48 protein-coding genes and 1 tRNA gene (1 of these 49 cut by a window edge) are annotated in these 57,671 nt (G+C 69.9%); 22 read left to right on the top strand and 27 right to left on the bottom strand.

Translation table 11 applies throughout. The annotated features are described in order from the left end of the window. The 7 genes from ASF28_RS12120 to ASF28_RS12150 form a co-directional block, all read right to left on the bottom strand. Positions 1-556, bottom strand: partial view of an HD-GYP domain-containing protein gene (locus ASF28_RS12120; RefSeq protein WP_056092609.1) — the 5' end (the start) only. 839 nt of this gene lie to the left of the window's left edge; 556 of the gene's 1,395 nt are visible here — the first part of the coding sequence; its start codon is at positions 554-556; its stop codon lies off the left edge, out of view. Between the two features lie 121 nt (positions 557-677). Then, the gene (locus tag ASF28_RS12125; protein ID WP_056092612.1) at positions 678-2,759 is read right to left on the bottom strand and encodes a hypothetical protein; all 2,082 of its coding nucleotides are present in this window, start codon (positions 2,757-2,759) and stop codon (positions 678-680) included. Positions 2,760-2,784: 25 nt separating this feature from the next. Continuing rightward, complete coding sequence (locus tag ASF28_RS12130) at positions 2,785-3,114, bottom strand: type II toxin-antitoxin system HicB family antitoxin (protein WP_056092616.1); 330 nt, start codon at positions 3,112-3,114, stop codon at positions 2,785-2,787. Further along, positions 3,111-3,371, bottom strand: coding sequence for a type II toxin-antitoxin system HicA family toxin (locus ASF28_RS12135; RefSeq protein WP_056092619.1), 261 nt, complete (start codon positions 3,369-3,371; stop codon positions 3,111-3,113). Before ASF28_RS12135 ends, ASF28_RS12130 begins: the two co-directional genes overlap by 4 nt. Positions 3,372-3,438: 67 nt before the next feature. Continuing rightward, positions 3,439-6,261 carry a DUF4159 domain-containing protein gene (locus ASF28_RS12140; RefSeq protein ID WP_056092622.1) on the bottom strand — a complete coding sequence of 941 codons (2,823 nt, stop codon included), beginning with the start codon at positions 6,259-6,261 and terminating at the stop codon, positions 3,439-3,441. A gap of 11 nt (positions 6,262-6,272) precedes the next feature. Then, positions 6,273-7,187 (bottom strand): DUF58 domain-containing protein, encoded by a 915-nt coding sequence (locus ASF28_RS12145; protein ID WP_056094113.1) that lies wholly within the window; start codon positions 7,185-7,187, stop codon positions 6,273-6,275. Positions 7,188-7,211: 24 nt separating this feature from the next. Continuing rightward, complete coding sequence (locus ASF28_RS12150) at positions 7,212-8,216, bottom strand: AAA family ATPase (RefSeq protein ID WP_056092624.1); 1,005 nt, start codon at positions 8,214-8,216, stop codon at positions 7,212-7,214. A 250-nt stretch (positions 8,217-8,466) separates the two neighbouring features. Here ASF28_RS12150 and ASF28_RS12155 point away from each other — a divergent pair, with 250 nt between their 5' ends. From ASF28_RS12155 to ASF28_RS12170, 4 genes are read left to right on the top strand one after another with little or no spacing between them, the layout of a single operon-like run. Next, entirely contained in the window at positions 8,467-9,036 is a 570-nt protein-coding gene (locus tag ASF28_RS12155; protein WP_056092628.1) for a DUF1285 domain-containing protein, read from the top strand. Continuing rightward, a complete protein-coding gene (locus ASF28_RS12160) occupies positions 9,033-9,665 on the top strand; it encodes a CoA pyrophosphatase (RefSeq protein WP_056092631.1) in 633 nt (210 codons plus the stop codon). Before ASF28_RS12155 ends, ASF28_RS12160 begins: the two co-directional genes overlap by 4 nt. A gap of 36 nt (positions 9,666-9,701) precedes the next feature. After that, positions 9,702-9,959 carry a DUF6111 family protein gene (locus ASF28_RS12165; RefSeq protein ID WP_056092635.1) on the top strand — a complete coding sequence of 86 codons (258 nt, stop codon included), beginning with the start codon at positions 9,702-9,704 and terminating at the stop codon, positions 9,957-9,959. Further along, positions 9,956-11,188 carry a CCA tRNA nucleotidyltransferase gene (locus ASF28_RS12170; RefSeq protein WP_056092638.1) on the top strand — a complete coding sequence of 411 codons (1,233 nt, stop codon included), beginning with the start codon at positions 9,956-9,958 and terminating at the stop codon, positions 11,186-11,188. The genes ASF28_RS12165 and ASF28_RS12170 overlap by 4 nt, the downstream gene beginning before the upstream one ends. Before the next feature lie 17 nt (positions 11,189-11,205). Here ASF28_RS12170 and atpC read toward each other — a convergent pair whose 3' ends face one another. From atpC to ASF28_RS12210, 8 genes are all read right to left on the bottom strand, one after another. After that, positions 11,206-11,607, bottom strand: coding sequence for an ATP synthase F1 subunit epsilon (gene atpC, locus ASF28_RS12175; RefSeq protein WP_056092641.1), 402 nt, complete (start codon positions 11,605-11,607; stop codon positions 11,206-11,208). Between the two features lie 77 nt (positions 11,608-11,684). Beyond that, positions 11,685-11,933, bottom strand: coding sequence for a hypothetical protein (locus ASF28_RS12180; protein ID WP_056092644.1), 249 nt, complete (start codon positions 11,931-11,933; stop codon positions 11,685-11,687). 2 nt (positions 11,934-11,935) lie between these two features. Then, on the bottom strand, positions 11,936-13,396 hold the full coding sequence (atpD, locus tag ASF28_RS12185; protein ID WP_056092646.1) for a F0F1 ATP synthase subunit beta: 1,461 nt from the start codon (positions 13,394-13,396) through the stop codon (positions 11,936-11,938). Positions 13,397-13,441: 45 nt separating this feature from the next. After that, a complete protein-coding gene (locus tag ASF28_RS12190) occupies positions 13,442-14,317 on the bottom strand; it encodes a F0F1 ATP synthase subunit gamma (protein ID WP_056092649.1) in 876 nt (291 codons plus the stop codon). A gap of 112 nt (positions 14,318-14,429) precedes the next feature. Then, entirely contained in the window at positions 14,430-15,959 is a 1,530-nt protein-coding gene (atpA, locus tag ASF28_RS12195) for a F0F1 ATP synthase subunit alpha (protein WP_056092651.1), read from the bottom strand. Between the two features lie 68 nt (positions 15,960-16,027). Further along, positions 16,028-16,600 carry a F0F1 ATP synthase subunit delta gene (locus tag ASF28_RS12200; RefSeq protein ID WP_056092655.1) on the bottom strand — a complete coding sequence of 191 codons (573 nt, stop codon included), beginning with the start codon at positions 16,598-16,600 and terminating at the stop codon, positions 16,028-16,030. 299 nt (positions 16,601-16,899) lie between these two features. After that, the gene (locus tag ASF28_RS12205) at positions 16,900-17,595 is read right to left on the bottom strand and encodes a DsbA family protein (RefSeq protein ID WP_056092658.1); all 696 of its coding nucleotides are present in this window, start codon (positions 17,593-17,595) and stop codon (positions 16,900-16,902) included. 66 nt (positions 17,596-17,661) lie between these two features. Next, positions 17,662-18,291, bottom strand: a complete 630-nt coding sequence (locus ASF28_RS12210) for a 2-hydroxychromene-2-carboxylate isomerase (RefSeq protein WP_056092660.1) — start codon at positions 18,289-18,291, stop codon at positions 17,662-17,664. A 185-nt stretch (positions 18,292-18,476) separates the two neighbouring features. On the opposite strand from ASF28_RS12210, the gene ASF28_RS12215 reads away from it, so the two are divergent. Further along, the gene (locus ASF28_RS12215) at positions 18,477-19,718 is read left to right on the top strand and encodes an argininosuccinate synthase (protein ID WP_056092663.1); all 1,242 of its coding nucleotides are present in this window, start codon (positions 18,477-18,479) and stop codon (positions 19,716-19,718) included. Between the two features lie 55 nt (positions 19,719-19,773). Here ASF28_RS12215 and ASF28_RS12220 read toward each other — a convergent pair whose 3' ends face one another. From ASF28_RS12220 to mtgA, 4 genes are all read right to left on the bottom strand, one after another. Next, positions 19,774-20,664: an NAD(P)H-hydrate dehydratase gene (locus tag ASF28_RS12220; RefSeq protein ID WP_056092666.1), complete on the bottom strand. Its 891-nt coding sequence runs from the start codon at positions 20,662-20,664 to the stop codon at positions 19,774-19,776. Beyond that, positions 20,661-21,422 (bottom strand): histidine phosphatase family protein, encoded by a 762-nt coding sequence (locus ASF28_RS12225; protein ID WP_056092668.1) that lies wholly within the window; start codon positions 21,420-21,422, stop codon positions 20,661-20,663. Before ASF28_RS12225 ends, ASF28_RS12220 begins: the two co-directional genes overlap by 4 nt. 111 nt (positions 21,423-21,533) lie before the next feature. Next, positions 21,534-22,103, bottom strand: a complete 570-nt coding sequence (locus ASF28_RS12230) for a hypothetical protein (RefSeq protein WP_056092671.1) — start codon at positions 22,101-22,103, stop codon at positions 21,534-21,536. A 103-nt stretch (positions 22,104-22,206) separates the two neighbouring features. Then, positions 22,207-23,007, bottom strand: coding sequence for a monofunctional biosynthetic peptidoglycan transglycosylase (mtgA, locus tag ASF28_RS12235; RefSeq protein ID WP_056092672.1), 801 nt, complete (start codon positions 23,005-23,007; stop codon positions 22,207-22,209). Between mtgA and ASF28_RS12240 the strand changes: the two genes are divergently transcribed. Next, positions 23,006-23,968 carry a polyprenyl synthetase family protein gene (locus ASF28_RS12240; protein ID WP_056092676.1) on the top strand — a complete coding sequence of 321 codons (963 nt, stop codon included), beginning with the start codon at positions 23,006-23,008 and terminating at the stop codon, positions 23,966-23,968. The two genes, mtgA and ASF28_RS12240, sit on opposite strands and share 2 nt — an antisense overlap. A 50-nt stretch (positions 23,969-24,018) precedes the next feature. Here the strand turns inward: ASF28_RS12240 and ASF28_RS12245 are convergent, their stop codons facing one another. Further along, the gene (locus ASF28_RS12245; protein ID WP_056092679.1) at positions 24,019-24,324 is read right to left on the bottom strand and encodes an addiction module antidote protein; all 306 of its coding nucleotides are present in this window, start codon (positions 24,322-24,324) and stop codon (positions 24,019-24,021) included. A gap of 12 nt (positions 24,325-24,336) precedes the next feature. After that, positions 24,337-24,627, bottom strand: coding sequence for a type II toxin-antitoxin system RelE/ParE family toxin (locus tag ASF28_RS12250; protein ID WP_056092682.1), 291 nt, complete (start codon positions 24,625-24,627; stop codon positions 24,337-24,339). Between the two features lie 190 nt (positions 24,628-24,817). On the opposite strand from ASF28_RS12250, the gene leuB reads away from it, so the two are divergent. From leuB to ASF28_RS12280, 6 genes are all read left to right on the top strand, one after another. Then, entirely contained in the window at positions 24,818-25,927 is a 1,110-nt protein-coding gene (gene leuB, locus ASF28_RS12255) for a 3-isopropylmalate dehydrogenase (protein ID WP_056092685.1), read from the top strand. Between the two features lie 107 nt (positions 25,928-26,034). Further along, positions 26,035-27,207 carry a transglycosylase SLT domain-containing protein gene (locus tag ASF28_RS12260; RefSeq protein ID WP_056092688.1) on the top strand — a complete coding sequence of 391 codons (1,173 nt, stop codon included), beginning with the start codon at positions 26,035-26,037 and terminating at the stop codon, positions 27,205-27,207. A 214-nt stretch (positions 27,208-27,421) separates the two neighbouring features. Beyond that, positions 27,422-27,967: a response regulator gene (locus tag ASF28_RS12265; RefSeq protein WP_056094116.1), complete on the top strand. Its 546-nt coding sequence runs from the start codon at positions 27,422-27,424 to the stop codon at positions 27,965-27,967. 95 nt (positions 27,968-28,062) lie between these two features. After that, entirely contained in the window at positions 28,063-28,983 is a 921-nt protein-coding gene (locus tag ASF28_RS12270) for a transglutaminase family protein (protein ID WP_056092690.1), read from the top strand. Positions 28,984-29,056: 73 nt separating this feature from the next. After that, positions 29,057-29,863, top strand: coding sequence for a transglutaminase-like domain-containing protein (locus ASF28_RS12275; protein ID WP_056094119.1), 807 nt, complete (start codon positions 29,057-29,059; stop codon positions 29,861-29,863). 105 nt (positions 29,864-29,968) lie between these two features. Continuing rightward, a complete protein-coding gene (locus tag ASF28_RS12280; protein WP_056092693.1) occupies positions 29,969-30,622 on the top strand; it encodes a L,D-transpeptidase in 654 nt (217 codons plus the stop codon). Between the two features lie 93 nt (positions 30,623-30,715). Here ASF28_RS12280 and ASF28_RS12285 read toward each other — a convergent pair whose 3' ends face one another. After that, a complete protein-coding gene (locus ASF28_RS12285) occupies positions 30,716-31,072 on the bottom strand; it encodes a hypothetical protein (protein ID WP_056092696.1) in 357 nt (118 codons plus the stop codon). Positions 31,073-31,311: 239 nt separating this feature from the next. Then, positions 31,312-31,803, bottom strand: a complete 492-nt coding sequence (locus tag ASF28_RS12290; RefSeq protein ID WP_056094122.1) for a phasin — start codon at positions 31,801-31,803, stop codon at positions 31,312-31,314. A 204-nt stretch (positions 31,804-32,007) separates the two neighbouring features. On the opposite strand from ASF28_RS12290, the gene ASF28_RS12295 reads away from it, so the two are divergent. From ASF28_RS12295 to ASF28_RS12315, 5 genes are all read left to right on the top strand, one after another. Beyond that, positions 32,008-34,656, top strand: a complete 2,649-nt coding sequence (locus ASF28_RS12295) for a PAS domain-containing sensor histidine kinase (protein WP_056092697.1) — start codon at positions 32,008-32,010, stop codon at positions 34,654-34,656. A 342-nt stretch (positions 34,657-34,998) separates the two neighbouring features. Continuing rightward, on the top strand, positions 34,999-36,948 hold the full coding sequence (gene acs, locus ASF28_RS12300; protein ID WP_056092700.1) for an acetate--CoA ligase: 1,950 nt from the start codon (positions 34,999-35,001) through the stop codon (positions 36,946-36,948). Positions 36,949-37,075: 127 nt separating this feature from the next. Next, entirely contained in the window at positions 37,076-37,384 is a 309-nt protein-coding gene (locus ASF28_RS12305) for a DUF485 domain-containing protein (RefSeq protein WP_056092703.1), read from the top strand. Between the two features lie 35 nt (positions 37,385-37,419). Continuing rightward, entirely contained in the window at positions 37,420-39,075 is a 1,656-nt protein-coding gene (locus ASF28_RS12310; protein ID WP_370692901.1) for a cation acetate symporter, read from the top strand. 382 nt (positions 39,076-39,457) lie between these two features. Further along, complete coding sequence (locus ASF28_RS12315) at positions 39,458-41,197, top strand: MFS transporter (RefSeq protein WP_082476578.1); 1,740 nt, start codon at positions 39,458-39,460, stop codon at positions 41,195-41,197. A 131-nt stretch (positions 41,198-41,328) separates the two neighbouring features. On the opposite strand, the gene ASF28_RS12320 is transcribed toward ASF28_RS12315, so the two are convergent. From ASF28_RS12320 to ASF28_RS12330, 3 genes are all read right to left on the bottom strand, one after another. Further along, complete coding sequence (locus ASF28_RS12320) at positions 41,329-42,681, bottom strand: DUF2252 domain-containing protein (RefSeq protein WP_056092712.1); 1,353 nt, start codon at positions 42,679-42,681, stop codon at positions 41,329-41,331. A 56-nt stretch (positions 42,682-42,737) separates the two neighbouring features. Continuing rightward, a complete protein-coding gene (gene purH / locus ASF28_RS12325) occupies positions 42,738-44,336 on the bottom strand; it encodes a bifunctional phosphoribosylaminoimidazolecarboxamide formyltransferase/IMP cyclohydrolase (RefSeq protein ID WP_056092715.1) in 1,599 nt (532 codons plus the stop codon). A gap of 105 nt (positions 44,337-44,441) precedes the next feature. Further along, positions 44,442-46,166 carry a heparinase II/III family protein gene (locus ASF28_RS12330; protein ID WP_056092718.1) on the bottom strand — a complete coding sequence of 575 codons (1,725 nt, stop codon included), beginning with the start codon at positions 46,164-46,166 and terminating at the stop codon, positions 44,442-44,444. Positions 46,167-46,758: 592 nt separating this feature from the next. On the opposite strand from ASF28_RS12330, the gene ASF28_RS12335 reads away from it, so the two are divergent. The 5 genes from ASF28_RS12335 to ASF28_RS12355 all read left to right on the top strand — a co-directional run bounded on the left by ASF28_RS12335 (position 46,759) and on the right by ASF28_RS12355 (position 55,856). Further along, entirely contained in the window at positions 46,759-48,873 is a 2,115-nt protein-coding gene (locus tag ASF28_RS12335) for a carbohydrate porin (protein WP_056092719.1), read from the top strand. Positions 48,874-49,387: 514 nt separating this feature from the next. Beyond that, positions 49,388-50,683 (top strand): efflux RND transporter periplasmic adaptor subunit, encoded by a 1,296-nt coding sequence (locus ASF28_RS12340; RefSeq protein ID WP_056092722.1) that lies wholly within the window; start codon positions 49,388-49,390, stop codon positions 50,681-50,683. Between the two features lie 69 nt (positions 50,684-50,752). Continuing rightward, entirely contained in the window at positions 50,753-53,917 is a 3,165-nt protein-coding gene (locus ASF28_RS12345) for an efflux RND transporter permease subunit (RefSeq protein WP_056092726.1), read from the top strand. 140 nt (positions 53,918-54,057) lie between these two features. Further along, positions 54,058-55,587, top strand: a complete 1,530-nt coding sequence (locus ASF28_RS12350; RefSeq protein WP_056092729.1) for an efflux transporter outer membrane subunit — start codon at positions 54,058-54,060, stop codon at positions 55,585-55,587. A gap of 192 nt (positions 55,588-55,779) precedes the next feature. Beyond that, positions 55,780-55,856: transfer RNA gene (locus ASF28_RS12355), tRNA-Arg, on the top strand. Between the two features lie 6 nt (positions 55,857-55,862). Here ASF28_RS12355 and ASF28_RS12360 read toward each other — a convergent pair. Further along, entirely contained in the window at positions 55,863-56,297 is a 435-nt protein-coding gene (locus ASF28_RS12360; protein WP_056092732.1) for a hypothetical protein, read from the bottom strand. Between the last annotated feature and the right edge of the window lie 1,374 nt (positions 56,298-57,671).

Raw genomic sequence — 57,671 nt, forward strand, 5'->3', positions numbered from 1 at the left:
GCTTGTTCGGCTTGCCCTGCCCGTTCCAGTGCTCGTCCAAGGCCAGGATGCCGCCGCAGACGGCCTCGGGAAACCGCATCTGCCGGGCGATCTCGGCGCCGCGCTGGCAGCGGGTCTCGATGAGTTCCTGGGCGATCTCGCCGCCGTTCTGCAGGATGTTGAGGATGGCGCGGAAGCGGTCGGCCAGTCCCGCGTTGAGGCCCGTATGCGAGAACACGAAGCCGAGCACCTGGGGCAGGCGGTCGCTCACGGTCTTGTAGTCGTGCTTGAACGTGAGATCGTCGGCCAGATAGAGCTGGCAGATCCGGGCGGCGTTGGACGAGCAGCCGAGGTCCTTCAGCAGGATCGCGTAGTACAGCTCCCAGAGCTGCAGATCGGGCAGCCCCATGGTCCGGCCGACATGGACGCCGATCCAGCAGGCGCGCACGCAATGGCCCACGGGCTGACCCTCCGTGAGGTCAAGGGCGTGGCTCAGGGCGCCCAGAAGCTCCGAAAGCCGCATGCTGTCCGCTTCGACCTGGGAGGGCGCGGCGGTGTCGACGAGGGTCAGGGGCATGGGCTCGGTTCGGTCCGGGGCACGCGGGGCGATCGTATACCGTATGCAATCCTCGCCCTTCGCGGACCTTAAACGCACCGCCCGTCGACGGAACGTGGTTTCCCGTCCCTGACCGCCGGCGTCACGCCGTCCGGCCGCGCCGGCCCTCCACCAGCCACATGGCCAGCACCGCGGCTGCCAGCGCCGCCAGGGCCCACAGGCCGAGGGCGAGGGGATAGACCGCGACGCCGCGGATGTTGGCGCTGTCGCTCGGGCGGAAGCCGATCCAGTCGGCGCCGCTCGCCCGCCCGCCGCGCACGGCCTGGAGGCGCGGCACCACCGTGCCGCCGGCCTCGGCGACGCGGCGGATCGAGCCGCCCGTGGCCTCGGCCAGGGCCTTGAGGCGCTCGGTGTCGCTGAACACGTCGGCGAGTTCGCGCGGGTTCGGCGGGCCGACGCTGACGAAGGCGACGAGGCCGCCCGAGCGCAGGGTGTGCAGCCCGAGCTGGTCCGCCTCGAAGGTCGCCGAGAACAGGCCGGGCTCGGCCTGCGCCAGGGTCAGTGTGCGCTCTGTGCCCGTGGGGCCCGTGACGGTGACGGGCTCGACGGTGTCGGCCATGGTCTGGCGCTCGACGCGGACCTCGCGCCCGCGCCCGGTGGTCTGCGCCCGCAGGGCCTCCTCCTCCAGGGCCGGCTCCTTCATGAGCCAGTGGCCGAGGCGGCGCAGGAGGTCGAGGTACGGACCGCCCTCCTGGTAGCCCCGCGCCCACAGCCAGGCATGATCCGACAGCAGCAGGGCGACGCGGCCCTTGTCCTCGCGCGACAGGGCCAGGAGCGGCAGGGCGTTCGGACCCTGCAGGATCGGCTGGATGCCGGGCTTCACCTGGGCCGAGACGATGCGCAGCCAGTCGCCCCAGGCCGGGGGCGACGCCTCCGAGCCCGGCAGCGCCCGGGTGACGGGATGGCGGGTGCCGATGCCCGTGAGCCCGGCCTTGTAGGGCTGCTCGACGACGCGGCCGTTGGGCTCGCCCGGCAGGATCGCCGACAGCCGGGTGCGCGACAGGCTCGCCTGGCCCGCGAATTCCGGTCCCGCCGCCACGAGGAGCGCCCCGCCCTCGCGGACGTAGCGGACGATGTTGTCAAAATAGGCCTGCGGCAGCACGCTCTGATTGGCGTAGCGGTCGAAGATGATCAGGTCGAAATCCTTGATCTTCTGGACGAACAGCTCCCGCGTCGGAAAGGCGATGAGCGACAGCTCCGAGATCGGCGTGCCGTCTTGCTTCTCCGGCGGCCGGAGAATCGTGAAGTGCACGAGGTCGACGTTGGCGTCGGATTTGAGCAGGTTGCGCCAGGTGCGCTCGCCCTGGTGCGGCTCGCCCGAGACCAGCAGCACCCGGAGTTTTTCGCGGATGCCCTCGATGGGCAGCACGGCGCGATTGTTCACGACGGTGAGTTCGCCGGGCAGCGGCTCGACCTCGATCTCGACGACGTTGGGGCCGCCGTGCTCGATCCGCATGGTCAGGGAGAACGGCCGTCCCGTCGGGAAGGTGCGCCGTCCCACTTCCTCGCCGTCCCGGCGCACGGTGACGACGGCGTTGCCGGTGCCGCCGCGCTCCATCACCTCGGCGCGGACCGTGAGATCGCGCCCGACGATGCCGAAGCGCGGCGCCTCGATGAGCCTGATCTGGCGGTCGCGCTCATCCGGATGGCCGGTGACGAGGACGTGGAGCGGCCCCTTGATGCCGAGGGCTGCCGCGGAGGCCGGGATGTCGTGCACCACGCCGTCGGTGAGCATCACCACCCCGGCCAGCCGCTCGGGCGGCACGTCGGCGAGCGCCTGCGACAGGGCGGTGAACAGCTTGGTGCCGTCGTCGCTGTCCTTGGCGTCGGGCACGTCGACGAAGCGCGGTTCGATCCCCGTGAGCGCACCGAAGCGGCGCTGGAGCTCGGCCCGCACGGCATCGGTCATGGCCGGCCGGTCCCCGAGGCCCTGCGAGCCCGAACGGTCCACCACCACGGCGACGATGTCCTTCACCGGCTCGCGATCCTCCCGGACCAGGGCCGGGTTGGCGATGGCGAGGAGCACCAGGGCCAGCGCCAGGGCGCGCAGGAGGGCCGTCCCGCCCCGCGCCAGGAGCGCCAGCACGGCGAAGACCGCCACGAGGATTCCGAAGCCGACGAGCACCGGCCACGGCACGAGGGGGGTGAAGCTGAGGCTCAGCATCGGCGTGTGGCCTCCCGAGCCATGGTCATGCGGTCGCCCGCTCCAGGGTGCGGGCCACCCACTTGTTCAGGCTGATCCCGGCACGCTTGGCGGCCGAGACGACGGCCCGGTGAAGAACCGGCTCGACGCGGACGACGAACTGCCCCGAATAGGGCTTCTCCGGCTCCTCGCCGCGCTCGGCGCAGAAGGCGAGGTAATCGTCGATGCTGTCGGACAAGGCCTGCTTCAACTCATCGACGGATCGCCCCTGGAAGGTGATCACGTCGCGTAAGTTGATCACTTCGCCATGAAACAGATCGGCCTCCTCGTCGTATTCGACGAGGGCCTCGTAACCCTTGCAACGCATCATCGTCATGGCGTCATCTCCGCCTCGGTGAGGAAGCGCCTCACGGATTTCACCGCACCCCTGTCAGTTTCCTTCTGCGGATGCGGTCGATGGAAGACCGCCCGCACACCATTCAGGGCGACCCGCACGCGGGAGCCCCGGCCTTCCTCGATCTGCGCGCCGGAGGCCCTCAGCATGGCTTCGATGTCCGACCAGGCGATGCCGGCCCGAACCGGCTCGGCGAAGATCGCTTCGAGGGTCGCGCGATGCCTGCCGCTCAAGTTCATATAGTATCGCTTTTCGATATCACAAATCGGGGCGATTGCCTCCCCCGGCGTGGTCGCACCCGCCGCCTCACTGACCCAACCGCTCCAGCAGGGCCGGCACGTGGACCTGATCCGCCTTGTAGTTGCCGGTGAGGGTGTAGATCACGAAGTTGACCCCCCCGCGAAACGCCATCTCGCGCTGGCGCTCCTCGCCGCCGACGACGGGGTAGAGCGGCTCGCCGCGCTTGCCCACGGCCCAGGCGGCGGCGAGATCGTTGCCCGTGATGACGATGGGCGACACCCCGTCCCCGGCCCGCGCCGGGCGACGCTCGGTGCCCTCCGCGGCCGGGGGCAGTGCCTCGACCCAGGTCTGACCGGTGGCGTAGCGGCCGGGGAACGTGTCCACGAGGTAGAACGCCTTGGTCAGCACGTGGTCGGCCGGGATCGGCTCGAGCTCGGGAACCTCGAGGGTGGAGAGCATGGTGCGGAGATACAGGGCTTCCGGCGTCGGCGGCCCGCCGGGGCGTGCGGTGAGCGCATCGCGGGTGTCGAACAGGACGGTGCCGCCGTTGCGCATGAATGCGTCGATGCGCCGGATCGCAACGGCGCTTGGCTGGGGCCTGCCGGCGACGATGGGCCAGTAGATCAGCGGATAGAACGCGAGCTCGTCCTTGGCCGGGTCGATGCCGATGGGGTCGCCCGGCTCCAGGGCTGTCCGGTTGGCGAGCACCTGCGTCAGGCCGGCGAGGCCGGCGCGGCTCGCCGTGTCCGCCGCCTCGTCGCCGGTGACGACGAAGACCAGACGCGTGGCGAGGGCCGAGTCGATGCCGTTCGGCCGTCCGGCCGCCTGGGGTTGGCTCTGGGCTTGGGCTTGGGCCCGCGCCGGCATGAGGTTCGGTGCCGCGAGGCAGAGGATGACGGCGGCGGCCGTGGCGGCGCGGCCGCCGACGCGGCGAAGGAAGCCGCCGAGCCAGAGGCCCGCGAGGGTGTCGAGCAGAAGGAGCATGAGGGCCAGGGTGAAGAGCGTGGCGCGGAGATCGAGGGTCTCGGCGCCGGCGAGCGACCCCGTGCGGGCGGCGGCCAGGGGGGCGAAGTCGAGGGGCTTGAGGCGGTCGGCCGCCGTCAGGGCGTTGACGGCGACGCCGCCATCGGCGGGACCGTAGAAGCCGGGCGGATGCTCGAACGAGCCGCGTTCGGCGTAATCCCCCGGGACGGCGGTGGCGCCGGCCGGCGGCGTGCCGAGGGCCCCGAACCCATCGAGGGTCAGGCGCGGGGCGAGCACGGCGGCGGGGGGACGGGCGACGTCGCCGGCCGGGGCCGCGCCGGTGCCGGCGAGCGCCACCACCCGGCGCAGCATGTCGATGAACAGGCCCGACAGGGGCAGGTTCGACCACGTGGTGTCGGCGGTGACGTGGAACAGAACCACGAGGCCTTGGCCCCGCTTCTGCGCCGTCACGATGGGCGTGCCGTCCTGCAGGGAGGCCCAGGTGCGGCCGGGCAGCTCGCCGTCTGGCTCGGCGAGGATCTGGCGCCGCACCCCGATATCGGCCGGGGAGACGAGGCCGGCGAACGGGCTCTCGGGGGCGAAGGCCGCCAGGGTCTTCGGGCTGTCCCAAGACAGGGTGCCGCCGAGGGTCCGGCCGCCCCGGCGCAGGCGCACGGGCACGAGGGGGTCGTTGCCGGCGGCGAGCCGCGGCCCGGCGAAGCGCAGGAGCAGGCCGCCCCCGTCCACGAAGGCTTCGACGCGCTCCAGGGTGGCGGCGTCGAGGGCCCCGACATCGGCCAGCACCAGGACGGAGACCTGCCCGTCGAGCATCTGCGCCACGGATTCGGCGACGCCCTTGACGCCGCGCGGCTCCTGCACGTCGGCGAAGGGCACCAGGGCGCGGGACAGGTAGTGGGTCGGGGCCAGGAGCGGCTGGGCCTGATCGCTGGTGCCGCCGAAGACGAGGCCGACGCGGCGGCGCTTGCCGCGCTCGTCCACGAGGGTCACGGCACCGGCCGAGCGCTCGCCGAGGATCTCCAGGCGGCTGATGCCGTTGCGCAGTTCCACCGGCAGGTCGAAGCCGATCTCGGCCTCCGTGGCACCGTCCGCGAAGGTGAAACCCTGCTCGGCGAGCGGCAGGCCCTTCTGATCGAGGGCGCGCACGGTTCCGGCGTCGCGGCCATTGGGCGATGCGCGCAGGGCGTGGGCGGTCAGCCGGCCGCCGGATTCGGCGGCAGACAGGGCGAGGGCCGGCGGACGGTCGGCCCTCAGAATGGTGAGACTGGTGCCGTGCTTGCGGACGAGGTCGGCGAGGCCCCCGGCGAAGGCGTCCTCGCCCGGCCCCGCGACGCCGTCGCTGATCCACAGGGCGGCCGCACCGGGGCTGCGGTCGAAGAACGCCGCGAGGGCGGGCAGATGCGCGCCGCGCGTCGCGAGATGCGGCCGGGGCGCGATGGCGCGCAGGCGTTCGAGCGCGTCGGCGGGCACGCGCACCTCGATGGGCGCGGCCGGTTCCGCCAGGGCCACCAGGGCCACGGGCCGCCCGTCGCGAGCGGCGGTCTCGACGGCGTCGTCGGCGACCCTCAGGCGCTTGCGCCAGTCGTGGGCGGCAGTGAATCCGTTGTCGATCAGCACCACGAGGGGCGTGCGGCCGGCCTCCCCGCCGAGGCCCGACGGATTCCAGACCGGGCCGGAGACGGCGAGGATCAGGAAGGCGGCGACGAGCAGGCGCAGGATCAGGAGCCAGGGCGGCGTGCGGGCCGGCGTCTCGCGCCTGGGCAGCAGGTCGGCCATGATCGCCAGGGGCGGAAAGTCGATGCGGCGCGGGCGCGGCGGCGTCACCCGCAGGAGGAACCACAGGGCCGGCAGGGCGATGAGCGCGGCGAGCGCCAGGGGCGCGGCGAAGGTCAGGGGCAATCCGAGCACGGTGTCGATCCTCAGCCGGTCCCGCGCGCGGCGGCGACGAGGGTGAGCAGGCGAAGGGCGGCTTCGCTGGCCGGTCGGTCGGTGCGGTGGATGGTCAGGGTCCAGCCCTGGGCGCGGGCGACCTCGGAGAGGCCGGCCCGGTGCTCGGCGATGCGCGCGCGGTAGGCCTCGCCCCAGGCCCCGGCATCGCCGATGGCGAGGCTCCGGCTCGTCTCGGGGTCGTGCAGGACGGCCTGGCCCGAGAACGGGAAGGTTTCCTCCACGGGATCGACGATCATCACGAGGTGACCGTGGGTGCCGTGCGCCGCGATGGTCTCCACGGCGGCGCGCACGTCGGCCAGCGGCGACAGGAAATCGCTGATCAGGATCGCTTCGTCGAAGCGGCCCGGCGTGGCGCGGGGCGGCGTGTCGCGGGTGAGGCCGGCCCGGTCGCCGACGAGGGCCTGGGCCAGGGTCTCGACGATGCGGCGCGAGGTGACGGCGCGGGTGAGGCCCAGGAGCCCCGTGCGCTCGCCGCCCTCCACCAGGGTGTCGGCGAGGGCGAAGGCCAGGACCAGGGCGCGCTCGACCTTGGGGGCCTGGGCGAGGTGCGAGGCGAAGCCCATGGAGGCGGAGCGGTCGATCCAGAACCAGATGTTGTGGGCCGCCTCCCATTCGCGCTCGCGCACATACAGCCGGTCGTCGCGGGCCGAGCGGCGCCAGTCGATGCGCGCGGCGGCCTCGCCGGCGACGAAGGGGCGGAACTGCCAGAAGCTCTCGCCCGGTCCGGCCCGGCGGCGGCCGTGCAGGCCGTGGGCCAGGGTGGTCGAGACGCGGCGCGCCTCGAGGATCAGGCGCGGCATCCGCTCGGCGAGGGAGAGGGCGCTCTCGGTCTCGCGCCGCCCCGGCGATCGGGCCTCGGCGGCGAGCACCCGCGTGGGGGCCATCCGCGTGGGGACCATGGCCATGGGCTAGAGCTTGGCCGCGAGCCCGGCGATGAGACCCGGAATGGTCTCGCCGTCGGCGCGCGCGGCGAAGCTCAGGGCCATGCGGTGCTTGAGGACGGGTTCGGCCAAAGCCTTCACGTCGGCGATGGAGGGCGCGACGCGGCCCTCGATGAGGGCGCGGGCACGCACCGCCAGGGTCAGGGCCTGGCTGGCGCGGGGGCCGGGTCCCCACAGGAGCTTGCCCTTGAGGGACGGGTCGCCGCCCTCGGGGCGGGCCGAGCGCACGAGGTCGAGGATCGCATCGACCACGGCATCGCCCACGGGCAAGCGGCGCACGAGGCGCTGGGCCGTGAGGAGCTGCTCCGTCGTCATCACCGCCTGGGGCTTGTGGTCGTCGACACCCGTGGTCTCGATGAGGATGCGGCGCTCGGCGGCCCGGTCGGGATAGCCGACGTCGATCTCCAGCAGGAACCGGTCGAGCTGGGCTTCCGGCAGCGGATAGGTGCCCTCCTGCTCGATGGGGTTCTGGGTCGCCAGGACGTGGAAGGGCCGGGGCAGGTCGTGGCGCTCGCCGGCGACGGAGACGAAATGCTCCTGCATCGCCTGCAGCAGGGCCGACTGGGTGCGCGGACTGGCGCGGTTGATCTCGTCGGCCATGAGGAGCTGGGTGAAGACCGGCCCCTTCACGAACCGGAACGAGCGGTGCCGGTTGGCGTCCTCGTCCAAGATTTCGGTGCCGAGGATGTCCGAGGGCATCAGGTCGGGGGTGAACTGGACCCGGCGGCCGTCGAGGCCGAGCACGGTGCCGAGGGTCTCCACCAGCTTGGTCTTGGCGAGGCCGGGTAGGCCGACGAGCAGGCCGTGGCCGCCGGAGAGGATGGTGATCAGCGAGAGATCGACCACCTGCTCCTGGCCGAAGATGACCTTGTGGACCGCCTCGCGTGCGCCGCCCACGGCCCCGAGACACGCCTCCGCCGTGGCGACGATGCCGTCGTCGAGGGTCGTGGCCGGCTGGGAGCCCTGCGTCATGCGGTGTCGGTCCTCGCGGTCCGCTTCGACGTCTTGAGGTCGATGGCGGGGAAATGGGATCGGCCGGAGGCCGGCCGTGAGCGACAAGTGTGGCGCCGTTTGCGCCACCCTGGCAAGGTCGGCGCGACGACGCAGGCGGCGCCTTGCGTTTGACAGTGCCTTTCCGGCCGCGAATCGGACGCAGGCGCCCATCGCGCCGATTGCGGTCGCGGGCGTTCCCAAGCCGTCCCCAAGCGCTATCTTGATGGGTATGACGCCGTCGCAATCCGATCCGACCATCGACCGCCTGAGCGCCGCCCTCGGTGACCTGCCCCGGCGCGGACCGCCGCCCGTCGAGCAGTGGAACCCACCCTATTGCGGGCCCATCGACATGCGCATCGCCGCCGACGGGACGTGGTTCCACGATGGCGCGCCGATCCGGCGCCCGGCGCTCGTCAAGCTGTTCGCCTCGATCCTGCGGCGCGAGCCCGATGGCCGCGTCGTGCTGGTGACGCCCGTGGAGAGCGTCGGGATCACCGTGGAGGACGCCGCCTTCGTCGCCGTCGAGATGGCGGTGGAGGGGGACGGCGACGGCCGCCGCATCGCGCTCCGCACCAACGTCGACGACCTCGTGGCGGTGGATTCCGATCACGCCCTGCGGTTCGAGGAGGACGAGGCCGGGGGCCTGCGCCCCTACGTCCACGTCCGGCGCGGCCTGTGGGCCCTGGTCACCCGGGCTCTGACCTACGACCTCGTCGCCCTGGCCGAAGAGCGCGACGGCTGGCTCGGCATCGCGGCCGGCGGCACGTTCCACCGGATCGCGCCCAGCGGCGTCGCATGAGCGATGCTGCCGTCGCCGATCTCGTCCGGCGCGCCGCCCGGTATCTCGATGCGGAACCGCCGGGGCCGGGCGACCCGACGGCCAACCCGCGCGGCGACCACGACCTCGACGGCATCGACGTGGTGCCGGAGGGGCCGCACCGGCACGCGGCGGTGCTGGTGCCGGTGGTGCCGCGGCCCGATGGGCTCGGCGTCGTGTTCACCGTCCGCTCGGCGCACCTGCGCGACCATTCCGGCCAAATCGCGTTTCCGGGCGGCAAGATCGACCCCACGGACGCCACGCCCGCCGACGCCGCCCTGCGCGAGGCCCACGAGGAGATCGGCCTCGCGGCCGGCGCGATCCGGACGCTGGGCTACCTCGATCCCTACCTCTCGGCCACGGGATTCCTGGTAACGCCAGTGCTCGGCCTCGTCGATCCGGACGCCACCCTGCGCCTCAACCCCGACGAGGTCGCCGAGACCTTCGAGGCACCCCTGTCCTACCTCTTCGACCCGGGCCGACGCCGGATCGAGAGTGCGATCTGGCGGGGACGCACCCGGCGCTACTATGTGATCGCCTACGGCGCCCATCGGATCTGGGGCGTGACGGCCGGCATCGTGAACAACCTGCACGAGCGCCTGTATCCCTGATCCGGCGCGCCGCGCGCCGGCCCGAATGAGAATGTCATGATCCGCAAGCTCGTCGAGGAAGTCCTGATCTTCCTCCTGCCGTTCCTGCTGTTCGCGGGGTATCTCGCCCTCAGCGGCCGGCATCCCCGGCACCATGCCCATTGGCAGGGCCAAGTCTTCCGCCTGACCCTGGCGGGAATCGTTCTGGTGATCCTGTCCCTCGTGGCGACGGGCCTGTTCGGCGAGCGCCATCGCGGCGGCTACGTGCCCCCGCACATGGAGAACGGCGTGGTGGTGCCGGGCCAGTTCCAGTGAGCGGGCACCGCCTCGATCCCGATGGACCGGGCCGTCTCCTCACGGCGCCCGGCCTCGCCCGGGTGCTGACGGCCCTGAGCGTCCCGGGCGAGCACACCCGCCTCGTCGGCGGCTGCGTCCGCGACGCGCTCCTCGGCCACCCGTCCAACGACATCGATCTCGCCACCACGCTCCTGCCCGAGGCCGTCATCGCCCGCGCCCGTGCCGCCGGCCTGCGCAGCATCCCCACGGGGATTGCGCACGGCACCGTCACGCTCATGGCCGAGGGGGCGACGTTCGAGGTCACCACCCTGCGGGAGGACATCGAGACCGACGGGCGCCACGCCGTGGTCCGCTTCGGCCGCGATTTCGGCCTCGACGCGGCGCGGCGGGATTTCACCATCAACGCCCTCTCGGTCGATGCGAACGGGGAACTGCACGACACGACGGGGGGCTTGGCGGACCTCGCGGCCGGCCGCGTCCGCTTCATCGGCGAGGCCGCGACCCGCATCCGCGAGGATGCCTTACGCATCCTGCGGTTCTTCCGGTTCCAGGCCCGCTACGGCGCCGGGGCGCCCGATCCCGAGGGGCTGGCGGCCTGCATCGGCGCGCGGGCTTCCCTCGATGGCCTGTCGCGCGAGCGGGTGCGGGCGGAATTCCTGAAGCTGCTCCTCGCCCCCGGTGCGGTGCCGGCGATGACGACCTTGAGCGAGACCGGGCTCCTCGGCCGCCTTGTCGGCGGAATCGGCGACCTGCGGCGGTTCGAACGGGTGGCGCGGCCGAATTGGGACGAGACCGCACGGTTGGCGGCCCTCGCGGTGTTCTCGGTGGACGACGCCGAGCGGCTGGCCCAGCGGCTGCGCCTGTCGAAGGCGGAGCAGAACGGGCTCGTGGCCTATGCCGGGGCGCTCGTCGCCGTGAAGGACAGGGCCGAGATCGACGGTTTCGGCGTCCGCAGCCTGACGGTGGTGCACGGAATCCGGGCGCTCGCGCTCGCTTTCGCCGCTCTGGACGGCGGCGACCGGGTGCATCTGACGGCGGAGGCCCGCGACCTGCTCGGGCGGATGGTGCGGGGCGACGTGCCCGTCCCGGTCTTCCCCCTCACCGGGGGCGACCTCATGGCCCTGGGCATCCCGGCCGGGCCGGAGATCGGGCGGCGGCTCGGCCGCGCCCGGGCGGTCTGGCTCGCCGGAGGCTGTCAGGCCGATGCGGGCACGCGCAGGATTCTGCTCGCCCGCGCCCTGGACTGAGCCTCGGAGCGCCGGTCTCAGAACGCGAGGGCGACCTTGGCGTCCTGAAGCTGGACGATCTGGCCGTTGAGCTCGTCCTTCTTGGCGAAATCCGTCGTCGCGTCGCGCTGGAGTTCGATGGCGGCGATGTCGCGATCGAGGGATTCCGGCGTGATCTCCTCGAACGGGTTGGCCCGCTCGGCGATGACCGTGACGGAGGTGGGGCCGATATCGGCGAAGCCGCCGCGCACCAGCACGCGCTTGCCGGTGTGACCCGCCTCGTTGATGACGATGACGCCGACCTTGAGGGCGGTCAGGACGGGGGCGTGCCCCGGCAGGACGGTCATCTCGCCCTCGACGCCGGGCAGCTGAACGGCCTCGATGGGGCCGGAATACACCGTCCGCTCGGGACCGACGAAATCGAACTGGAAGGTGGCCATGACGTCGCGAATCCCGGTTCGGGGTGTCTGTCGTTGAGGGACGGCGCGCGGCCCGGGGCCGTGCGCCGTGGAACGGTTCAGGCCCGGCCGCGACCGGCGACGAAGCCGGCGCCGAGGCCGAGAGCCGCGCCGATGACGGCGAAGATGCCGATATGCTGCATCTGGCCGGTGGTCAGGGAGCCGCCGCCCGTACCGGCCGGCTTGTCCCCCTGAACCTCGAGGCTGAAGTCACCGATCTTGATCTCGGCGGCCTGGGGCCGGGTCAGGTACCCGACGAGGCCGCCGACCACGAGGCCGACGAGGAGAAGTCCGATCCTGGTGTTCAAGATCAGGCCGCCGCGGCGATCTTCTTGGCCTTCTCCTTGGCGTCCTCGATGGTGCCGACCATGTAGAACGCCGCCTCCGGCAGGTCGTCGTAGTCGCCGTTCACGAGGCCCTTGAAGCCCTTGATGGTGTCGGCCAGCGGGACCTGGATGCCCGGCGAGCCGGTGAAGATCTCGGCCACCGAGAACGGCTGCGAGAAGAAGCGCTCGATCTTGCGGGCGCGGGCGACGGTGAGCTTGTCCTCTTCCGAGAGCTCATCCATGCCCAGGATCGCGATGATGTCCTGCAGGGCCTTGTAGCGCTGCAGGGTCTGCTGGACCTGACGGGCGACGGCGTAGTGCTCCTCGCCGAGGACGGCGGGGTTGAGCATGCGCGAGGTCGAGTCGAGCGGGTCCACGGCCGGGTAGATGCCCTTCTCGGCGATGGAGCGCGACAGCACGGTGGTGGCGTCGAGGTGGGCGAACGAGGCGGCGGGCGCCGGATCGGTCAGATCGTCGGCCGGCACGTAGATGGCCTGCACCGAGGTGATCGAGCCCTTGGTGGTGGTGGTGATGCGCTCCTGCAGGGCGCCCATGTCGGTGGCGAGCGTCGGCTGGTAGCCCACGGCCGAGGGGATGCGGCCGAGAAGCGCGGACACTTCCGAGCCGGCCTGGGTGAAGCGGAAGATGTTGTCCACGAAGAACAGCACGTCCTGGCCCTGGTCGCGGAAATCCTCGGCGATGGTGAGGCCGGTCAGGGCGACGCGCGAGCGGGCGCCCGGCGACTCGTTCATCTGGCCGTAGACGAGGGCGCACTTGGAGCCTTCGGCCGAGCCGTTGTTCTCCTTGGGGTCCATGTTGACCTTGGACTCGATCATCTCGTGGTAGAGATCGTTGCCCTCGCGGGTGCGCTCACCGACGCCGGCGAACACCGAGTAGCCGGAGTGCACCTTGGCGATGTTGTTGATGAGCTCCATGATCAGCACGGTCTTGCCGACGCCGGCGCCGCCGAACAGGCCGATCTTGCCGCCCTTGGCGTAGGGGGCCAGAAGATCGACCACCTTGATGCCGGTGACGAGGATCTGCGACTCGGTGGACTGCTCGGCATAGGACGGCGCCGGCTGGTGGATGGCGCGCAGGGTCTCGGAGACGATAGGGCCGGCCTCGTCGATGGGCTCGCCGATGACGTTCATGATGCGGCCGAGGGTGTTGAAGCCCACGGGGACCTTGATGGCCTCGCCGGTGTCGGTGACTTCCTGGCCGCGCACGAGGCCTTCCGACGTGTCCATGGCGACGCAGCGCACGGTGCTCTCGCCGAGCTGCATGGCGACTTCGAGGACGAGGCGGTTGCCGTTGTTCTTGGTCTCGAGGGCGTTCAGGATCTCCGGCAGGTGGCCGTCGAAGTGAACATCGACCACGGGGCCGATGACCTGGGTGATGCGGCCGACCTTGTTGGAGCCGGCGCCGGGGGTAGCGGTGTTCGCCATGATACGGGTCCTTCGACGATGTTGCGGTCAGGGTGCCGGAGCGGCCTAGAGGGCCTCGGCGCCCGAGATGATTTCGATGAGTTCCTTGGTGATCATGGCCTGACGCGTGCGGTTGTAGATCTGCGTCTGCTTCTTGATCATCTCGCCGGCGTTGCGCGTGGCGGAGTCCATGGCACCCGTGCGGGCGCCCTGCTCGGAGGCGGCGTTCTCGAGGAGGGCCCGGAACACCTGCACCGTGAGATTGCGCGGCAGCAGGGTGTCGAGGATCGCCTCTTCGTTCGGCTCGAACTGCAGGGCGGCGTCGGGGGCGGTGGCGCCGGTCACGGGCAGTTCGGCCGGGATCAGCTTCTGGGCGGTGGGCACCTGCGCGATCACCGAGCGGAAACGCGAGTAGAACAGCGTCGCGACATCGAACTCGCCGGCCTCGAAGCGGGCGATGACGCTGTCGGCGATCTCGGCGGCGAACTCGTAATCCACCGGCCTGTTGCCGCGCAGGTCCCGGTTCTCGACGATCTGATCGCGGTACTGGCGGCGCAGGAGGTCGTAGCCCTTCTTGCCCACGGTGACGATCTTCACCGTCTTGCCCTCGGCGGTGAGCCGGCGGATGTGCTCGCGGGCCAGACGCACGATGGACGAATTGAAGCCGCCGCACAGGCCGCGATCGGCCGTGCAGACGATGAGCAGGTGGGTCTTCTCCGCGCCGGTGCCGGACAGGAGCTTCGGACCCTGGACGCCGCCGACGAGGTTCGCGGCGAGGTTGCCGAGCACCTGGGACATCTTCTCGGCGTAGGGACGCGCGCTCTCGGCGGCCATCTGGGCGCGCCGCAGCTTGGCGGCGGCGACCATCTGCATGGCCTTGGTGATCTTCTGCGTCCCCTTCACCGAAGCGATGCGGTTACGCAGATCCTTCAAACTCGCCATGGGTGTCTTCCAGATCCATCCGCTGCGGCTCGAAGAGGGCCCGGCCTTCCGGGCGCCTCGTTCACACTGACGTTCGGCCGGTCCGTGGGGACCGGCCGAGGGTCGTTCAGGCTCAAGCCAGCGACTTGGCCACGCCCTCGACGACGCCCTTGAGCGTCTTGGCGCTGTCGTCCGACAGATCCTTCGAGTCGCGGATCTTGGTCAGCAGGTCGGCGTGCTTGGTGCGCAGGGTCGACAGCAGGGCGTCCTCGAACGGACGGACCTTCGAGACCGGCAGGGCGTCGAGGTAGCCGTTGACGCCGGCATAGATCACCGCGACCTGCTCTTCCATCTTCAGCGGCGAGAACTGCGGCTGCTTCAGGAGCTCGGTGAGGCGCGAGCCGCGGTTCAGGAGCTTCTGGGTCGAGGCGTCGAGGTCCGAGCCGAACTGGGCGAACGCCGCCATCTCGCGGTACTGGGCGAGCTCGCCCTTGATCTTGCCGGCGACCTTCTTCATCGCCTTCGTCTGGGCCGAGGAGCCCACGCGGGAGACCGAGAGGCCGACGTTCACGGCCGGGCGGATGCCCTGGTAGAACAGGTCGGTCTCGAGGAAGATCTGGCCGTCGGTGATGGAGATCACGTTGGTGGGGATGTAGGCCGAGACGTCGTTGGCCTGGGTCTCGATGACCGGGAGCGCGGTCAGCGAGCCATTGCCGGCGGCGTCGCCCATCTTGGCGGCGCGCTCGAGCAGGCGCGAGTGCAGGTAGAACACGTCGCCGGGATAGGCCTCGCGGCCCGGGGGGCGGCGCAGGAGCAGGGACATCTGGCGGTAGGCCACGGCCTGCTTGGAGAGATCGTCGTACACGATCACGGCGTGCATGCCGTTATCGCGAAAATACTCGCCCATGGCGCAGCCGGCGAACGGCGCGATGAACTGCATCGGCGCCGCGTCCGAGGCGGTGGCGGCGATGACGATGGAGTATTCGAGGGCGCCGTTGTCTTCCAGGGACTTCACGAACTGCGCCACGGTGGAGCGCTTCTGGCCGATGGCAACGTAGACGCAGTAGAGCTTGGCGTTCTCGTCGGTGCCGGCATGGGCCGGCTTCTGGTTCAGGATCGTGTCGAGGGCGATGGCGGTCTTGCCGGTCTGGCGATCGCCGATGATGAGCTCGCGCTGGCCGCGGCCGACGGGGATCAGGGCGTCGATGGCCTTGAGGCCCGTGGCCATCGGCTCGTGGACCGATTTCCGCGGGATGATGCCGGGGGCCTTCACGTCGACGCGGCGACGCTCGGTGGTGGCGATGGGTCCCTTGCCGTCGATGGGGTTGCCGAGGGCGTCGACGACGCGGCCGAGCAGCGCCTTGCCGACGGGCACGTCGACGATGGCGCCGGTGCGCTTGACGGTCTGGCCTTCCTTGATGTCGCGATCGGACCCGAAGATCACGATGCCGACGTTGTCCTGCTCGAGGTTGAGGGCCATGCCGCGCACGCCCGACTCGAACTCGACCATCTCGCCGGCCTGGACGCTATCGAGGCCGTAGGCGCGGGCGATGCCGTCACCCACGGACAGGACCTGGCCCACCTCGGAGACTTCGGCTTCCTGGCCGAAATTCTTGATCTGATCCTTCAGGATCGCGGAGATCTCGGCGGCGCGGATGTCCATCGTCGGGCCTCTTGTCGTTGTCGTTAGGAATGGGTCTGGGACGGGAGCGGAGGAACCCTGGCGGGGTCCTACCGGGCTTCCCGCATGGCAAGGCGAATACCGTTGAGCTTGGTCCGCAGGGACGCGTCGACCATGCGGCTGCCGATCTTGACGACGAGGCCGCCGATCAGGCTCGGGTCGATCCGGAGGTCGAGGTCGATCTCGGCGCGGGCGACGTCGCGCAGGCTGGCCTTGATCTCCTCGATCACCGCATCGGAGGGACGCTCGGCGACGCTGACCTCGGCGCGCACGATGCCCTTCGAGTCCCGCACCAGGACGCGGAAGGCGCGGATCATGTCCGGCAGGGCGAACAGGCGGCGGTTGGCGGCGGCGAGGCGAATGAAGTTGGCGCCGAGACCCGTGATCTCCGCCTTGTCGAGGATCGCCCCGATGGCGGCCTCCTGCTCGGCGCCGGAGAAGACCGGGCTGCGCACGAGGCGGCGCAGATCCGCGCTCTCGTTGAGCAGGGCGCCGAAGCGCTCCAGGCTCTCCGCCACGCCATCGACGGCGCGCTCGTCGCGTGCCAGCTCGAACAAGGCCGACGCGTAGCGCGCCGCCACGCCTGCAACCGGGGAAGCCGCCTCGGAACCGTTCTGCGCCACGCGCCGCTCTCTCTTCAATCCGGCCCTAGGGTTCCGGCCGCCGTGTACCGTGTCCGGCGCAGGCGTGCGAAACCGTCAGGATTGGGAACGTGCCGGTCTGCGCGGGTCATGGAAAAACCCGCCCTTCCGGCGCGGCGAGGGCCTAGCATGCGGGTTGTGGGGGCGCAAGACGAACGGCCACGCTGGCGGGGGACGGCGGGAGGGCGCAGCGCGGCCCGGACGGGGACGCGCCGGCTTGTGCAGTGCGGCGGAACGCGACGGCATCGGTCGCGCCAAACGGTGGCGAAGGTGAGGCGGGTTCAGCAGGCGATCCGGTCGCAGCGCCGCGTGGCGGCGATCATCCGGGCCAGGGACTTGGCGCCGGGATGGCCGAGGAGTCCGGTGTTGCCGAGCACGTAGGACGGGGTCGCGGCCAGCCCGAGATCGGCCGCCATCCGCATCTGCGCCTTGAGGGCGAGGCGGACCTCCTCGCTGTCGCCGATGGCCTCCAGCTCGGCCGACGGCACGCCGAGCTTGGCCGCCGCCTTCAGGGCCCCGGTCCCGTCGATGGTGCCGCGCCCGGCCAGCAGGGTCCTGTACAAGCTCCAGGCGGCGGCCGAGCCGAGCTTGCGCTGGACGGCCAGGGCCACCTTGGCGGCCTGGGCCGATTGCGGCGACAGGATCGGATTGTTGACGAGGCCGATCCGCAGGGTCGGGTCGCTTTCGGCGAGCGACACCATGTCGGAGGCGGCTTTGCGACAGTACGGGCAATTGTAGTCGAAGAACTCGTACAGGGTCGTCTCGGCCTCGGCCGGTCCGACATAGGTCACACCCTTCAGCCCCGGGATCTCGCCGACGATCTCGCCCGGCAGACGGGTGTTGGCCACGGGCCGACCCTCGTCGCTGTCGACCTTGTAGGCCTGGCCGTAGCCCTGGGCGGAGGCCCGGCCGGCCCCGAGGAGGCCGAGGCCGAGGCCGGCGGTGGAGGCGAGGAAGTGCCGGCGGTCGAAGCGCATGGGGTGGCCCGGGAGCGAGGAACGATCGGCCCGGTTTCTAGTCCCGATCGGCCCGGGACGAAACGTCTACTCGCGCATCGCTCCGGGCCGGTCGCCCGCAGCCCAGGCCAGGGCCTGTTCCAGGCGGTCGTTGCCCCAGAACAATTCGCCGTCGCCGGTGAGGAAGGTGGGTGCGCCGAAGATGCCGCGCGAGCGCGCCTCCTCGCCGTTGACGCGCAGGCGCCCCTTGTTCGATTCGGCCGCCGCCTGCTTCAGGATGATCGTCCCGTCGAGGCCGAGGCCGTTGAGGAGCGACACCACGGCGGGCGGTTCGGCGATGGACTGTCCGCGGGCGAACGCCGCCTCGTAGACCGCCTTGGAGAACGGCACGAGCCAGTCGTGGTCCATGCCGTAGGTGGCGGCCCGCGTGGCGCTGAGGCTGTTCTGCGGGAACGGATCGGGGCGCGTCACCGACGGCAGGCCGAGGCGCGCGGCCTCGCGCTCGACGTCGCGCCACATGTGGCGGCCCTTGGCCGGGTAGAGGTTGAACGGCGACGAATTCCAGCCCTGCGCGGCGAAGATCGGGCCGACGAGGAACGGGCGCCAGCGCACCTCGACCCCGGCCGCATCCGCCAGGGCCTCGATCCGCATGGCCGCGAGGTAGGAGTAGGTGGACGCGAACTCGTACCAGAATTCGAGGGTCGGCCGGCGCGGCATACGTCGAAACTCCGGATTTGGTGAGGGGACGAGCTTCGCCCGTCACGGTGGTTCCAGCAAGGCCGCGGGAGCCGTGTCCACCGGGAGCGAACGCGCCCGCGGCACGACGGTTGCACCGATCGGCGGTCCGCTGATAAGCCGCGACCAGCCCCTTCCGATACCCGTTCCAACCCGAAGCGAGTCCGATGACCGACGCGAATCCGAAGCCCGTCAACAAGGTCGTGCTCGCCTATTCGGGCGGCCTCGACACCTCGATCATCCTCAAGTGGCTTCAGACCACCTACGGCTGCGAGGTCATCACCTTCACGGCCGATCTCGGCCAGGGCGAGGAGCTGGAGCCGGCGCGGGCCAAGGCCGAGCTTCTCGGGATCAAGCCCGAGAACATCTTCATCGAGGACCTGCGCGAGGAATTCGTGCGGGACTACGTCTTCCCGATGTTCCGCGCCAACGCCGTCTACGAGGGCGTCTACCTCCTCGGCACCTCCATCGCCCGGCCGCTCATCGCCAAGAAGCAGATCGAGATCGCCGAGCGCCTCGGCGCCGATGCCGTCTGTCACGGCGCCACCGGCAAGGGCAACGACCAGGTCCGGTTCGAGCTCGGCTACTACGCCCTCAAGCCCGACGTCACGGTGATCGCCCCGTGGCGGGAATGGGACCTGAAGAGCCGCGAGCAGCTCATCGCCTTCGCCGAGCAGCACCAGATCCCCATCGCCAAGGACAAGCGCGGCGAGAGCCCGTTCTCCGTCGACGCGAACCTCCTGCACGCCTCCTCCGAGGGCAAGGTGCTGGAGGACCCCGCCGACGAGGTGCCCGAGTACGTGTTTTCGCGCACCCTCTCGCCCGAGGAAGCGCCCGACACGCCGACCATCGTCACCATCGGCTTCGAGAAGGGCGACGCTGTCTCCATCGACGGCGAGACGCTGTCGCCCGCGACCCTGCTGGCCAAGCTCAACCAGCTCGGCCACGACAACGGCATCGGCCGCCTCGACCTCGTCGAGAACCGCTTCGTCGGCATGAAGAGCCGCGGCATGTACGAGACGCCGGGCGGCACCATCCTGCTGCCGGCCCACCGCGCCATCGAGTCGATCACCCTGGACCGGGGCGCGGCGCACCTGAAGGACCAGATCATGCCGCAATACGCGGAGCTGATCTACAACGGCTTCTGGTTCAGCCCCGAGCGCGAGATGCTCCAGGCCCTCATCGACAAGAGCCAGGAGATGGTCACCGGCGAGGTCCGGCTGAAGCTCTACAAGGGCGGCATCCACGTCATCGGCCGCACCAGCCCGAACTCCCTCTACGACCAGGACCTCGTCACCTTCGAGGAGGGCGCCGTCGCCTACGACCACCGCGACGCGGCGGGCTTCATCAAGCTCAATGCGCTCCGCCTGCGCACCCTGGCCCAGCGCAAGAAGAAGCTCGGCGCGTAAGGCCCCCGCGCGTCGGGTCCCCGCCCCGGGCGGGGACCCGTCCGCGAAGAGCCGGCTAAGCCGATGCGGTTTTGGCGAAGGTCCGCAGGATCTGCGGGACCTCGCCGGAGATCTCGCGCGCCAGGAAGCCCACCGGCCCGACCGAGGCGGCGAGGCGGGCCCCCGCCTCGCCGTGCAGGTAGACGCCCCACAGCGCGGCCATGAACGGGTCGGCACCCCGCGCCAGGATGCCGGCGACGATGCCCGCGAGGGCGTCGCCGGACCCGGAGGTGGCGAGGCCGACCCCGCCGCCGCCATAGTTCCAGCACGTGCCGTCCGGGGCCACGATCCAGCTCTCGGCGCCTTTCATGATCACCACGGCCCGCAGCCGCTCCGCCGCATGGCGCGCCGCCCGCAGGGGGTCTGCCTCGACGGCATCCCGCCCCCAGCCGAGCAGTTGCGCCATCTCGCCGGCATGGGGCGTGATGATGGGAGGCCGGCCGAGGGCGCGCACGATCTCGGGGTCGAGGCCGCAGATCGCCCCGGCATCGAGGACGTAGGCGGTGTCCGGCCGATCCGAGAGGAGTGCGCAGGCCAGGATCGTGGTGTTCGGGCAGGTGTTCATCCCGGGGCCGACGAGGACGGCGTCGCAAGGCTCGGCCGCCTCGACGACCCTGGCGGCGGACGGGTGCGGATCGATCTCCCCGGCCTCGGTCTCGGGCAGTCCGATCACCATCGCCTCCGGCACGGCCAGCGCCATCGCCGTGGCGACGCTGCGGACGGAGGCGATCTTGAGCTTGCCCGCGCCGGCCCGCAGGGCCGCGATGCCGGCGAGGAACACCGCACCCGGCACCTCGGCACAGCCGCCGAGGACGAGGACGCTGCCGCGGTCGTCCTTGCTGCCCGCCTCGGGCGTCGACAGCGGAAGCTCCCGCAGCCGCTCCGCCGTGAGCCGGGTCCCGGTCATCGAGCATCCTCCTTCGAGAACTCGGCGGTGACGGGCGCGCCGGCCTGCTCCATCGGCGCCACGAAGTTGTAGCGCTCGAGGGCGAGTCGCCCGGTGGAACCGGCCTCCGCCGCGAATCCGTACTCGGTGACCGAGCAGTTCAGGACGTCGCCCTCGGCATCGATCCCCAGGATCTCCGCCTCGGTCATGTTCTCGAGGAGGTAGCGCAGGCAGAGCACGACGACCTGATGGGCGACGATGAGGACGCGCTTCTCGCCGTGATGCAGGGAGACGGTGTCCATGGCCCCGCGAAGGCGCAGGATCACGTCGCACCAGCTCTCGCCGCAGGTGGGGCGATAGTAGAACTTGCCCAGGCGCGCGCGCAGCTGCGCCTGCTCGGGATGGAATTCCTCGATGCCGGTGCGGGTCAGGCGATCGAGGAGCCCGAGCTCCTTCTCGCGCAGCCGCTCGTCGACGAAATCCCGGGACGCGTCGCCGGCGACGCCCCCGGCGTCCCGGATGCCGGTCACGGTCTGCCGGGCCCGCGCGTAGGGGGAGGTCAGGACGACGTTCGGGCGCTCGGAGTCCGGCATGGCTGCGAACCAGCGTCCGAGGGCCGTGGCCTGCTGCCGGCCGCGATCGCTCAAGGGGACGTCCACATCGCGCTCCGCGATGTCGATCCGCGTCAGGCCCGCATCGACGGCCGCATCGCGGGCCACGTTGCCGGCGCTCTCGCCGTGGCGGACGATCCAGATCCGGCTCGGCCAGCGTTGCATCATCCGTCACATCCCCGGCACGATCGGGCGCACCACCGCACGATTCCCCTCGCTAACGTCCGTGCCGACCGGACGTTCGTGGCTGCGTCCTTTCCGCCGGGCCCGGCCGCGGGGTCAGACCGGTCGCCAGCCCTCGGCGGCGCGGCGGAACGCGCCGGGGCCGAGGTCGGCGTAGCGCAGGAAGATCTGGAGGGCCGGCTGCATCTCGTGGTGCTGCTCCGGCAGGCCGGTGCGCGCACCGTAGGGCGCATCGGCATCGACGGCCGGCACGTCGCGGCTCGCATCCCAGCGGATCGCGAGGCCGCGGACCAGGGCGATGTGCTCCGCCGTGACGTCGAAGGTGACGTGCTCGGGCGTCTCGCCGGTGGCGTCGTCGCGAAACACGTCGCCGACATCCGACGAATCGAGCTTGGCCAGGGTGTTGTGGTAGGCGTAGCGCCCCGGCTTCAGGACGGCGTTGGCGCAGAACACCGCCAGGCCGTCGCCGAGCGCCCGGTGCTCCTCGTCCGCCCCGTCGTCGTCGCCGGTGACGTTGAAGATGTCGCCGTCCCGGTCGGTGCTGCCGTAGGGCGCGTCCGGGTGGACGATGGGGGCGCCGGCGCCCTCCCGGTTCCAGGCCACCACCATCCGGCGGATCAGCGCGATGCGCTCCAGGGTGAGTTCGAAGGTGTTCGCGTCGGCCAACGTGCTGTCCGTCCCTGATGCGGCCCTTGGCGATCGGGCCGGGTCCTCGGTTTCGAACGGCTCTATGACACGACTTCCCCTCCGGCGACACGGGGGCCGGAGGCTACCGCTTGAGGCAGCCCATCAGGCCGCCGACCCCGTTCATCCGCGCCTGGATGCGGGCGGCCTGGGCCCGCACCCCGCGTGACGGCAGGGCCGGATTGCGCAGGATCGGGTTGGGCAGCACGGCGGCGAGCAACGCCGCCTCCCCGCGCGTCAGGTCGCGGGCGGGCTTGCCGAACCAGCGCTGCGCGGCGGTCTCGGCCCCGAACACCCCCTCCCCCCACTCGGCGACGTTGAGGTAAACCTCCAGCATCCGGCGCTTGCCCCACAGGGCGTCCGTCGCCAGGGCCAGGGGGATTTCCAGGCCCTTGCGCAGGACCGAGCGGCCCGGCCACAGGAACACGTTCTTCACCGTCTGCATCGAGATCGTCGAGGCGCCCCGGCTCGGGCCCTCCTCGTCGTCGACCACGTCCCGCAGGGCGCCCCAATCGACGCCGGCATGCAGGCAGAAGCGCTGGTCCTCCGAGGCGATCACCGCCTGGACGAGGTGGGGCGAGATCGCCGCCAGGGCCACGGACTGCCGGTCCACGGGCTTCAAGACCGCCCACCGCCCGAGCATCAGGGTTGAGGGCGGGGTCACCGCGCTATAGACGAGCGCCATGGCGAGCAGGAACCCCAGGGCGAGGGCGGGCAGCAGCAGGACGAGGCCGACGATCCGGCGCAGGCTCCGGCCGCGCGCCGGCCGTGCGGCCGCCTGCGGCGACCGGCGGCGCAGGGGCTGTTCGGCTCGCTCCGCCTCGTCCTGAATTCGAACCTCCCGCACTCGCGCCACGTTCCCACTTCCGAAGGCCCGCCCGACCATGACGTCAACGCAAGGTTCTCACGCTTCGGTCAAGGCGGATGCCCCGGTCGACGCGTTTTCCCACAGGCTCGCCACGGTGGCCGACGCCGTCGAGGCCTGGCTCGCCGACCGCCTGACCGCCGAGACGCAAGCCGGCGAGATCACCCGGCCCGTGCGGCTCATGGAGGCCATGCGCCACGCCGTGCTGGGTGGCGGCAAGCGCCTGCGGCCGTTCCTCGCCGTCGAGACCGCCCGCATGCTCGGCGGGCCCGAGGCCGGCGCCCTCGCCGCCGGCTCGGCCATCGAGCTCGTGCACTGCTACTCCCTCGTCCACGACGACATGCCGGCCATGGACGACGACGACCTGCGCCGCGGCAAGCCCACCGTCCACAAGGCCTACGACGAGGCCACCGCCATCCTGGTCGGCGATGCGCTCCAGACCCTGGCCTTCGAGGTGCTGGCCGATTCGGCGTGGCAGCCCGACCCCGCCATCCGCGCCGACCTCGTGCTCGGCCTCGCCAAGGCCTCGGGCCTCGGCGGCATGGTCGGCGGCCAGCTCCTCGACCTCGGGGCGGAGGGGCGCTTCGGCCCGGTCTCCCTCACCGTCGACGACACCCTCCGGCTCCAGGCCATGAAGACCGGCGCGATCCTGGCGTTCTCGGTGGAAGCCGGCGCCATCGTCGGCGGCGCGACGCCGGACCAGCGCCGCGCGCTCCTGCGCTACGGCCACGCCCTCGGTCAGGCCTTCCAGATCGCCGACGACATCCTCGACCGCGAAGCCTCGGCGGAAGCCATGGGCAAGGCCACGGGCAAGGACAAGGACGCCGGCAAGGCCACCCTCGTCGACCGCCTCGGCCTCGACGGCGCGCGCGCCGAGTGCGACCGGCTGGTGGGCGTCTGCGAGGACGCCGTCTCGGCCTGGGGTGACAGGGCGCAGATCCTTAGGGATGCGGCGCGGTTCACCGTGGCGCGGAAGGTCTGAGTTCAACCGTGCCCCGCCCATCGGTGTCTGGGCCGGTGGGTGGCGGCCGCTTAGGGCTGCCCGGCGTCCGCGAGGGTTCCGGCGCGGGCGAACAGCCGGATATTCATGGCTTTCAGGACACGCAGGGCGGTGTCGAGGCTCGGGTTCCCGTCATCGGACAACGCCCGGTAGAGGCTTTCGCGGGAGAGTCCGGCCTCCCGCGCGATCTGCGTCATGCCACAGGCCCGCGCCGCAACGCCGAGAGCGGTCCGAAACAGGGCGGCATCGCCGTCTTCGATGGCGGCTGACAGATATTCCGCTACGGCTTCCTTCGTATCGAGATAGTCCGCCGAGTCGTAGGGCTGCGTCTCGCTCATGCCGGTATCTCCTCAAACGGTGCTCGCCAGGGCCTTCGCGCGGCGGATGTCCCGTTCCTGGCCGCCCTTGTCGCCTCCGCACAGCAGCATGATCCAAAGATCGCCGCGACGGACGAAGTAGACGCGGTAGCCGGGCCCGACATCGATCCGCAACTCGCTGACGCCTTCGCCGACGGGCCTCACGTCACCGGGATTCCCCAGCATCAGCCGATCGATCCGCAGCGCGATCCGCGCTTTCGCCCGGATATCGCGCAGATGCCTGAGCCACTGGTCGAACTCGGGCGTTCGTCGAACATCTACCATGCATGTGGCCCATGGGCTACGATTTGCAGCGACCTTCAGAAGCGGATCGCCACAGGAGACATTCGTTTTTGGGTTGAACCGGGCTCGATGATGCAACCCCTGTTTTTATGCCGTGCGTCACGCGCTTGCCAATGCCCCGATGGTCTGGATACAGCCCCGCGATACGGTTTGGCCCAAGCGAGTGCATCCCATGACCAGCTACAAGCTCCTCCTCCTGCCCGGCGACGGCATCGGCCCCGAGGTGATGGCGCAGGTCGAGACGGTGATCGGCTTTCTCGGCCAGGCCGGCATCGCGGCGTTCGAGACCGAGCACGACCTCGTCGGCGGCTGCGCCATCGACGCCCACGGGGTGGCGCTCACCGACGCGGCCCTGGCCCGGGCCGACGCCGCCGACGCCGTGCTCCTGGGCGCGGTGGGCGGTCCGAAATGGGCCGAGGTCGCCTACGAGATCCGCCCCGAATCGGGCCTGCTGCGCCTGCGCAAGGATCTCGGCCTGTTCGCCAACCTGCGCCCGGCCATCTGCTACCCGGCGCTGGCCGACGCCTCCGCCCTCAAGCGCGAGCTCGTCGAGGGCCTCGACATCATGATCGTGCGCGAGCTCACGGGCGGCGTCTATTTCGGCGAGCCGAAGGAGATCACCACCCTCCCCGACGGTTCGAAGCGCGCCGTCGACACCCAGGTCTACACCACGGGGGAGATCGAGCGCATCGCCCACGTCGCCTTCGATCTGGCGCGCAAGCGCTCGGGCCGGGTCGCCTCGGCCGAGAAGCACAACGTCATGAAGTCCGGCGTCCTGTGGAAGGAGGTTGTCACCCGCGTCCACCAGACCGATTACGCCGACATGGCCCTGGAGCACGTGCTCGCCGACAATTGCGCCATGCAGCTCGTGCGCCGCCCCAAGCAGTACGACGTGCTCGTGACCGACAACCTGTTCGGCGACGTGCTCTCCGACGTGGCGGCCATGCTCACCGGGTCCCTCGGGATGCTGCCGTCGGCGTCCCTCGGCGCCGTCGATGCCAAGGGCTCGCGAAAAGCCCTCTACGAGCCCGTGCACGGTTCGGCCCCGGACATCGCTGGGCGCGACCTCGCCAACCCGCTCGCCATGATCGGGTCCCTGGCCATGGCCCTGCGCTACTCGTTCGGCCTCGGCGAGGCCGCCGATCTCCTCGACGGCGCCATCACGGATGCCCTCGCGAGTGGGGCCCGCACCCGCGACATCGCCGCCGAGGGAACGCAGGCCCTCGGCACCGCCGGCATGGGCGACGCCGTCGTGGCCGCCCTCCGGGCCCGCATCGGCTGAGGAAAAGTCCGGCGCCACGGCTTCGCCACGGGCGGGGCCGTGTTGTCGCCACATCTGTCAAGTTAATCCGTCCCCGGAGTTACCAGCCGCGGGGACGAGAAGAGCACATGCAGGGTCGCACGGTCGGATCGTCACGGACTGCCCTCGCCACCGGCCCCGTCAGGGGTCCCCTGCGCGGGCGATCGACCGCGAACGCGACGTTTCCGGCCTCGGACGCCCTCACCCTCGGGGGCCGGGTCGGCCGCGAGCACGGCAGCCGCACCGCCCTCATCCGCTCCGTCCTGTCGGTGACCCTGCTCGCCGGCGGCCTGAGTGTCGCCCTGCTCAACGGCGTCGGTCCGAACGGGTCCGGCCTCGGCGGCGTGGTGCAGTCGGCCCAGGCGATGACCACCGTCGCCATGCCCCGGCCCCGGGTCCAGGTCGGTCCCCCCGCGATTCTCGGCGCGCCCGCCAGCGTCCTGACGGCGTCGGCGGCCTTCGCGCCCATCCACGACCTCGACACCGAACTCGGCTCCAACGCCGTCGACCGGGTGTCCTACGACTTCCTCATCACCGAAAGCGCGGTGGGCGACCCCAACGACGTCCTCGAATTCGGTCCGATGAAGATCCGGCGCCACCTGGTGCAGAAGATCGTCCGCGCCGCCCAGGCCGTGCAGACCGACCCCGTCCTGCTCATGGCGGTGGCCGACAAGGAATCGAGCTTCAAGACCGAGGTCCAGGCGCAGACCTCCTCGGCCACGGGCCTGTTCCAGTTCATCGAGCGGACCTGGCTCGGGGTGGTGCGCGATTTCGGTCCCAAGCACGGGCTGACCCAGGACGCCGCCCTCGTGGTGACGGGCGACAACGGACGCCCCGCCGTCGCCGACCCCGCCGAGCGCACCCGCATCCTCGAACTGCGCCGCGACCCCTACCTCTCCGCCCTCATGGCCGGCGAGATGCTCAAGCGCGACGCCGCCCGCATCGCCCTGCGCATCGGCCGCGACCTGTCCCTGGGGGAGGTCTACCTCGCCCACTTCCTCGGACCGGACGATGCCGAGGAATTCCTCGCCACCGTCGCCGACAAGCCCAAGGCCGCCGCCGCCCAGATGCTGCCGGGACCGGCGCGGGCCAACAAGACCATCTTCTTCGCCGCCCAGCGCGGCCGCCGCAAGGCGACCAGCCTCTCCGTCGCCCAGGTCCACGAGAAGTTCGAGGCGATGATGAGCGCACGCGGCGCCCGCTACCGCGATGTCCGCTCCGTGGCCGGAATCATGGCCTACGCGGACGCCTCGGCCGAGTGATCCCCGGGATCGGCGGACATCCGAGGATCGGATTTTCTGGCAACTGAGGGCGCCGTCCCGGCTTTACTGTCCGGGAGCCCGATGTCCGGGCCCCCCCAGACACCAACGCCGGAGGCTTCGCTTGGCCGATCCTGAGGTCCCTATCAACGGCTCGCCGCGTTCGCTCACGCCCGTGGGACGCCGTCCCGGTTCCGCCGAAACCCTGAATCCCAGCCTGTCCCTCGATCGGATCGGACAGGCCCTGGCCTCGTTCTACGACGACCTCATCGCCGAGGGCGTGCCCGAGCATCTGGCCGCCCTCGTGCGGCAGGTGCGCCAGCCCGAGCGGCAGGAACGCCGGCCCGAGCCCGTGCCCCCCGCCGGCCCCGTCGCCGCCAAGTCCGGCAAGCTCGCCCTCGTGGTGGAGGACGACGCGGCCACCCGCGCCCTGGCCGAGGCCCTGCTCGAGGAAACCGAGCTCGGCGTGGTCGGGTGCGACAGCGCCGAGGCGGCCATCGCGATCATGCGCGAGCGCGGTGGCGACGTCTCCCTCGTCTTCGCCGACGTGCATCTCGCCGGCGTGATGGACGGCGTCCAGCTCGCGTCCGCCATCGCCCTCCTGTGGCCGACGACCCGCCTCGTCGTGACATCCGGCCAGCGGACCCAGCGCCCCGGGGCCCTTGCGCCGCAGGCGGTGTTCATTCCCAAGCCCTGGCGCCCCCTGGACCTCCTCGGCGAGGCGGAACGCGCTCGCACCGAGCCGCAGCCGGTCCTGCGTTGACGACGTCGTATTTTGCAGCGCACCATCTCGCCTGGGCGCACCTCTTGCATTAATCGGAAACGAGACCGCGCTGTCCGGCGCGGCGGAGCCGATCCGTGCCGATCCTGTCCGTCCGCCACATGACCACCTACCGCTACCGTCAGCCCGTGGGCTTCGGCGAGCACCGGATCATGTTCCGGCCGCGGGACAGCTACGACCAGCGCCTCATCGCGGCGGCCCTCAAGATCACGCCCGAGCCGGTCTCCCTGCGCTGGATGCACGACGTGTTCGGCAATTGCGTCGCCGTGGCTGCCTTCCAGGGCCGGGCCTCCACCCTCGTCTTCGACTGCAGCATCACCCTCGACCACACGCCCGAACTGGCGCCGGACTTTCCCCTGGCGCCGCACGCGGCCCTCTATCCGTTCGGCTACGGTGCCGACGACATCGCCGATCTCAGCCGCTCCATGGAGCGCCAGCACCCCGACCCGCGCAACGAGGTCGATGCCTGGGCCCGCGGCTTCGTCCCCTCCACGGGACGGATCGCGACCCAGGAGCTCCTCGCGGAGATGACCCGCAGCGTGCGGCGCAACTTCGCCTACCTCGCCCGCCAGGAGAAGGGCGTGCAGGACCCCGTCACCACCCTGCGGCTCAAGCGCGGCAGCTGCCGCGACTTCGCCGTGCTGATGATCGAGGCGGTGCGGGCCCTCGGCATGGCGGCCCGGTTCGTCTCGGGCTACCTCTACAACCCGCGCGGCGACCGTGAGCGCCATGTCGGAGGCGGCTCCACCCATGCCTGGGTCCAGGTCTACCTGCCGGGGGCCGGCTGGATCGAGTTCGACCCGACCAACGGCATCGTCGGCAACCGCGACCTCATCCGCGTCGCCGTCGCCCGCGACCCGCGCCAGGCGGTCCCCCTGCACGGCTCCTTCTTCGGATTTCCCGCCGACGACCTCGGCATGACGGTCAGCGTCGCCGTCGACGAGGTCGAGCCGAGCGCCAGCGACGCCCGGGTTCCTGATCCCATGCTCGCGCGTTGACGGTCCGATTACTGCATTCCCCCGATCGTTTCCGGGGCACGGCATTCCAGGTTCGAGAGATCAGGTGAGCATCATGAAGATCAGGACTGGGTTCGACATCGCCTTCGAATCGGTTCAGCCGACACCCATGATCCTGGCGCTGAGCGTGCATCCCTCGCGGATGCCCGATCTGCTCACGCCGCACATGATCACCTTCGACCCGCCGATCCCGTCGCAGGAGTACCGCGACGTGTTCGACAACATCCTCACGCGCATCGTGACGCCGGTGGGCCGGCTGACCATCTCGGCCGATTTCATCGTGCAGGATTCCGGGCAGCCCGACGTCTACGCGCCCTACGCCCAGCAGATCGAGGTCCAGAACTTGCCGGCGGACGTCCTCGTCTACCTCCTCGGCAGCCGGTACTGCGACACCGACAAGCTGTCCGAGACCGCCTGGTCCCTGTTCGGCGGGACGCCCATGGGCTGGGGCCGGGTGCAGGCCATCGTCGACTACGTCCACGAGCGCATCCGCTTCGACTACATGTGCGCCGATGCCACCCGGACGGCCTGGGACGGCTTCATGCAGCGCCAGGGCGTGTGCCGCGACTTCGCGCATCTCGCCGTCGCCTTCTGCCGGTGCATGAACATCCCGGCGCGCTACTGCACCGGCTACCTCGGTGATATCGGCATCCCGCCCGTCCCCGACCCGATGGATTTCTCGGCGTGGTTCGAGGTCTATCTCGACGGCGGCTGGTACACGTTCGACGCGCGCCACAACACGCCGCGCATCGGCCGCATCGTCATGGCCCGGGGCCGGGACGCCACGGACGTCGCGATCACCACGAACTTCGGGTACGCCCACCTCGCCCGCTTCGACGTGCACACCGACGAGGTGTTCTGACCGGGCCCGACCCGCGGGGAAACGAAATCTTCAGGGCCTCGTGGAACCGGCGGCCTACGCCTACGCTTGTATAGCAAAGGTTACGCTTCAGGTAAGGCATCCACGATGAAGACCTTCGCCTCCGCCCTCGCGGGCATTCTCAGCGTCTGTGTTCTGTCCAGCGGTCCGGTGCTGGCAAACCCCTACGATCCCTTCGGCACCGAGGCCGGCGACGACTATTACGCCGACCCGGCCTACGGCCAGACCGGCGCCAGCCCCTACGGCTACCAGGGCACCGTCGGCCAGGGCGTGCAGGCCGCCCCCCAGGCGCAGGTCGCCCCGATCCCGCGCGAGATCGTGGATTTCCGCGGCGACTACAAGCCCGGAACCATCGTGGTCTCCACGGCCGAGCGGCGTCTATACTTCGTGATGCCGAACGGCGAGGCCATTCGCTACGGCGTCGGCGTCGGCCGTCCCGGCTTCACCTGGTCGGGCACCAAGACCGTGACGGCCAAGAAGGAGTGGCCGTCGTGGACCCCGCCGGCCGCGATGATCGCCCGCCGTCCCGACCTGCCGCGCTACATGGCCGGCGGCGTCGAGAACCCCCTCGGGGCCCGCGCCATGTACATCGGCAGCACCGAGTACCGCATCCACGGTTCGAACGAGCCGGACACCATCGGGCAGGCCGTGTCATCGGGCTGCATCCGGATGACCAACGAGGACGTGACTGACCTGTACGAGCGCGTCCGTGTCGGTGCCAAGGTCGTCGTGCTGAACTGATCTTTTCGGATCTGGGAACCACCCGTCCGGAAACGAAAGAGCCGCCCCGTCTTCCGACGGGGCGGCTCTTTCGCGTTCGCCGTGGCGGTGGCCCTACGGGACCACCCGGCCGACGGCGGTCTGCGGGGCGCTGAACGAGGCGATGGGCATGTCGCAGAAGCAGCGGACCCCGAGGGGGCGCGGTCCCGGCAGCGGGCACGAATACGGCTTGAAGCCGGTGAGGCCCGACTGGACGGCATCGCAGTTGAGACCCGTGGCAGCGCGGCGCGGGGCCGGGCGGGCGTAGGGATCGCCGTAGGCGCGCCGTGGCGGCGGCCCGCGATCGTCGTAGTAGCGGCGCGGCGGCGGCCGGTCGTAGCCGTCGTCGTAGTACTGCGCGCTGGCGCCCTGGGAGCCGAGCGCTGCCGCCAGGGCCGCGACCATCACGCTGATTCGATAGGCAGGTCGCATGGGATACGCGCTCCTCGATCCATCCGGTCCGTCTCGGGCGGGACGCCCGACTGGGCGCAACCGTTAAAGCATCGCCCCGGGAAGTGGAATCCGGTTGCCGCGGGGCCGGCGCGAAAACCCGTGGCCGGAACGGTCCGGGGCGGGACCCGCGCTCCGCGCTTCGCGTCGCATTCCGACATGGAACGGCCCGCCCCGCCGGAGGCGGAACGGGCCGTCGGGACGGTTCGAAAGCCGGGCGTTCAGTTGTTGCCGGCGTTGCGCATGGCCTGCTCGGTGTCGGCACCGGCCTTGCGTGCGGCCTCGGCGCCCTGCTCCATGGCCTTGCGGGCATGCTCGGCCGATTCCTGCATGACGCCCTTGGCCTTCTCGGCGCTCTGCTGCATCGCCGTCTGGGCGAGGCCACCGAACTCCTTGGCCTGGGCCTGGATCGCCGCGAACTGGCTGCGGACGAACTCGGCCTGGTGCTGCATGGCCTCCTGGAGGTCGCGCGAGCGGACGAGCTTCTGGGCGAGATCGAAGGCCGCCGTCACGTTCTGCTCGGCGAACTCGAAGCCGCGGGCGGACACGTCGTGCGCGCTGGTCCGGGCGGTCTCGGCCGAACCCTGAACGGTGTCGGCGGTGCGGCGTGCCGCGCCGATGAACGAGTCGAAGGCCTTGCGCGCCTGGTCGACGCTCTTTTCGGCGAAGTCGCGCATCTCGGCGGGGACTTCATAATTCGGGGTGCTGGTCATCATCCTCTCCTCTTGGACTACTTGTTGATCGTTCGTTGTGCGCTGCACAATAACACACTGTCCGCCCTATGCCACCCTGTGCGGGTGCGTTAAGATTGACAACAGGTAAACGTGTGGCGCCGCCGATTGATGTCCACTCCCCACCCAGCCGGGGGTAAAGAGAAAACATCCTCTCCATAGGCCAGCCACGTGAACTGGGTGCGAATGTTCGAAAACGGGGTCGAAGGGCCGGGCCTGAGGGACGATGCGGCGCTGGACGCGATGGTGCGGGGCCTGGACGGCGATCCGCGCCTCGGCCCGTTCCTGCGCGGGCCCGATCGCGCCCTGATCATCCTCGACGGGACCGGTACGCGCCTCGTCCACGCCTCGCGGGCGGCCGCCCCCGTGGCCCGCGCCATCGCGGGGGCGGATGGCGCCGTCGCCGCCGGCCTTCGCCTCGACGCGCAGATCCGGGCGACGGCGCAGCCCACCCTCGCGCGAATCCGCTTCGATCGCCGCGGCCTCGCCACGCCGACGACCTGCTTCGTCGTGCGGGCACCGGTCTCCGACGGTCGCGTGGTCCTGGTCCTGGTCCTGACGGAGCCTGCCCCGCGCCTTCGCCCTGTTGAATCCGTCGGGACCGTGCCGGTGCCTGCGCCGGCGGAAGGGGCCGTGGACCGGTCGGACGTCCACGACGCGGCCGCCGGACCCGGCGCCGTTCCGCGGTTCACCTGGCAGACCGATGCGGCCGGAATCCTGGTGCGGCTCGGCGGCCCGGCGGGGGCGCTCCTGCGCGGTGCGCTCCTCGGGCGGTCCTGGGCCGCCCTGTCGCGGGCCGGCATCGCCCGCGACGCCGAGGGGCTGATCGCGGTCCTCGACGCCCACCGGACCTTCCGCGCGATCCCCCTCGGCATCCGCCTCGACGACCCGGACCGGATCGTCGATCTCGACCTGTCCGGCGTTCCCCTCGCGCCCGCCGGGCAGGCGATGCGCGGGTTTGCCGGCTTCGGCGTCGTGCGCCGCGCCGATCCCGTGAGCGTCTCCGAAGCCTCATCTCCTGAAGCTTCCTCTCCCGAAACGTTGCTAGAGCTCGGGTCCCACGAAGCGCTTCCCCCGGCGGCGGTCGCGGATTTGCTCCCCCGGGATCGTTCCGACCCCGAGGGGGTGCCGACGCTACCGGAGCCGGAGGTCGACGCGTCCCTGACGACGCACGAGCACGCGGCATTCCGCGAGATCGCCCGTGCCCTCGGCGCGCGCTTCGCCGGCGACGAGTCCGCCGAGTCGCCCGAGGATGAGCGCGGGACGTCGGGCGGCGCCGTGATGCCGTTTCCCGGGCCGCCGCCAAGGCCGCCGGAACCGCCTGCACCCGAAGCTTTCGCGCCCGAACCTCCTGCGCCGGAGGCGGCCCTGGTCGCCACCCTGGAGCGCCTGCCCACCGGCGTTCTGGTCTACCGCGGCGCGGACGTCCTGTTCGCCAACCGGACCCTCCTCGACCTTGCGGGGTTCGCGGACCTCGACGCCCTCGCGGCGGCCGGGGGCATCGCCCACCTGTTCCAGGGCCTGCCGCCCCACGAGCGGACCGCGAGCGATGCGCCGGCGATCCTCACCACGCGGGAGGGTGACCGTCGCGGCGTCGACCTCCAGCGATCCGACATCGACTGGTGCGGCCGTCCGGCCGAGATCCTCCTCGCACGCGACGCGGTGGCGGACGAGCCGGCCCGCGCGCTGACGGCGGAGCGGATCGCACGGGATTTCGCCGCGCATCGCGCCCACGACGCCATCGGCATCCTCGATGCCCTCGACGAGGGGGTCGTCACCCTCGACGGCAGCGCCCGCATCCTCGGCCTCAACCGCGCCGCCGCCGCGCTGTTCGGCGCCGATCCGCGCGAAGTGGTGGGTGAGAGTCTCCTGAGCCTGTTCGCCCCCGAGAGCACCGTCGATGTCCTGGCCGTGGCCCACGGCGTGCCGCAGGGCGCGGCACGCGACGTGATCGCCCGCGGGCCCGATGGCCCCCTCCCCCTCCGGCTCGACGTCCGGGCCGTGCCGGGCACGGCCGAGCCCCGTCTCTGCGCGATCCTCCGGCCCGTTCCGGCGAAGGACGCCGCAACGACGGACGATCCGCGGGCGTCCGATCCCGACGCCCTGCGCCGCGCCGAGACGGCGAGCGCCCGGAAATCCGAGTTCCTCACCCGGATCAGCCACGCCATCCGCACGCCGATGAGCGGCATCCTCGGGTTCACCGACCTGATGCTGACGGAGCCGTTCGGTCCGCTGGGCAGCGAGCGCTACCGTGACTACCTCGACGACATTCGAACGTCCGGGGCGGAGGTCGTCGGCCTCATCGACGACCTCATCGATCTCGCGCGGATCGAGGCCGGGCGCCTCGATCTCGACTTCACCGAGATTCCCCTGAACGAGCTCGTCTCGCGCTGCGTCGCCCAGATGCAGCCGGAGGCCGCCCGCGAGCGCATCGTGGTCCGCACCAGCTTCTCCGCCGACCTCGCGCCCCTCGTCGCCGACGAGCGCTCCCTGCGGCAGGCCGCCCTCACCGTCATCGCCAATGCGATCCGCTTCACCGAAGCCGGCGGTCAGGTCATCGTCTCCACCACCATGGCGGACCGGGGCGAGATCGCCCTCAGGGTGCGCGACACCGGCATCGGACTGTCCCCCGACGAGGTCGACGCCCTGCTGGAGCCGTACCGCGCCGCCGCGGTGCAGGGACCGCGCCCCGGCGGCGGCACCGGCCTCGGCCTGCCCATCATCAAGGCCCTGGTGGAGGCCAACCACGGCGAGTTCCGGATCACCAGCCGCAAGGACGAGGGCACCCTGGTGGAGATGCTGTTTCCGGCGGCCCAGGCCAGCCGGCGCGCCTGACCGGGCGAACGACCGGGGCGGTGCGCGACCCGTCGAACCGGGCGGGCCCCATGCTGCAGACCGTCTCCACCCGCTTCTTCCCGGGCCGTGCCCCGGACGGCGAGCCCCGACGGGAATCGTCACAGGCGACCCGGCAGGCGCGCACCCTCGACCGCAAGATCGGGCGGGAATCCGCCCCGGCTGCATCGGAATGCTGTGACGCATCATCTTCGGGCACCCCGTCCCGAAGTATAGTGGGCTGGGCGCTTGCCGTGGATATCTCCCTGCGCCTAAGAAGGTTTTTAGGAAGTCCCGGCTGCGCGGATCATCGCGATACGATCGGGCACCGCAAGGGAAAACGCCATGGACGAGAAGGTGGTGGAAGTCCGCGCCGAGTGGGCCGAGGGTGCCCATGCCGACGACGCCAAGTATCAGGCGATGTACAAGGCCTCCGTCGACGACCCCTCGGCTTTCTGGGGCGAGCACGGCAAGCGGATCGACTGGTCGACGCCGTTCACGAAGGTGAAGGAGACCAGCTTCGAGCCGGGCAACATCTCGATCAAGTGGTTCGAGGACGGCCGTACCAACGTCGCCTATAACTGCGTCGACCGCCATCTCGAGACCCGCGGCGATCAGGTCGCCATCATCTGGGAAGGCGACGACCCGACGGAATCCAAGCACATCACCTACCGCCAGCTTCACGCCGAAGTCTGCCGGATGGCGAACGTGCTGCGCAATCGCGGCGTCTCCAAGGGCGACCGCGTCACCCTCTACCTGCCGATGATCCCCGAGGCCGCCTACGCCATGCTCGCCTGCGCGCGGCTCGGGGCGATCCATTCCATCGTGTTCGGCGGGTTCTCGCCGGATTCCCTCGCCGGCCGGATCGAAGGCTGCGCCTCGAAGCTCGTCATCACCGCCGACGAGGGCCTGCGCGGCGGGCGCAAGGTTCCGCTCAAGGCCAACGTGGACGCCGCCATCGCGCGCCTCGGCAAGGACGCCGTCGACCACGTCGTCGTCGTGCGCCGCACCGGCTCCGCCGTCGCCATGGAGCCGGGCCGCGACGTCTATTACGACGAGGCCGCCGCCCAGGTCACCGACGACTGCCCGGCCGAGGCCGTCGAGGCCGAGCACCCGCTCTTCATCCTCTACACCTCCGGCTCCACGGGCCAGCCCAAGGGCGTGGTCCACACCACCGGCGGATACCTCGTCTACGCCTCGATGACGCACCAATACGTCTTCGATTACCGCGAGGGCGAGGTCTACTGGTGCACGGCCGATGTCGGCTGGGTCACGGGCCACAGCTACATCGTCTACGGGCCCCTCGCCAACGGCGCCACGACCCTGATGTTCGAGGGCATCCCGACCTATCCGTCGAACTCCCGGTTCTGGGACGTGGTCGACAAGCACAAGGTCAATATCTTCTACACCGCGCCCACCGCGATCCGCTCGCTCATGGGTGGCGGCGAGGCGCCGGTGAAGCGGACCTCGCGGTCGTCCCTGCGGGTCCTCGGCTCGGTCGGCGAGCCCATCAACCCGGAGGCCTGGGACTGGTACTTCAAGGTGGTGGGCGATTCCCGCTGCCCCATCGTCGATACCTGGTGGCAGACGGAGACCGGGGGCATCCTCATCACGCCCCTGCCGGGCGCCACGCGGCTCAAGCCCGGCTCGGCCACGCGGCCGTTCTTCGGCGTGCAGCCGATGATCGTCGATGCCGAGGGCAAGGCCCTGGACGGACCCTGCGAGGGCAACCTGTGCATCAAGGATTCGTGGCCCGGCCAGATGCGCACGGTCTACGGCGACCACGAGCGCTTCGAGCAGACCTACTTCTCGACCTATCCGGGCACCTACTTCACCGGTGACGGCTGCCGGCGCGATGCCGACGGCTATTACTGGATCACCGGCCGCGTCGACGACGTCATCAACGTCTCGGGCCACCGCATGGGCACGGCGGAGGTGGAATCCTCCCTGGTCGCCCACGCCAAGGTCTCCGAGGCGGCCGTGGTCGGCTACCCCCATTCCATGAAGGGCCAGGGCATCTACGCCTACGTCACGCTCATGGAGGGCGAAGAGGGGTCCGACGCCCTGCGCAAGGAGCTCGTGGCCTGGGTCCGCAAGGATATCGGCCCCATCGCGTCGCCGGACCTGATCCAGTTCGCGCCGGGCCTGCCCAAGACCCGCTCGGGCAAGATCATGCGCCGCATCCTGCGCAAGATCGCCGAGGACGAGTTCTCCTCGCTCGGCGACACCTCGACCCTCGCCGAGCCGGCGGTCGTCGAGGATCTCATCGAGAACCGCCAGAACCGGACGCACTGAACGCGATCGAACGGCGGACAAGGCGGGCGTCCCCTCGACGCTCGCCGAACCACCGACTTCCACGGCATCATCAACATCTGAGTTCGGCATCCTGGAGAAGGAGCCGGCTCACGGGGAAAGCTGCGCCATGTCTGATCCTGTCACTGCGCGGATCGCGCAGAATCCGCGGTTCAAGGAACTCGTGCACGAACGCACGCGGTTTGGTTGGATCCTCACCGGCGCGATGCTGGTGGTCTATTTCGGCTTCATCGGCCTCATCGCCTTCGACAAGGCGCTGCTCGCCACCAAGGTCGGCAGCGCGACCACGTCGCTCGGCCTCATCCTCGGCGTGGCCGTGATCGTCTTCGCCTTCATCCTCACGGGCATCTACGTCCAGCGTGCCAACGGCCGCTTCGATGCGCTGACGGCCGAACTCAACCGGGATCTCGCCCGATGAGCCGCTTCAACCATCCTGTTCTTCTCGGGAGCGCCATGGCGGCGCTGGCCGTCGGGGCGGCCTTCGCCGCCGGCCCCGATCTCGGTGCCGTCTCCCAGCAGGCCACGAACTGGCCGGCCATCGGCATGTTCGGCTTCTTCGTCCTCTTCACCCTCGGCATCACCTACAAGGCCGCCAAGGGCACCAAGTCGGCCGCCGACTTCTATGCCGCCGGCGGCGGTATCTCGGCCGGGACCAACTCCCTCGCCATCGCGGGCGACTACATGTCGGCGGCGTCCTTCCTCGGCATCTCGGGCCTCGTCTACACCTCGGGCTTCGACGGTCTGATCTACTCCACCGGCTTCCTCGTCGGCTGGCCCATCGTGCTGTTCCTCATCGCCGAGCGCCTGCGCAATCTCGGCAAGTTCACCTTCGCCGACGTGGCGAGCTTCCGCCTCGACCAGACCTCCATTCGCATCATCTCGGCGATCGGAACCCTGGTGGTGGTGGCGTTCTACCTCATCGCGCAAATGGTCGGAGCGGGGAAACTCATTCAACTCCTGTTCGGCCTGCCCTACCTCTACGCCGTGGTCATCGTCGGCGTGCTGATGATCGTGTACGTCGCCTTCGGCGGCATGAAGGCCACCACCTGGGTCCAGGTGATCAAGGCCTGCCTGCTGCTCGGCGGCGCCACCTTCATGGCCGGCGCGGTGCTCTACAAATACGGCTTCAATCCCGAGGCCCTGTTCTCGGCGGCCGTCGCGACGCACCCCAAGGGCGACGCGATCATGGGACCGGGCGGCCTCGTCAACAATCCCATCGAGGCGATCTCCCTCGGAATGGGCCTCATGTTCGGCACCGCCGGCCTGCCGCACATCCTCATGCGGTTCTTCACGGTGTCCGACGCCCAGGCGGCTCGAAAGTCGGTGTTCTACGCCACCGGCCTCATCGGCTACTTCTACATCCTCACGTTCATCATCGGTTTCGGCGGCATCGCCCTGCTGATGTCCGACCCGGTCTACTTCAAGCTCGGCCCGGCCGGCGCCTTCGACAAGCTGAAGGACATGGTCGGCGGAACCAACATGGTCGCGGTGAACCTCGCCAACGCCGTGGGCGGACCGTACTTCCTCGGGTTCATCTCGGCGGTGGCGTTCGCTACCATCCTGGCCGTGGTGGCCGGCCTGACGCTGGCGGGCGCCTCGGCCGTCAGCCACGATCTCTACGCCAGCGTCATCGCCCGCGGGCGCACCAACGAAGCCTCCGAGGTGCGGCTGTCCAAGATCTCGGCGGTGGTGATCGGCATCGTGGCGATCTACCTCGGCTACGTCTTCGAGAACCAGAACGTCGCCTTCATGGTCGGCCTCGCCTTCTCGGTGGCGGCGAGCTGCAACTTCCCCGTCCTCACCATGTCGATCCTGTGGCGGGGCACCACCACCTGGGGCGCCCTCATCGGCGGCTTTGTCGGCCTGTTCGCGGCCGTCGGCATGGTCGTCCTGTCGAAGGCCGTCTGGGTCACCACCTTTGGCAACCCCGTGGCGATCTTCCCCTACGACAACCCGGCGCTGTTCTCGATGCCGCTCGCCTTCCTGACGATCTACGTCGTGTCGAAGCTCGACAACACGGCTCGGGCGAAGCGCGAGCGGGCCCTGTTCGACGCGCAGTTCGTCCGCTCGGAGACCGGGATCGGTGCCGAGGGAGCGCATGCGCACTGAGCCTCCGGGCATCGGGCGGACCTGACAGCGGAAGGGCGCGGCGAGAGCCGCGCCCCTTCTTGCGTGTCGACGGCCTTTAATCCTCAGAGAGATCAGAAAAATAATTGGTCTTTGGCTGAATTTTTCTGAATTCGGTACTTTTCCGCCCGTCATCCCTATTGGGCGAAATCATGGCGTCGCTTAGCATCGCCCCCGACGTGGTCAGGGGGTGTCGTTCGGGCGCGCGGGGTCGATGGATCCTGTCACCGGCCCACGACAACTTGGATACGCACAAGGGTCCAACAGCTACAGGCGGACAACGCCCGGGCAATCGAAATGCTGGAGAAACGTCGTTATGGTTGCGTCAAGTGCAGTGCCCGTCAGCGAGTCGGCCACGCGGCCGATGAGCGCCGGCGAGAAGAAGGTCATCCTGGCTTCCTCGCTCGGCACCGTCTTCGAATGGTATGATTTCTACCTCTACGGCTCGCTCGCCGCGATCATCGGGGCGCAGTTCTTCTCCGCCTACCCGGAAGCCACGCGCAACGTCTTCGCGCTCCTGGCCTTCGCCGCCGGCTTCCTCGTGCGTCCCTTCGGCGCCCTCGTGTTCGGCCGCCTCGGCGACCTCGTCGGCCGCAAGTACACCTTCCTCATCACCATCCTGATCATGGGCATCTCGACCTTCGTCGTCGGCCTGCTGCCTTCCTACGCCACCATGAACGAGTACGGCGTCGGCTGGGTCGCCCCCGTCGCGCTGCTGGCGTTGCGCATGCTGCAGGGTCTGGCCCTCGGCGGCGAGTATGGCGGCGCGGCGGTCTACGTGGCCGAGCACGCGCCCCGCGGCCGTCGCGGCTTCTACACCGCCTTCATCCAGACCACAGCGACCCTCGGGCTGCTGCTGTCCCTGATGGTGATCCTGTTCACCCAGATCTACGTGAACGCGAACTACGCCCCCGTCGCCACCACCCTGGCCGATGGCTCCGCAGGGACGATCACGCCGTTCGCCGCCTGGGGCTGGCGCATTCCGTTCCTGGTCTCGATCGTGCTGCTCGGCGTCTCCGTCTGGATCCGCCTGCAGATGCAGGAGAGCCCGGCCTTCAAGAAGATGAAGGAAGAGGGCACCGGCTCGAAGGCGCCGCTCTCCGAGGCGTTCGGCCAGTGGCGCAACGCCAAGTGGGCGCTCCTCGCCCTGCTCGGCCTCACCGCCGGCCAGGCCGTCGTCTGGTACACCGGCCAGTTCTACGCGCTGTTCTTCCTGCAGACGATCCTGAAGGTCGACCAGTTCACCGCCAACGTGCTCATCGCCTGGTCGCTGATCCTCGGCACCGGCGGGTTCCTGTTCTTCGGCGCGCTCTCCGACAAGATCGGCCGCAAGCCGATCATCCTCGGCGGTTGCGTGATCGCGGCGCTGACGTTCTTCCCGCTGTTCAAGGCCCTGACCGCGGCGGCCAACCCGGCCCTGCACGCGGCCCAGCAGAACACGCAGGTGGTGGTCAAGGCCGACCCGGCGGATTGCTCGTTCCAGTTCAATCCGGTGGGAACCGCCAAGTTCACCAATTCCTGCGACATCGCCAAGGCACTGCTCGCCCGGTCCGCGGTGAACTACACCACCGAGCCGGTGGCCCCCGGCACCAAGGCCACCGTCACCGTCGCCGGCAAGGAGTTCGCCGCCGCCGATCCGGCCTTCGCCAAGGACGTCGGTGCGGCACTCACCGCTGCCGGCTACCCCACGGCCACGAACCCGAGCATCGTGAAGATCGTCATCGACCCGAAGGACGGCCTCTCGAACTTCGCCAAGATGATCGACATCTTCTCGGCCCAGAAACTGACCATCATCGCCATCCTGACGATCCTCGTCCTGTACGTGACCATGGTCTACGGCCCGATCGCGGCGGCCCTCGTCGAACTGTTCCCGACGCGCATCCGCTACACCTCGATGTCCCTGCCCTACCACATCGGCAACGGCTGGTTCGGCGGCCTTCTCCCCGCCACCGCCTTCGCCATGGTGGCCCAGACCGGCGACATCTATTTCGGGCTCTGGTACCCGATCGTCATCGCCCTCGCGACCGCGGTCATCGGGGCCCTGTTCATCCCCGAGACCAAGGATCGCGACATCTTCACCTACGACGAGGCGCCCGCGCGCTGAGCCCGATCCGGTGTAACTGTCGCTCCCGTGTCGCGCGGGACGGCGAAAGGACAAAAGGGCCCCGTCGCGAGACGGGGCCCTTCTTGCGCGAACTCAGGACCCGGTCTGCGGGAACGGCGGGACGCCGGGGATCAGGCCGTCGCGTCGAGCAGCGCGGCGTGGTCGGCTTGCGTCTGCGCGGCATACAGCATGGCGAAGTCCGCCACGGCCTCGTCGAAGGCCGAGCCCCGGCCGAGATAGCCGGTGATCATCGCTGCATCGCCCGAGCGGGCATGGGCGCGCGCCAGGGTGGTTCCGCAGAGCTGCGCATAGGCCTTCGCCCCGCTCGCGGCGAGGATTTCGGCCACGGCCGAGAGCTTCTTGTTCTTGAGCTGGCGCACGTAGTAGGAGCGCCCGCTCGCCTCGAAATAGGCCGTGCCGAGGAAAGGATCGCTCGCCGCCTGCATGATGCGCTGGCCGTCGATGACGCGCTGGCCCTCCGAGGCGAGGAAGAACGGCCTGAGGGCCAGGGGCGCCAGGACCGAGGGCCGGGCCTCCTTGATCTGCAGGAAGAGCGGCGCCCCGTCGGCATCGGCGTAGACGCCGACGGCGCAGACCGTGCCGACGGAGCCGATCCCCACGACCTTGAACGCCACATCGCGCTGTTCGTAGCGCAGGACGAGGAGATTGCGGTCGGCGGTGAGGCTCTGCGGATAAGCGAGCAACGCCGCCTTCGCCTCCGCGACGGCCTCGGTCAGCCCGTTCGGCCCCCCATGGAAGAGCGTCGGCGCCTTGTCGGCGATGCGCCACTGGGCCGGATCGGCGTGCTGGGTGCTCGGGTCGAGGTCCGGGGCATCGCCGTGGCTGAGGCCGTCGGAGGTCTCGGCTGCGGCCTTGGCCAGGAGATTCCGGCACAGGTCTCCGTCGCCGAGGCGGCCGATCTCGTGCTTGAGGTCGATCCGGCTGTGCCAGACCGCCAGGGGGCCGAGGATCGCGAGGTCGCGCATGTGCTCGCGGTAGGCACGGACGCCCGCCCGGGCCGCGCGGCGCGCCTTGTCCTCGCCCTGCGGCAGGGCGGCGACCGCGATGCTGGCGGCGAGGCGCTTCACGTCGACGGTGAAATCGACGTTCCACAGGGTCTCGTCGAAGTCGTTGATGTCGAACAGGGTCTGCCCCTCGGGGCTGCGGTACACGCCGAAATTGCCGATGTGGCAATCGCCGCAGGCCTGGACCGGGATGCCCGGCGCAGGCGCGCCGACGAGGTCGGCGGCCATCACGGCGGCGCTGCCGCGCAGGAACGCGAAGGGGCTCGCGCGCATCCGCTCGCGGCGCAGGGGGACGAGTTCGAGGAGCCGGCCGGCGTCCCCCGCCCGCAGGATCGCCAGGGGATCGCGCCCTTCCGCCGGCTGCCACGCGGCGTGGGATTCACGCGGCACGGCCTCCCGCAGGCGCTTGCCCGCCGCCCGGCGCTCCGTGCGGCGGGATGAGGTCTGAGTGTCGGTCATGGAAGGAAGCCTCGGGTCGGACGGAGCGCACGGCATCCGCCGCGCGCTGCGCAAGTTCAGTGCCGGAAGTGGCGGTGCCCGGTGAACACCATGGCGAGGCCGGCCGCGTCGGCGGCGGCGATGATCTCGGCGTCCCGCATGGAGCCGCCGGGTTGGATCACCGCCGTGGCGCCGGCCTCCGCCGCCGCGAGCAGGCCGTCGGCGAAGGGGAAGAACGCGTCCGAGGCGACGACGGCGCCCTTGGCCAGGCTCTCGGCCGCCCCGATGCGCGCCGCACCCTCCCCCGCCTTCCAGGCGGCGATCCGCGATGAATCCACCCGCGACATCTGCCCGGCGCCGATGCCGACGGTGGCGCCGTCCCGCGCGTACACGATGGCGTTCGACTTGACGTGCTTGGCGATGCGGTAGGCAAAGCGCAGGTCGGCGTATTCCCGCTCCGTCGGCGCGCGCTGCGTCACCACGGTGAGCGGCATGTCGTCGATGACGGCGGCATCCCGGCCCTGCACGAGGAAGCCGCCGGACAGGGTCTTCACCGTCTCGCCGGCCGCGCGCGGGTCGGGCAGGCCGCCGGCGAGGAGGAGCCGGAGGTTCTTCTTCCCCGCCACGATGGCGATGGCCTCGGGGCTCGCATCGGGCACGATGATCACCTCGGTGAAGATCTCGACGATCTTCGCTGCGGCCTCGGCGTCCAGGGTGCGGTTGAGGGCGACGATGCCGCCGAAGGCCGAGGTCGGATCGCAGGCCAGCGCCCGCTCGTAGGCCTCGACGAGGGTCGCGCCCTCGGCGACTCCGCACGGGTTGGCGTGCTTGATGATCGCCACCGCCGCGACGCGGGCGGGATCGAACTCGGCGACGCACTCGTAGGCCGCGTCGGTGTCGTTGAGGTTGTTGTAGGAGAGTTCCTTGCCCTGGAGCTGGCGGGCGCTGGCGACTCCGGGGCGCACGCGGCCCGGCGCCCGGTAGAAGGCGGCTCTCTGGTGCGGATTCTCGCCGTAGCGCAGACTCTGCGCCAGCTGGCCGCCCATGGCGCGGAAGGCCGGGGTGGCGCCCTGCCCGACGGAGCCGGCCATCCAGTTGGCGATGGCGGCGTCGTAGGCGGCCGTGCGGGCGAACGCCTTCTGGGCGAGCCGGCGGCGGGTGCCGATGCAGAGCGCGCCGTCCTGGGCGTCGAGTTCGGCGAGGATCGCCGCGTAATCGGCCACCTCCACCACCACGGCCACATCGGCATGGTTCTTGGCGGCCGCGCGGATCATCGCCGGACCGCCGACATCGATGTTCTCGACGCAATCGTCGAACGACGCGTCGCGCGCAATGGTGGCCTCGAACGGGTAGAGGTTGACCACCAGGAGGTCGATGGCGCCGATGCCGTGGGCGGCCAGCGCCGCCTGATGCTCGGGGTTGTCGCGCACGGCGAGCAGGCCGCCATGGACCGCCGGATGCAGGGTCTTGACCCGCCCGTCCATCATCTCGGGGTAGCCGGTGAGATCCGCGACTTCCGTCACCGGCAGACCGGCGGCCACGAGTTCGCGGTGGGTGCCGCCGGTGGAGACGAGGGCGACCCCACGCGCGCTCAGGGCCTTCGCGAAATCGACGAGCCCCGCCTTGTCCGAGACGGAGAGGAGAGCACGGGTCACCCGCACCTGATCATGCGACATGGAGGTTCGTCCGGTCGAAAGCGATGGAACTGCCGGGCGCCTAACACGAAATCCGGTGTGCGGACCAGGGTCGGGCCGGGGTCGGACCCCGGTCCGGCCCGCGCGTCAGGCGTCGGGCGGCACGGCCCGGGCGAAGCGCCAGCGCACCCGCGTATCCTCCGGCACCGTGAGATAGAGCACGATCTGGTCCGTGCGCCGCGCGCCGGTGAGGCCGGCGAAGTAGACGCTCTCCTCCAGGGCGATCTGCGCATTCTCGGCGTCGAAGTGCCAGACCTCGCCGATGGGCGAGACGAGTTCGAGGCCGCCCTCCTCCCGGCCGCGGGCGGCGATGGCCGGGTGCAGGTGGAAGCGGATGGCGACCTCGTGCGGCTTCGCGCGTGCCGATCCGGACCGCACGAACGCGTCCTCGCCCTCCACCACCGAACCGTCGGCGGCCAGGCGCCAGCGCCGCTCGTGGACGAGGCCGAAATCGGGGACGTAGCCGTCGTGGCGGGCGGCGAGCACCCGCGTGCCGTCCGGGTCGAGGGTACGCTCGGCCTTGACCGCCCGCGGGCCGCGCAGGACCACGGGACCGATGCGCCCGGCGAGCCAGCGCACGGCCCAGCGCTCGTACCAGGCGCCGCCCCCGGTGAGGAACCGGCAGGATGAGGAATCGGCGATCGTCGCCGTGGAATGCGCCGCCGTGCTGCGGGCGAGCCGCCGGAGCTCCGGTCCGCTCGCCGGCAGGCCGCAATTGAGGACGATGCGCTGGGGGCCGCTCGACAGTTCGAAGGAGAGGCAGCCGGCGCCGGCATTGATGGAATCGACCAGCGGCGGCGGCGCGCCGACATCGGCCACCAGCAGCACGCGGCCGGCCTCCAGGCGCTCGTAGCCGGAATTCGGCGCGTGCATGAGCGGCTGGGCCATGGCCCCGTCATAGACCAGCAGGGTGGCCAGATGGTCGGCGGCGGTGGCACCCATGCCGTTGAAGTGGCTGAGCGAGGCGTCGGCGTGGCGCAGGAGCCGCAGCAGGGGCAGCATCCGGTCCACGGCGCGGAGCAGGGCTTCCGGCGGATCGATGCCGCGGCCGAGGAAGCTCTGGCGCAGGGGCAGCAGGTCGAGGAGCAGCTCCATGGCGAAGCGCGGATCGCGGCTGCGGTGGCCGCCATCCGGCATGATCTGGCGTTCGAGCTCGCGCACGAGGATGCGGGTGGCTCGGCGCAGGATCGGCTGGATGCCCTCGCAGCAGAGTCCGGCGTAGCAGAGGGCGACCGCCGCGAGCAGCCGGGTCTGGGGCGAGATCCCGCGCCGCAGGTCGCGTTCGAGGTCGCGCGCCGTCCGGCCGATGGTCTTGAGGAAGGTCTGATAGAAGGCGTGGTCGGCCCCCTCCAGCACCAGGGGCGACTGGCACAGGAAGGCGATGAGCCGGCGCGCGGCCACGGGGGTCGGCTTCGCCAGCGCCGCCTCGCCGCGTCCGGCCATGAAATCGGCCACGAACGCCCGGGCGTTGGCGCGGGCCAAGGCCGTGTCGGCGGCGCGCAGGTGGCGCAGCCAGCCGAAGCCGTAGAGGGCGTCGGCCCATTCCGGCGACGGCGGCGCGTAGTCGAAGGGCGAGCGCCCGCTGACCGAGAGCGAGCGCCCGGCGAACACGAACAGCCCGGCATAGATATCGTCGGCGAAGGTGGCGTCGCTGGTGCGCAGATCGTGGGGCGCGATGACGAGGCCGGTGACGCGGGCGCCCGCCAGGAGGTCGGGTCGGCCGGTGGCGCCCGCATAGGCATTGCGCGCGGTCTGCGCGACCTCGCGGCCGATCAGCCGATAGAACCGCCAGCGATCAGCCCCCCAACGCACGCCGTCTCCCCTCCCGGCGGGTCCAACGCCCCGCCGGATTCCCGCGCCTTCAACCTAGGCCGTGCGTTCTTAAGGGTTGGTTAACCTCATATGGAGGGCCGGGTCGAGCCCCCATCCGTCCGGAATCAACGCGAAGAATCCGAAGGCGTGCGCCGGGATTTCCGGCTCCGTGCGGGACGGGCGGCGTCGAAGGGAATCGGTGATCCGCCCCGTTGGACATTCCCGCCCCCCGACGACCGCCGCGCCGGCACGGGTCGGCGTGTGGCTCGAATGCCACGTCCCGGCACGGCGTGTCCGTCTCCGGGATTAAGGACGGTGAGAGAGCCCGCGCCGTGGTCCGGCCCCAGGGGACAGGGCCCGCATCCTCGCGTATCGAAGTTCCCGAACCCGCACGTCGCGCCGGTTCACGATGCACGACGCCATTCTGCCGATACGCCGCGTCACCGAGACCCGACCCCGGCATGCCCACCGGCACCGCCGGCGAGCCAGGTCCCTCGGCCCGGCCAAGGCCCTCGACCCGACATGGCGACGTCGTTCGGCGTGGCGAGCGAGGCGGGAGCACATGACACCCACGCCGTCCGAGACCCGTCCGATGCCGAGATTTTTCGCCCCCTCGATCCCTGGTGTTTCGCGGACAGCGGCGCTTCTCGTCGGTTTGGGGCTCGCCCAGACCGCGCAGGCCGCCGACCCCGCCGCATCACGGACCGCGCCATCGCCCGCCTTCATCGATTGGAGCGGGGCCTACCTCGGCCTCGAGGGCAGCGCCGGGGCTTCGTTCGGCGCATTCAACTTCGGCCCGACCTCCGTCGGGGGCCGCTCCGTCCCGGCCTTCAAGACCGGCGACGCCACCGGCCGCGCGGATCGCAGCCGCGAGGCCACAACCGCCGTCGGCGGGGTTTTGGCCGGTTACAACTGGCAGACCGGGCCGTGGCTCACGGGCGTGGAGGCCGATGTCTTCGGCAGCAACCTGAAGCGGCCCGTCGCCTCCACGGCACCGGGCTTCGGCACCGAATCCGTCGATCCGGCCTTCAGCCTCATCCGGGTCAAGTCCGATGCGTTCGGGGCGGTGCGGGCGCGCGTCGGCTACGCGTTCGAGCGGTCCCTGATTTACGCCACTTTCGGGCTCGCCGGGGCCGAGGCGCGGTTCCTCGCCACCTATCCCGACCTCGCCACGGGCCTCGTCGCCACGGCGCGGCGCGACCGCGGCTTCCTCGGCTTCACCCTCGGGGCCGGCGTGCAGTTCGCGGTCGACGAGCATCTCAGCCTCGGCATCGACTACCGCTACAACGACCTCGGCGGCAGCGGCCGGTTCGAGCTCGGCACGGTGCCGGGCGCGGCGGGCGGCCCGGTCTCGACGCGGGCGAGCTTCATCGCCAACGAGGTGATGGCGCGGCTGATCTGGCATCCCGCCGGCCTGCGCCTGCCCGACGAGGCGGAGGATTCCGGCCCGGTTCTCGGCGAGCGCTTCTCGCTCCACGGCCAGACCACGTTCTTCAACCAGGCGGTGTCGGGGTTCCGCGCGCCCTATAGCGGCCCCAACAGCCTCGTGCCGAACCAGGCGCAGGCGACGACGACGGCGACGCTGTTCCTCGGGTTGAAGCTCACGGACAGCACGGAGCTCTACTACAACCCGGAATTCTCCCAGGGCTTCGGCCTCAGCCGCACCCTCGGGGTCGCGGGCTTCACCAACGGCGAGGCGCAGAAGGCGGGCGCCCCGTTCCCGAAGCTGCGCTCCGCCCGCTACTTCGTGAAGCAGACCTTCGGTCTGGGCGGCGAGACCGAGACCCTGCCCGATGGTCCCAACCAGATCGCCAACACCTACGACGTCGAGCGCATCACCGTCATCGCCGGCAAGTTCGCCATGGGCGACTATTTCGACGGCAACCGCTACGCCCACGATCCGCGCGTGGATTTCGCGAACTGGGGCCTGTGGAGTTCGGCGGCGTGGGATTTTCCGGCGAACCTGCCGGGCTACACGCAGGGCGTCCTCGTCGAGTACAACCGCGCGGCGTTCGCCGTGCGGGCGGCCTACACCCAGGTGCCGAAGGAACCCTCCAGCGACGTCCTCGACCCGCGGGTGTTCGAGCGCGGCGGCTTCACCGTGGAGTTCGAGGAGCGCCACGTCCTGCCGTTCCTCGATCAGCCGGGCAAGCTGCGGCTGGGGGCCTTCTCCAACGTCGGCAACAGCGCGCGCTACCGCGAGGTGGTGGGCCTGACCCAGGCGGGCGCCTTCGACGACATCAACGACGCCGTGGCGGCGACCCGGCGGCCCCGGCGAAAGAGCGGCGTCTACATCAACCTCGAACAGGCGGTCACCGCCGATCTCGGCGTGTTCGCCCGCGCCAGCGCCGCCGACGGGCGTAACGAGAACCTGTCGTTCACCGACATCGACCGGAGTTTTTCGGGCGGCGTTTCGCTGAAAGGCGCGCGATGGGGCCGGCCGGACGATACGATCGGCCTCGGCACGTCGATGAACCAGCTCTCGCCGTCGCATCGCGCCTACTTCGCCAATGGCGGTCTCGGCCTGCTCATCGGCGACGGGCGGCTGACCTACGCGCCCGAGCGGGCGGTGGAGACCTACTATGCGCTGAGCCTCGGCAAGGCCCTGGTGCTGACGGCCGATTACCAGTTCGTCGCCAACCCCGCCTACAACCGGGACCGCGGCCCGGCGCACTTCTTCGGCACCCGCCTCCACGCGGATTTCTGAGCGTGCGGACCGCTCCGGCCGAAGGCGATGTGGAGGCGGATTCCGCACCGCGATCCGCGACGGCCCGGAGGCGCCCGCCCCCTGGAGGGCGCAGTTTGTTGTCGCAGAGGCCGAGTCCCGGTGATAAGCAGCCGGCGGCGATACGATCTCATCCATGCTTCCATCCGCCGATCACGGCCTTGTGTTCGCGTTCCCGTTACACAGTCATTCTCGCGACATGAATTCGGCCCTCTGGAGAGGCCGCAGCACAGGGATCGTCGAAGGGACGGAGTTGGCTAGCGTGACTTGCCGATGCGGTACGCACCGTCGTCATCGCTTCGACCGGGCAAGGCAGTTCACCTAGCCGGCGGGCGCCGCGACCTTGGAAATGTACAGAACGACGAACGATCGGCGTCCGCCACGAGGCCACCACCTCCCCTCGATAGTCCTTCCACGGCACCCCGGTGCGGTGGATTGAAAAGTCAGCCTCACGTCACCGAAGAGCCTCTTGCGCCGACCGCCGGAAAGTACCGCCATGTCCACAGGTCCCCGGAAGGGCATCTCCAAGCTCATCGTCCTGCTCGGGCTGGTGATCTGCGCCGGCCTCGGGGCCGTTGCCTGGTCGGAGCGCGACTCGGCCTTCGCCGGATGGGTGCTCACGACGGTGCGCGAGCGCCTCGCCCAGGTCTCGGGCCCGTCCGAGGAAGCCTCCGACACCGGCGGCGGCCGCGCCGCTCCCGTCGCGCGGGTGTTCCGCCCGAACCCGGCCCAGCGCGCCGCCCTCGAGATCGCCCCCGTCCGGGCCCTGACGTTCCGGCCCGAGGGCACGGCGGAGGGGCGCATCGCCCTCAACGACGACGACAACGTGCCCGTCACCTCGCCCTATTCGGGCCGCGTCACCAAGGTGCTGGTGCGGGCGGGCGACGAGGTGAAGGCCGGCGACGTCCTCCTCACCATGGAGGCCACCGACATGGTCCAGGCCCAGAGCGACTACCAGGCCGCCGTGAACACCATTGCCAAGACCACCGCCCTGCTGAAGCTCGACACCATCATCGCGGCCCGGCAGCAGGAGCTGTTCCAGGCGAAAGCCGTGGCCCTGAAAGACTACCAGTCCGCCCAGAACGATGTGATCGGCGCCCAGAGCGACCTGAAGACCGCCGAGGCGAGCCTGGAGGCGGTCAAGAACCGCCTGCGCATCCTCGGCAAGTCGGACGCCGACATCGCCGCCTACGAGAAGAAGGGCACCATGAGCCCCGAGACGCAGCTGCGCGCGCCCATCGCCGGCACCATCGTCCAGCGCAAGGTCGGCATCGGGCAGTATCTCAGCTCCTCGGCCGAACCGGTCTTCGTCATCGGCGATCTTTCGACGGTCTGGCTCGTCGCCAACGTGCGCGAGAGCGAGATCCCGAAGATCCGCATCGGCCAGGACGTCGAGGCCCGGGTGGCGGGCTTCGGCCAGCGCGCCTTCAAGGCCAAGGTCGACTACATGGCCGCCAGCCTCGATCCGGCGACCCGGCGCCTGTCCGTGCGCAGCGAGGTCGAGAACCCCGACCGCGTGCTCAAGCCCGAGATGTTCGCCGCCTTCACGATCTTCACCGGCCCCGGCCAGACCGCGCCGGCGATCCCGCCCTCTTCCATCGTCTACGAGGGCCGCCGGGCGCAGGTCTGGGTCGCCCGCCCGGACGGCGCCATCGAGGCCCGCGCCGTGACCCTCGGGCTCGCCGGACAGGGCATGGTGCAGGTGGTGGAGGGACTCGGCGTCGGCGAGGAGATCGTCACCCGCGGCGCCCTGTTCATGGATCGCGCGGTCAGCGGCGACAAGGCGTCCTGAGCCGGACCGCACGGCTCTTCCGCACCAAGAATTCCCAGCCCCGAACGGCCGACCCATGACCCGCGCGCGATGAACAGTCTGATCGTCTTCGCCCTGCGCCAGCGCGTGCTGGTGTTCCTGATGTTCCTCGCGATGATGGGGCTCGGCTACGCCAGCTACACGCAGCTGAACATCGAGGCCTATCCCGATCCGGTCCCGCCCCTCGTCGACGTGATCACGCAGAATCCCGGGCAGTCGGCCGACGAGATTGAGCGCTACATCACGATTCCCCTGGAAGTGCAGCTCGCCGGCATCCCCAACGCCACGGTGGTGCGGACCATCTCGCTGTTCGGCCTGTCCGACGTGAAGGTGCAGTTCAACTACAACTTCACCTACCAGGAAGCGCTGCAGCGGGTGCTCAACCGCCTGTCGCAGCTGCCGCCCCTGCCGAACGGCGCCCAGCCGCAGATCTCGCCGACGAGTCCCGTGGGCGAGATCATGCGCTACAAGGTGACGGGGCCGGCCGGCTATTCCTCCACCGAGCTCAAGACCCTGCAGGACTGGGTGCTGCAGCGCCGGTTCAAGGCGATCCCCGGCGTGGTCGACGTCACCGCCTTCGGCGGCAAGACCAAGGAATACGAGATCGCCGTCGATCTCAACCGCCTCCAGGCCCAGGGGCTGACCCTGGTTCAGCTCATCACCGCCCTGAACAATTCAAGCATCAACGTCGGCGGCCAGACCCTCAACGTCGGCGAGCAATCGGCGGTGGTGCGCGGCATCGGCCTCATCCGCGACATGGACGACATCCGCGACACGATGCTGACGCAGGTCGGCGGCGTGCCGGTCCTCGTGCGCGACGTCGCCGACATCCGCGTCTCCAACGCGCCCCGTCTCGGCATCGTCGGCCATGACGGCCAGAACGACATCGTCGAGGGCATCGTGCTCATGAGCCGGGGCGGCAAGAGTCTGCCGACCCTGAAGCTCGTCGAGGCCGAGATCGACCGGATCAACGCCAGCGGCATCCTGCCTCCCGACGTCAAGGTCGAGCGGATCTACGATCGCAGCGGGCTGATCCACACCACCACCCACACGGTGATGCACAACCTCGTCTTCGGCGTGGTCCTGGTCTTCGTGGTGCAGTGGGTGTTCCTGGGCAGCTTGCGCAGCGCCATCATCGTAGCGGCGACGATTCCCTTCGCCCTCGGGTTCGCCATCCTCATCCTCGTCCTCCGGGGGGATTCGGCCAACCTCCTGTCGCTGGGCGCCATCGACTTCGGCCTCATCGTCGACGCCACCGTGATCATGGTCGAGAACGTCTTCCGCCACGTGGCCGAACCGGAGCACAGCGAGGGCCAGGCGGCGCCGGGCGGCCTCACGGGGCGGCTCGGCACCATCGCCATCGCGGGCGCCGAGGTGAACCGGGCGATCTTCTTCTCGGCCACCATCATCATCGTCGGCTTCCTGCCGCTGTTCACCCTGACGGGCGTCGAGGGCCACATCTTCGGCCCCATGGCCAAGACCTACGCCTACGCGCTCATCGGCGGCCTGCTCGCCACCTTCACGGTCTCGCCCGCCCTGTCGGCCCTGATCCTGCCCAAGCACGTGGAGGAGCGCGACACCCTGGTGGTGCGCCTCCTGCGCTTCGGCCACGTGCTCATCCTGCGCTTCGGCCTGCGCAACAAGCTGCTGTCGCTCCTCGTGGTGGCGGCGATGCTCGGCGCCTCGGCCATCGCCGCCAAAACCCTCGGCCTCGAATTCCTGCCCAAGCTCGAGGAGGGCAACCTCTACATCCGCGGTACCATGCCGGCCTCGATCTCGCTCGAGGCTGGCAATGCCTATGTCGAGCGCCTGCGCAAGATGGTCTCCGACGTGCCCGAGGTCGTCACCGTCCTGTCCCACCAGGGCCGCCCCGACGACGGCACCGACGCCACCGGCTTCTTCAACGTCGAGATCCTGGCGCCCCTGAAACCCATCGACCAGTGGCGCAAGGACCTCGACAAGGACACCCTCGTGCGCACCCTGTCGAAGCAGCTCGACGAGGCGTTTCCCGGCATCGAGTTCAACTTCTCCCAGTACATCGAGGACAACGTCCAAGAGGCCGCCTCGGGGGTGAAGGGCGAGAACTCCGTCAAGATCTACGGCAGCGACCTCAACGAGCTCACCCGCACGGCCGAGGCGGTGAAGGCGTCGCTTGCCCGGATTCCCGGCATCGCCGACCTCTCGGTCTTCGCCTCGCTCGGCCAGCCGACGGTGCGCATCGACATCGACCGGCGCAAGGCCGCCCGCTACGGCCTGACGCCGGGCGACGTGAACACCACCGTCCAGGCGGCCATCGGCGGCCAGACCGCGGGCGATCTCTACGAGTATGGCTCCGACCGGCACTTCCCCATGCGGGTCCGCCTCGCACCCGAGTACCGCCGCAGCCTGGAGACCATCCGCAACATCACCATCGGGGCGCCCAACCCCGCCGGCGGGGTGATCCAGGTGCCGCTCTCCGAGATCGCCACCGTGGCGCTGACCTCGGGCGCGGCCTTCATCTACCGCGAGAACCAGGAGCGCTACATCCCGGTGAAGTTTTCGGTGCGCGGACGTGATCTGGGGGGAGCCGTTCTGGAGGCCCAGAGCCGGATCGCCCAGGAGGTCGCCCTGCCGGCGGGCTTCCACCTCGAATGGGTCGGCCAGTTCACCAACCTGCAGGACGCCGTGGCGCGCCTCAGCGTCGTGGTGCCCATCACCATCGCGCTCATCGCCCTGCTGCTCTACGTCAACTTCGCCTCCCTCACCGACATGCTGCTGACCCTCAGCGTGATCCCCATGGCGATGATCGGCGGCATCTTCGCCCTGGCGCTGACCCTGACGCCGTTCTCCATCTCGGCCGCCATCGGCTTCATCGCGCTGTTCGGCATCTCGACCATGGAGGGCGTGATCCTGCTCTCGTACTACAACCAGCTCCTCGACGAGGGCTGGGAGCGGGGCGCCGCCGTGTGGCACGCCGCCAACGTCCGCATGCGCCCGGTGATGATGACCTGTGTGGCCGCCTGCGTCGGCCTCCTGCCGGCGGCCGTCTCCACGGGCATCGGCTCGCAGGTGCAGAAGCCCCTCGCCCTCGTGGTCGTGGGCGGCATCATGCTCGCCCCCAACCTCATCCTGGTGATCGTGCCAATCCTCATCGGGCTGTTCTCGCGGCGCAAGCCGGCCCCGGGGGTGCGCCCGCCGGAGGCCGCGCACGCGGCGGCCCGGGCGGCGTACGCGTGATGCGCGCGACACAGGGGGGTGAAAGCGTTGGTCCCGCGCATGTGGTCACGTTGACTCCCGAAGGCCCCCGTCGCCTCTACGCGCGACGGGCACCCGGCGGGATCGGCCACACCATGCGACGCACCACGAACGGACCCGGGATGGCGCTCCTGCGCACGGCCTGCGCCGCCGCCCTCGTCTCCGGTTTGGCAGCGGGCCTCGCCGGCTGCATGGTCGGCCCCGATTTCGTGCCGCCCGCCGATCCGCCGGTGAGCCGCTATACCCGCGCGCCCCTGACCAACCCGACGGCCACCGACAAGGTGACGACCCGGCAGGGCGGCTCGGCCGACCAGAACTTCATCGCCGGCGCCGACGTGCCGGGCCAGTGGTGGACGCTGTTCCACTCCAAGGCGCTCAACCGCCTCGTGGAGGAGGCGCTCGCCAACAACCCCAACCTCGACGCCGCCCAGGCGGCCCTGCGCATCGCCCAGCAGAACGTCGAGGCCCAGCGCGGCACCCTGTTCCCGCAGGTGGGTTTCAACGGCCTCGGTTCGCGCCAGAAGGTGCCGGGAGGCGAGCTCCAGAGCCCGCTCAACGACCAACGCCAGCTGTTCTACAGCCTCTACACCCCGCAGGTGACGGTCTCGTTCACCCCCGACGTGTTCGGCGGCAACCGGCGCCAGATCGAATCGCTGGAAGCCCAGGCCGAGAACCAGCGCTTCCAGCTCGAGGCCGCCTACCTGTCGCTCACCGCCAACGTGGTGCTGGCGGCGATCCAGGAAGCGTCGCTCCGCGCCCAGATCGACGCGACGAAGCGGGTGATCCAGGCCCAGACCGAGGTGTTGACCCTCTACAACAAGCAGCTTTCCCTCGGGCAGATCGCCGGGGCCGACGTGGTGGTGCAGCAGGCCGCGCTCTCGGTGTCGATGCAGTTGCTGCCGCCGCTCGAAAAGCAGCTCGCGATCCAGCGCAACCTGCTCACCGCCCTCGTCGGGCGGTTCCCGAGCGAGGAGGTCACCCAGACCTTCACCCTCGCGTCGCTCCGCCTGCCGACCCGGCTCCCCGTGAGCCTGCCGTCGCACCTCGTGCAGCAGCGCCCCGACGTGAAGGCGGCGGAAGCCAACGTGCAGCAGGCGAGCGCGCTGGTGGGGGTCGCCGTCGCCAACCGCCTGCCGCAGTTCAACATCACGGCCAACGGCGGATCGAGCGCCGTGCGGATCGCGCAGCTCGCGAGTTCGGCGGCGAGCTTCTATGGCATCGTCGGCACCGTGGCCCAGCCGATCTTCGACGCCGGCACCCTGTTCCGGCGCCAGCGCGCGGCGGAGGAGACCCTCGACCAGGCCCAGGCCCAGTACCGCGCCGTGGTCATCGGCGCCTTCCAGAACGTCGCCGACGCCCTGCGGGCGCTGCAATCCGACGCTCAGGCCGTGGCCGCGGCGGCTGCCGCCGAGAAGGCGACGAGCCAGAGCCTCGACCTCATCCGCAAGCAGTATTCGGCCGGCGCCATCAACAGCACGCAGGTGCTCATCGCCCAGCAATCCTACCTGTCGGCCATCGTGACCTCGGCGGGCGCGCGCGCCAACCAGTACGCCGACACGGCGGCCCTGTTCCAGGCGCTCGGCGGCGGCTGGTGGAACCGCAACGACGTCCGGCCCCCGCGCCGCGAGAAGGACCCGGCCCCCTTCCTCTAGGCCCTGTCGTCCAAACCCCCTCGAACGGCGTGATATCCCTCCGGTCCCTCCAGCGCCGGGTGCCTTCGTGCGCGCCCGCCGGCGATGGGCCGGGCCGATGGCGAGGGCTTTCCCGAGCGTCCCCTCCGCACGCATCCGCGCGCAAACCCGTTGCGCCCCGGCGCGGCTTGGGCTAGGAAATCGGCACGGTCAGCACCCGTAGCTCAGCTGGATAGAGCGTTGCCCTCCGAAGGCAAAGGTCACACGTTCGAATCGTGTCGGGTGCGCCAACATTTTCAATGACTTAGCTGAAAAATAGTTGGTCGCGGATTTGTCCGGGTAGCACCCGGGTAGCACGCGAACTGAAAGCCGTATCTAACAGCGGTCATTTCGACCGATACCGCGCCACGACCGCGGAAGACGCCCTTCCCAATATTCCACGCGGACTGAGCGGCCCCCTTCAGGGCGCCTACGAGCGCGCCGATGATCGCGAGCGAAGCATCCGCAACTCCCGCGGCGACGAGCTTCAGGAGATTGTGCAGGGCGCGAGCGCCGAGCGCCAGGGCGCCGAAGACCGCGCCACGGCCGCCGACGGAGCCGAGCAGCATGAGACCGACGAGGGCCGTGCGAAGCAGCATGATCAAGGCGACGGCGACGGCGACCTGAGCCGCCGCGAAGCCGCGGATCGCCGCCGATCCTTTGTAGCGAAGGCGGTCCGCGGGGCCACCCAAAAGTACGCATCGGCCAAGCCTAGGGTCAAAACTCAATCAGCTTGACCCCGCAAAGGGCTTCAAAGGGTGGCAAACGGACCTCAGCCCTTCGGCCAGAAGCCGACATTCCGCCTTCAAGCGAACATTGCGGTTGCGAACGCCAATTTTGCTGGTTGGCGGAACAGCTAACAGGGTACGTAGACAGGACCGCCGTAACACGACTTCGATCGGCTAGAATCAAGGGAGGATGCGTTGTCGCGATCCGGGTTCCGACCACCCGTATTCGTCGTCGAGCAACCGGATACGACAAAAGCGAGGATCAAGGTCGCGATAAGATTTTTTCGCATCGTTTTCTCCCTATTTCTGGCGAGTATTGCGCGGAAAAGGATGGAGGTCTGCTGCGTACAAAGCACATACACGAGCTTTGTCGAGTGGGCCGATGGCTTCAGGCGTTAGGGCTGCTCCAGCCAAGCGCCCGAAAGCGGAATGTCCTGACTTCAAGGAAGGGTCGGAGGCAGAACGTCCGTTTCAGGGCGAAGGGTCATGGTCCGCTCCCCACCTAACCCGGCCATAAAGCAGACGGACGGGTCCCGACCCAGAACGGACGCTGCGATGACTTACGCCGTGCCAGATTGCCAATTATGCTAACGGACGGGCACGTTAGGGTTCCCGCCGAACATCAGCTTGATCCGCGATCATTCGCACGAAGCTCAGCACCTTTTTCCGGTCCTGCTCATGCCTAATCATGAGCCAAGCCTGTAGTAGCTCGCTCGTCTGGTCGATCTTAGGGGAACTGGGGTTCGAAAATGCATCTAACGAGCAGCCCAGAAGTTGAGCAATTTTGAGCGTTAGATGAGTTGAACGATCGGTACCGTCTCTGATTTCATCAGCGCTAGCCATGAGAATTTCCTTATGCGCGATACCGCACATAACGCGAATTATGGATACAGGTCAAAATTTGATGCTTGGGCCAGTAATGTGCTTAAGTACTCTGAAGGTTGCCACTAATTGTATGGTTTCATACATAAGCAAGAAGACACTCAGAGATATATATGCAATGGATGAAGATGAGAATTTTGTGAAGGTGGTTGATATTTGTATTGATGCTTTCAGAGTAGTATCCGAAAACGGAACCCCTGAAATGAAGGTTCTTGCTCGAGCTCTATTGTTTGAGGTGGGAAAAGAGGCCGTCAAACGTGTCGTCAAGGATCAGCCGAGCACGCGCATAGGCAAGCTCACGAAGCTATAACGGCCTTATAGACTGATCATGAGAGTGGCCGCTTTCTACCCGACCCGGACGTAGGTCATCCTCACCAAGCTGCCGCGTAGCGGACCTTCCAAGGGGCTGCGAAGGGTCGGAAGCGGACTCTCCGAGGCTCACGCTGACTAGATTTT

This window comes from Methylobacterium sp. Leaf99, from assembly GCF_001422375.1.
In the GTDB taxonomy this organism is placed as follows: Bacteria; Pseudomonadota; Alphaproteobacteria; order Rhizobiales; family Beijerinckiaceae; genus Methylobacterium.

Coding starts and splice junctions, on each gene's coding strand:
- ASF28_RS12125 (WP_056092612.1), bottom strand. CDS start 2,759: ATGCTGAGCCTCAGCTTCACCCCCCTCGTGCCGTGGCCGGTGCTCGTC.
- ASF28_RS12130 (WP_056092616.1), bottom strand. CDS start 3,114: ATGACGATGATGCGTTGCAAGGGTTACGAGGCCCTCGTCGAATACGAC.
- ASF28_RS12135 (WP_056092619.1), bottom strand. CDS start 3,371: ATGAACTTGAGCGGCAGGCATCGCGCGACCCTCGAAGCGATCTTCGCC.
- ASF28_RS12145 (WP_056094113.1), bottom strand. CDS start 7,187: ATGGCCCCCACGCGGGTGCTCGCCGCCGAGGCCCGATCGCCGGGGCGG.
- ASF28_RS12150 (WP_056092624.1), bottom strand. CDS start 8,216: ATGACGCAGGGCTCCCAGCCGGCCACGACCCTCGACGACGGCATCGTC.
- ASF28_RS12155 (WP_056092628.1), top strand. CDS start 8,467: ATGACGCCGTCGCAATCCGATCCGACCATCGACCGCCTGAGCGCCGCC.
- ASF28_RS12160 (WP_056092631.1), top strand. CDS start 9,033: ATGAGCGATGCTGCCGTCGCCGATCTCGTCCGGCGCGCCGCCCGGTAT.
- ASF28_RS12165 (WP_056092635.1), top strand. CDS start 9,702: ATGATCCGCAAGCTCGTCGAGGAAGTCCTGATCTTCCTCCTGCCGTTC.
- atpC (WP_056092641.1), bottom strand. CDS start 11,607: ATGGCCACCTTCCAGTTCGATTTCGTCGGTCCCGAGCGGACGGTGTAT.
- atpD (WP_056092646.1), bottom strand. CDS start 13,396: ATGGCGAACACCGCTACCCCCGGCGCCGGCTCCAACAAGGTCGGCCGC.
- ASF28_RS12190 (WP_056092649.1), bottom strand. CDS start 14,317: ATGGCGAGTTTGAAGGATCTGCGTAACCGCATCGCTTCGGTGAAGGGG.
- atpA (WP_056092651.1), bottom strand. CDS start 15,959: ATGGACATCCGCGCCGCCGAGATCTCCGCGATCCTGAAGGATCAGATC.
- ASF28_RS12205 (WP_056092658.1), bottom strand. CDS start 17,595: ATGCGCTTCGACCGCCGGCACTTCCTCGCCTCCACCGCCGGCCTCGGC.
- ASF28_RS12210 (WP_056092660.1), bottom strand. CDS start 18,291: ATGCCGCGCCGGCCGACCCTCGAATTCTGGTACGAGTTCGCGTCCACC.
- ASF28_RS12215 (WP_056092663.1), top strand. CDS start 18,477: ATGACCGACGCGAATCCGAAGCCCGTCAACAAGGTCGTGCTCGCCTAT.
- ASF28_RS12220 (WP_056092666.1), bottom strand. CDS start 20,664: ATGACCGGGACCCGGCTCACGGCGGAGCGGCTGCGGGAGCTTCCGCTG.
- ASF28_RS12225 (WP_056092668.1), bottom strand. CDS start 21,422: ATGATGCAACGCTGGCCGAGCCGGATCTGGATCGTCCGCCACGGCGAG.
- ASF28_RS12240 (WP_056092676.1), top strand. CDS start 23,006: ATGACGTCAACGCAAGGTTCTCACGCTTCGGTCAAGGCGGATGCCCCG.
- mtgA (WP_056092672.1), bottom strand. CDS start 23,007: ATGGTCGGGCGGGCCTTCGGAAGTGGGAACGTGGCGCGAGTGCGGGAG.
- ASF28_RS12245 (WP_056092679.1), bottom strand. CDS start 24,324: ATGAGCGAGACGCAGCCCTACGACTCGGCGGACTATCTCGATACGAAG.
- ASF28_RS12250 (WP_056092682.1), bottom strand. CDS start 24,627: ATGGTAGATGTTCGACGAACGCCCGAGTTCGACCAGTGGCTCAGGCAT.
- leuB (WP_056092685.1), top strand. CDS start 24,818: ATGACCAGCTACAAGCTCCTCCTCCTGCCCGGCGACGGCATCGGCCCC.
- ASF28_RS12260 (WP_056092688.1), top strand. CDS start 26,035: ATGCAGGGTCGCACGGTCGGATCGTCACGGACTGCCCTCGCCACCGGC.
- ASF28_RS12275 (WP_056094119.1), top strand. CDS start 29,057: ATGAAGATCAGGACTGGGTTCGACATCGCCTTCGAATCGGTTCAGCCG.
- ASF28_RS12280 (WP_056092693.1), top strand. CDS start 29,969: ATGAAGACCTTCGCCTCCGCCCTCGCGGGCATTCTCAGCGTCTGTGTT.
- ASF28_RS12285 (WP_056092696.1), bottom strand. CDS start 31,072: ATGCGACCTGCCTATCGAATCAGCGTGATGGTCGCGGCCCTGGCGGCA.
- ASF28_RS12290 (WP_056094122.1), bottom strand. CDS start 31,803: ATGACCAGCACCCCGAATTATGAAGTCCCCGCCGAGATGCGCGACTTC.
- ASF28_RS12295 (WP_056092697.1), top strand. CDS start 32,008: ATGTTCGAAAACGGGGTCGAAGGGCCGGGCCTGAGGGACGATGCGGCG.
- acs (WP_056092700.1), top strand. CDS start 34,999: ATGGACGAGAAGGTGGTGGAAGTCCGCGCCGAGTGGGCCGAGGGTGCC.
- ASF28_RS12305 (WP_056092703.1), top strand. CDS start 37,076: ATGTCTGATCCTGTCACTGCGCGGATCGCGCAGAATCCGCGGTTCAAG.
- ASF28_RS12310 (WP_370692901.1), top strand. CDS start 37,420: ATGGCGGCGCTGGCCGTCGGGGCGGCCTTCGCCGCCGGCCCCGATCTC.
- ASF28_RS12315 (WP_082476578.1), top strand. CDS start 39,458: ATGAGCGCCGGCGAGAAGAAGGTCATCCTGGCTTCCTCGCTCGGCACC.
- ASF28_RS12320 (WP_056092712.1), bottom strand. CDS start 42,681: ATGACCGACACTCAGACCTCATCCCGCCGCACGGAGCGCCGGGCGGCG.
- purH (WP_056092715.1), bottom strand. CDS start 44,336: ATGTCGCATGATCAGGTGCGGGTGACCCGTGCTCTCCTCTCCGTCTCG.
- ASF28_RS12335 (WP_056092719.1), top strand. CDS start 46,759: ATGCCGAGATTTTTCGCCCCCTCGATCCCTGGTGTTTCGCGGACAGCG.
- ASF28_RS12340 (WP_056092722.1), top strand. CDS start 49,388: ATGTCCACAGGTCCCCGGAAGGGCATCTCCAAGCTCATCGTCCTGCTC.
- ASF28_RS12345 (WP_056092726.1), top strand. CDS start 50,753: ATGAACAGTCTGATCGTCTTCGCCCTGCGCCAGCGCGTGCTGGTGTTC.
- ASF28_RS12350 (WP_056092729.1), top strand. CDS start 54,058: ATGGCGCTCCTGCGCACGGCCTGCGCCGCCGCCCTCGTCTCCGGTTTG.